At 38.1% G+C, this 57,671-nt stretch carries 54 protein-coding genes and 2 pseudogenes (1 of these 56 running past the window's edge); 38 read left to right on the top strand and 18 right to left on the bottom strand.

Translation table 11 applies throughout. The features are described from left to right. The 3 genes from HNQ41_RS00270 to HNQ41_RS00260 form a co-directional block, all read left to right on the top strand. Nucleotides 1-695, top strand: the 3' end of a protein-coding gene (locus HNQ41_RS00270; protein WP_184662410.1) for a class I SAM-dependent DNA methyltransferase. Its footprint begins 736 nt before the window's first position; the window shows 695 of its 1,431 coding nt (coding positions 737-1,431); its start codon lies off the left edge, out of view; it ends in the stop codon at nt 693-695. Beyond that, on the top strand, nt 692-2,140 hold the full coding sequence (locus HNQ41_RS00265) for a restriction endonuclease subunit S (protein WP_184662409.1): 1,449 nt from the start codon (nt 692-694) through the stop codon (nt 2,138-2,140). Before HNQ41_RS00270 ends, HNQ41_RS00265 begins: the two co-directional genes overlap by 4 nt. Nucleotides 2,141-2,853: 713 nt before the next feature. After that, nucleotides 2,854-3,708 (top strand): malate synthase, encoded by an 855-nt coding sequence (locus HNQ41_RS00260; protein ID WP_184662408.1) that lies wholly within the window; start codon nt 2,854-2,856, stop codon nt 3,706-3,708. Between the two features lie 298 nt (nt 3,709-4,006). Here the strand turns inward: HNQ41_RS00260 and HNQ41_RS00255 are convergent, their stop codons facing one another. Next, nucleotides 4,007-5,176, bottom strand: coding sequence for an IS256 family transposase (locus HNQ41_RS00255; RefSeq protein ID WP_184662407.1), 1,170 nt, complete (start codon nt 5,174-5,176; stop codon nt 4,007-4,009). Nucleotides 5,177-5,442: 266 nt separating this feature from the next. On the opposite strand from HNQ41_RS00255, the gene HNQ41_RS00250 reads away from it, so the two are divergent. Next, complete coding sequence (locus tag HNQ41_RS00250; protein WP_184662406.1) at nt 5,443-6,204, top strand: YqcI/YcgG family protein; 762 nt, start codon at nt 5,443-5,445, stop codon at nt 6,202-6,204. A 98-nt stretch (nt 6,205-6,302) separates the two neighbouring features. Here the strand turns inward: HNQ41_RS00250 and HNQ41_RS00245 are convergent, their stop codons facing one another. Then, complete coding sequence (locus HNQ41_RS00245; protein ID WP_184662405.1) at nt 6,303-7,250, bottom strand: arginine deiminase family protein; 948 nt, start codon at nt 7,248-7,250, stop codon at nt 6,303-6,305. Between the two features lie 189 nt (nt 7,251-7,439). On the opposite strand from HNQ41_RS00245, the gene HNQ41_RS00240 reads away from it, so the two are divergent. From HNQ41_RS00240 to HNQ41_RS00225, 4 genes are all read left to right on the top strand, one after another. Continuing rightward, nucleotides 7,440-8,069 (top strand): spore coat protein, encoded by a 630-nt coding sequence (locus tag HNQ41_RS00240; protein WP_184662404.1) that lies wholly within the window; start codon nt 7,440-7,442, stop codon nt 8,067-8,069. A gap of 1,186 nt (nt 8,070-9,255) precedes the next feature. Beyond that, nucleotides 9,256-10,125, top strand: a complete 870-nt coding sequence (locus HNQ41_RS00235) for a DMT family transporter (protein WP_184662403.1) — start codon at nt 9,256-9,258, stop codon at nt 10,123-10,125. A gap of 353 nt (nt 10,126-10,478) precedes the next feature. Next, nucleotides 10,479-11,132 carry an ArsR/SmtB family transcription factor gene (locus HNQ41_RS00230; RefSeq protein ID WP_184662402.1) on the top strand — a complete coding sequence of 218 codons (654 nt, stop codon included), beginning with the start codon at nt 10,479-10,481 and terminating at the stop codon, nt 11,130-11,132. A 305-nt stretch (nt 11,133-11,437) separates the two neighbouring features. Further along, complete coding sequence (locus HNQ41_RS00225; protein WP_246421440.1) at nt 11,438-12,661, top strand: MFS transporter; 1,224 nt, start codon at nt 11,438-11,440, stop codon at nt 12,659-12,661. Nucleotides 12,662-12,761: 100 nt separating this feature from the next. Here the strand turns inward: HNQ41_RS00225 and HNQ41_RS00220 are convergent, their stop codons facing one another. The 3 genes from HNQ41_RS00220 to HNQ41_RS00210 form a co-directional block, all read right to left on the bottom strand. Next, nucleotides 12,762-12,992 (bottom strand): hypothetical protein, encoded by a 231-nt coding sequence (locus tag HNQ41_RS00220; protein WP_184662401.1) that lies wholly within the window; start codon nt 12,990-12,992, stop codon nt 12,762-12,764. A 16-nt stretch (nt 12,993-13,008) separates the two neighbouring features. After that, the gene (locus HNQ41_RS00215) at nt 13,009-13,671 is read right to left on the bottom strand and encodes a peroxiredoxin (RefSeq protein ID WP_184662400.1); all 663 of its coding nucleotides are present in this window, start codon (nt 13,669-13,671) and stop codon (nt 13,009-13,011) included. Between the two features lie 573 nt (nt 13,672-14,244). Continuing rightward, entirely contained in the window at nt 14,245-14,826 is a 582-nt protein-coding gene (locus HNQ41_RS00210; protein WP_184662399.1) for a hypothetical protein, read from the bottom strand. A gap of 328 nt (nt 14,827-15,154) precedes the next feature. On the opposite strand from HNQ41_RS00210, the gene HNQ41_RS00205 reads away from it, so the two are divergent. The 3 genes from HNQ41_RS00205 to HNQ41_RS00195 all read left to right on the top strand — a co-directional run bounded on the left by HNQ41_RS00205 (nt 15,155) and on the right by HNQ41_RS00195 (nt 18,078). Then, nucleotides 15,155-15,631: a hypothetical protein gene (locus tag HNQ41_RS00205; protein ID WP_246421439.1), complete on the top strand. Its 477-nt coding sequence runs from the start codon at nt 15,155-15,157 to the stop codon at nt 15,629-15,631. Nucleotides 15,632-16,151: 520 nt separating this feature from the next. Further along, nucleotides 16,152-17,123, top strand: a complete 972-nt coding sequence (locus HNQ41_RS00200) for a tRNA dihydrouridine synthase (protein ID WP_184662398.1) — start codon at nt 16,152-16,154, stop codon at nt 17,121-17,123. 274 nt (nt 17,124-17,397) lie between these two features. Next, nucleotides 17,398-18,078, top strand: coding sequence for a phosphoribosylaminoimidazolesuccinocarboxamide synthase (locus tag HNQ41_RS00195; protein ID WP_184662397.1), 681 nt, complete (start codon nt 17,398-17,400; stop codon nt 18,076-18,078). Nucleotides 18,079-18,271: 193 nt separating this feature from the next. Here HNQ41_RS00195 and HNQ41_RS00190 read toward each other — a convergent pair whose 3' ends face one another. Both HNQ41_RS00190 and HNQ41_RS00185 read right to left on the bottom strand, forming a co-directional pair. Beyond that, a complete protein-coding gene (locus tag HNQ41_RS00190; protein WP_184662396.1) occupies nt 18,272-20,068 on the bottom strand; it encodes a vWA domain-containing protein in 1,797 nt (598 codons plus the stop codon). Next, nucleotides 20,061-20,945: an AAA family ATPase gene (locus tag HNQ41_RS00185; RefSeq protein ID WP_184662395.1), complete on the bottom strand. Its 885-nt coding sequence runs from the start codon at nt 20,943-20,945 to the stop codon at nt 20,061-20,063. Before HNQ41_RS00185 ends, HNQ41_RS00190 begins: the two co-directional genes overlap by 8 nt. Nucleotides 20,946-21,261: 316 nt before the next feature. Between HNQ41_RS00185 and HNQ41_RS16720 the strand changes: the two genes are divergently transcribed. Together HNQ41_RS16720 and HNQ41_RS00180 are read left to right on the top strand one after the other, a co-directional pair. Continuing rightward, a complete protein-coding gene (locus tag HNQ41_RS16720) occupies nt 21,262-21,396 on the top strand; it encodes a hypothetical protein (protein ID WP_281393689.1) in 135 nt (44 codons plus the stop codon). Between the two features lie 347 nt (nt 21,397-21,743). Then, nucleotides 21,744-21,914, top strand: coding sequence for an aspartyl-phosphate phosphatase Spo0E family protein (locus HNQ41_RS00180; protein ID WP_184662394.1), 171 nt, complete (start codon nt 21,744-21,746; stop codon nt 21,912-21,914). Between the two features lie 779 nt (nt 21,915-22,693). On the opposite strand, the gene HNQ41_RS00175 is transcribed toward HNQ41_RS00180, so the two are convergent. Beyond that, nucleotides 22,694-23,542 (bottom strand): MurR/RpiR family transcriptional regulator, encoded by an 849-nt coding sequence (locus tag HNQ41_RS00175; RefSeq protein WP_184662393.1) that lies wholly within the window; start codon nt 23,540-23,542, stop codon nt 22,694-22,696. 144 nt (nt 23,543-23,686) lie between these two features. Between HNQ41_RS00175 and HNQ41_RS00170 the strand changes: the two genes are divergently transcribed. From HNQ41_RS00170 to HNQ41_RS00160, 4 genes and pseudogenes are all read left to right on the top strand, one after another. Next, nucleotides 23,687-25,042, top strand: a complete 1,356-nt coding sequence (locus tag HNQ41_RS00170) for a sodium/glutamate symporter (protein ID WP_184662392.1) — start codon at nt 23,687-23,689, stop codon at nt 25,040-25,042. Further along, entirely contained in the window at nt 25,042-26,166 is a 1,125-nt protein-coding gene (locus HNQ41_RS00165; protein ID WP_184662391.1) for a tyramine oxidase subunit B, read from the top strand. Before HNQ41_RS00170 ends, HNQ41_RS00165 begins: the two co-directional genes overlap by 1 nt. 129 nt (nt 26,167-26,295) lie before the next feature. Then, nucleotides 26,296-26,537, top strand: a pseudogene (locus HNQ41_RS16565) (FtsX-like permease family protein); the annotation flags it as partial. Further along, nucleotides 26,537-27,229 (top strand): ABC transporter ATP-binding protein, encoded by a 693-nt coding sequence (locus tag HNQ41_RS00160; protein ID WP_184662390.1) that lies wholly within the window; start codon nt 26,537-26,539, stop codon nt 27,227-27,229. The pseudogene HNQ41_RS16565 and the gene HNQ41_RS00160, both read left to right, overlap by 1 nt. An 83-nt stretch (nt 27,230-27,312) precedes the next feature. Here the strand turns inward: HNQ41_RS00160 and HNQ41_RS00155 are convergent, their stop codons facing one another. After that, entirely contained in the window at nt 27,313-28,323 is a 1,011-nt protein-coding gene (locus HNQ41_RS00155) for a DUF3231 family protein (protein ID WP_184662389.1), read from the bottom strand. Between the two features lie 499 nt (nt 28,324-28,822). On the opposite strand from HNQ41_RS00155, the gene HNQ41_RS00150 reads away from it, so the two are divergent. From HNQ41_RS00150 to HNQ41_RS00130, 5 genes are all read left to right on the top strand, one after another. After that, complete coding sequence (locus tag HNQ41_RS00150) at nt 28,823-29,314, top strand: CBO0543 family protein (protein ID WP_221301795.1); 492 nt, start codon at nt 28,823-28,825, stop codon at nt 29,312-29,314. A gap of 371 nt (nt 29,315-29,685) precedes the next feature. After that, entirely contained in the window at nt 29,686-30,843 is a 1,158-nt protein-coding gene (locus HNQ41_RS00145; RefSeq protein WP_184662388.1) for a diguanylate cyclase domain-containing protein, read from the top strand. A 33-nt stretch (nt 30,844-30,876) separates the two neighbouring features. Next, the gene (locus tag HNQ41_RS00140; protein WP_184662387.1) at nt 30,877-31,437 is read left to right on the top strand and encodes a sugar O-acetyltransferase; all 561 of its coding nucleotides are present in this window, start codon (nt 30,877-30,879) and stop codon (nt 31,435-31,437) included. Between the two features lie 172 nt (nt 31,438-31,609). Next, nucleotides 31,610-32,038 carry a DUF2383 domain-containing protein gene (locus HNQ41_RS00135; protein WP_184662386.1) on the top strand — a complete coding sequence of 143 codons (429 nt, stop codon included), beginning with the start codon at nt 31,610-31,612 and terminating at the stop codon, nt 32,036-32,038. Nucleotides 32,039-32,539: 501 nt separating this feature from the next. Next, complete coding sequence (locus tag HNQ41_RS00130) at nt 32,540-33,004, top strand: CBS domain-containing protein (RefSeq protein ID WP_184662385.1); 465 nt, start codon at nt 32,540-32,542, stop codon at nt 33,002-33,004. A gap of 268 nt (nt 33,005-33,272) precedes the next feature. Here HNQ41_RS00130 and HNQ41_RS00125 read toward each other — a convergent pair whose 3' ends face one another. The 4 genes from HNQ41_RS00125 to HNQ41_RS00110 all read right to left on the bottom strand — a co-directional run bounded on the left by HNQ41_RS00125 (nt 33,273) and on the right by HNQ41_RS00110 (nt 36,044). Continuing rightward, on the bottom strand, nt 33,273-34,388 hold the full coding sequence (locus tag HNQ41_RS00125) for a YeeE/YedE family protein (protein ID WP_184662384.1): 1,116 nt from the start codon (nt 34,386-34,388) through the stop codon (nt 33,273-33,275). Nucleotides 34,389-34,455: 67 nt separating this feature from the next. Next, nucleotides 34,456-34,716, bottom strand: coding sequence for a sulfurtransferase TusA family protein (locus HNQ41_RS00120; protein ID WP_184662383.1), 261 nt, complete (start codon nt 34,714-34,716; stop codon nt 34,456-34,458). 15 nt (nt 34,717-34,731) lie between these two features. Then, nucleotides 34,732-35,100 carry a rhodanese-like domain-containing protein gene (locus HNQ41_RS00115; protein ID WP_184662382.1) on the bottom strand — a complete coding sequence of 123 codons (369 nt, stop codon included), beginning with the start codon at nt 35,098-35,100 and terminating at the stop codon, nt 34,732-34,734. A gap of 11 nt (nt 35,101-35,111) precedes the next feature. After that, a complete protein-coding gene (locus tag HNQ41_RS00110) occupies nt 35,112-36,044 on the bottom strand; it encodes a sulfurtransferase (RefSeq protein ID WP_184662381.1) in 933 nt (310 codons plus the stop codon). A gap of 181 nt (nt 36,045-36,225) precedes the next feature. Between HNQ41_RS00110 and HNQ41_RS00105 the strand changes: the two genes are divergently transcribed. Beyond that, nucleotides 36,226-37,257 carry a YVTN family beta-propeller repeat protein gene (locus HNQ41_RS00105; RefSeq protein ID WP_184662380.1) on the top strand — a complete coding sequence of 344 codons (1,032 nt, stop codon included), beginning with the start codon at nt 36,226-36,228 and terminating at the stop codon, nt 37,255-37,257. Nucleotides 37,258-37,382: 125 nt separating this feature from the next. On the opposite strand, the gene pepF is transcribed toward HNQ41_RS00105, so the two are convergent. Beyond that, complete coding sequence (pepF, locus tag HNQ41_RS00100) at nt 37,383-39,170, bottom strand: oligoendopeptidase F (RefSeq protein WP_184662379.1); 1,788 nt, start codon at nt 39,168-39,170, stop codon at nt 37,383-37,385. A 320-nt stretch (nt 39,171-39,490) separates the two neighbouring features. On the opposite strand from pepF, the gene tnpA reads away from it, so the two are divergent. The 3 genes from tnpA (at nt 39,491) to HNQ41_RS00085 (ending at nt 42,240) form a co-directional block, all read left to right on the top strand. Next, nucleotides 39,491-39,889: an IS200/IS605 family transposase gene (gene tnpA, locus HNQ41_RS00095; protein WP_184662758.1), complete on the top strand. Its 399-nt coding sequence runs from the start codon at nt 39,491-39,493 to the stop codon at nt 39,887-39,889. A gap of 8 nt (nt 39,890-39,897) precedes the next feature. Further along, nucleotides 39,898-41,355 (top strand): RNA-guided endonuclease TnpB family protein, encoded by a 1,458-nt coding sequence (locus tag HNQ41_RS00090; RefSeq protein ID WP_184662378.1) that lies wholly within the window; start codon nt 39,898-39,900, stop codon nt 41,353-41,355. Nucleotides 41,356-41,898: 543 nt separating this feature from the next. After that, nucleotides 41,899-42,240, top strand: a complete 342-nt coding sequence (locus HNQ41_RS00085; RefSeq protein WP_184662377.1) for a hypothetical protein — start codon at nt 41,899-41,901, stop codon at nt 42,238-42,240. 266 nt (nt 42,241-42,506) lie between these two features. Here HNQ41_RS00085 and HNQ41_RS00080 read toward each other — a convergent pair whose 3' ends face one another. Then, a complete protein-coding gene (locus tag HNQ41_RS00080) occupies nt 42,507-42,710 on the bottom strand; it encodes a hypothetical protein (RefSeq protein ID WP_184662376.1) in 204 nt (67 codons plus the stop codon). 686 nt (nt 42,711-43,396) lie between these two features. Between HNQ41_RS00080 and HNQ41_RS00075 the strand changes: the two genes are divergently transcribed. From HNQ41_RS00075 to HNQ41_RS00045, 7 genes and pseudogenes are all read left to right on the top strand, one after another. Further along, nucleotides 43,397-43,585 carry a hypothetical protein gene (locus HNQ41_RS00075; protein WP_184662375.1) on the top strand — a complete coding sequence of 63 codons (189 nt, stop codon included), beginning with the start codon at nt 43,397-43,399 and terminating at the stop codon, nt 43,583-43,585. Between the two features lie 169 nt (nt 43,586-43,754). Then, nucleotides 43,755-45,887, top strand: a complete 2,133-nt coding sequence (locus tag HNQ41_RS00070; RefSeq protein WP_184662374.1) for a type IA DNA topoisomerase — start codon at nt 43,755-43,757, stop codon at nt 45,885-45,887. A gap of 500 nt (nt 45,888-46,387) precedes the next feature. Beyond that, nucleotides 46,388-47,563, top strand: coding sequence for a thioredoxin family protein (locus tag HNQ41_RS00065; protein WP_184662373.1), 1,176 nt, complete (start codon nt 46,388-46,390; stop codon nt 47,561-47,563). A gap of 457 nt (nt 47,564-48,020) precedes the next feature. Beyond that, entirely contained in the window at nt 48,021-49,007 is a 987-nt protein-coding gene (locus HNQ41_RS00060; RefSeq protein WP_343043300.1) for a ring-cleaving dioxygenase, read from the top strand. A gap of 30 nt (nt 49,008-49,037) precedes the next feature. After that, nucleotides 49,038-49,643 carry an alpha/beta hydrolase gene (locus HNQ41_RS00055; RefSeq protein ID WP_184662372.1) on the top strand — a complete coding sequence of 202 codons (606 nt, stop codon included), beginning with the start codon at nt 49,038-49,040 and terminating at the stop codon, nt 49,641-49,643. Nucleotides 49,644-49,751: 108 nt separating this feature from the next. Then, the gene (locus HNQ41_RS00050; protein ID WP_184662371.1) at nt 49,752-49,949 is read left to right on the top strand and encodes a hypothetical protein; all 198 of its coding nucleotides are present in this window, start codon (nt 49,752-49,754) and stop codon (nt 49,947-49,949) included. Nucleotides 49,950-49,964: 15 nt separating this feature from the next. After that, a pseudogene (locus HNQ41_RS00045) lies at nt 49,965-50,270 on the top strand (redoxin domain-containing protein); the annotation flags it as partial. Nucleotides 50,271-50,458: 188 nt separating this feature from the next. Here HNQ41_RS00045 and HNQ41_RS00040 read toward each other — a convergent pair. Further along, complete coding sequence (locus HNQ41_RS00040) at nt 50,459-51,766, bottom strand: MFS transporter (protein WP_184662369.1); 1,308 nt, start codon at nt 51,764-51,766, stop codon at nt 50,459-50,461. A 278-nt stretch (nt 51,767-52,044) separates the two neighbouring features. On the opposite strand from HNQ41_RS00040, the gene HNQ41_RS00035 reads away from it, so the two are divergent. The 5 genes from HNQ41_RS00035 (at nt 52,045) to HNQ41_RS00015 (ending at nt 55,794) form a co-directional block, all read left to right on the top strand. Further along, on the top strand, nt 52,045-52,620 hold the full coding sequence (locus HNQ41_RS00035) for an O-acetyl-ADP-ribose deacetylase (RefSeq protein WP_184662368.1): 576 nt from the start codon (nt 52,045-52,047) through the stop codon (nt 52,618-52,620). Between the two features lie 215 nt (nt 52,621-52,835). Continuing rightward, entirely contained in the window at nt 52,836-53,117 is a 282-nt protein-coding gene (locus HNQ41_RS00030) for a DUF6199 family natural product biosynthesis protein (RefSeq protein ID WP_484600382.1), read from the top strand. Between the two features lie 85 nt (nt 53,118-53,202). Beyond that, nucleotides 53,203-53,706, top strand: coding sequence for a hypothetical protein (locus tag HNQ41_RS00025; RefSeq protein ID WP_184662366.1), 504 nt, complete (start codon nt 53,203-53,205; stop codon nt 53,704-53,706). Nucleotides 53,707-54,036: 330 nt separating this feature from the next. Then, nucleotides 54,037-54,591 (top strand): TetR/AcrR family transcriptional regulator, encoded by a 555-nt coding sequence (locus HNQ41_RS00020; protein ID WP_184662365.1) that lies wholly within the window; start codon nt 54,037-54,039, stop codon nt 54,589-54,591. Nucleotides 54,592-54,651: 60 nt separating this feature from the next. Continuing rightward, nucleotides 54,652-55,794: an MFS transporter gene (locus HNQ41_RS00015; protein ID WP_184662364.1), complete on the top strand. Its 1,143-nt coding sequence runs from the start codon at nt 54,652-54,654 to the stop codon at nt 55,792-55,794. A 153-nt stretch (nt 55,795-55,947) separates the two neighbouring features. On the opposite strand, the gene HNQ41_RS00010 is transcribed toward HNQ41_RS00015, so the two are convergent. Continuing rightward, a complete protein-coding gene (locus HNQ41_RS00010) occupies nt 55,948-56,409 on the bottom strand; it encodes an OsmC family protein (protein ID WP_184662363.1) in 462 nt (153 codons plus the stop codon). Nucleotides 56,410-56,549: 140 nt separating this feature from the next. Further along, the gene (solA, locus tag HNQ41_RS00005) at nt 56,550-57,590 is read right to left on the bottom strand and encodes an N-methyl-L-tryptophan oxidase (RefSeq protein WP_343043299.1); all 1,041 of its coding nucleotides are present in this window, start codon (nt 57,588-57,590) and stop codon (nt 56,550-56,552) included. Between the last annotated feature and the right edge of the window lie 81 nt (nt 57,591-57,671).

Genomic DNA, 57,671 nt, shown 5'->3' with positions numbered 1-57,671 from the left:
TTAAGAACATGGATGTCATCCTGACAAACCCACCATTCGGAACGAAAAAAGGTGGAGAGCAAGCGACACGTGATGACTTAACGTTTGTCACCTCCAACAAGCAGTTGAATTTCTTGCAGCTTATTTATAATGCGTTAAAAGATGATGGCAATGCGCGTGCTGCGGTTATTCTTCCTGATAACGTCCTTTTTGAAGGTGGCATCGGTGCACAAATCCGTAATGACTTAATGAACAAGTGTAATTTGCATACGATTCTACGCCTTCCAACGGGAATCTTTTATGCTCAAGGCGTTAAAACGAATGTGCTCTTCTTTACAAGAGAAAAAACAGACCAAGACAACACCAAAGACGTCTGGGTTTACGACATGCGAACAAACATGGAGTCATTTGGAAAACGGAACGCCTTGAAGAAAAAACACTTTGAAAACTTTATCAATGCCTATCATGCTGAAGACCGTTCCGAAGTGGAGAACGAGCGTTGGAATAACTTCACAAGAGAAGACATCGCCAAAAAAGATGACAGCTTGGACATCGGATTAATTGCCGACGAGTCATTTTCTGTTTATGAAAACCTCCCAGAACCGGTTGAATCAGCCGAAGAAGCAATTGATAAACTCCAACAAGCGATGGATTTATTAAATGAAGTTGTCGATGAATTGAAGGCAGTTGAAGGCGATGAGGTGGTCAAGAAATGAGCAAGACAAAAAAGTTGACGACCGAAGAACAGTTGGAAGAAGCGTTAATATCGGAGGAAGAACAATCATTTAACATACCTGAAAATTGGGTTTGGACAAAAATGGGAGCACTTACTCAGGTAGTTGGGGGGGGCACTCCCAAATCTAAAGTGAAGGAGTATTATGAGAATGGTAGTATTCCTTGGTTAACGCCTGCTGACCTTTCTGGTTATCAGGACATATACATTGAAAGAGGAAAACGAAATATAACAGACTTAGGTCTTAGTAAGAGCTCTGCTAAAATGTTACCGGCAAAGACAGTATTACTTTCTTCAAGAGCTCCTATAGGTTATGTTGCAATTGCTTCTAATGAATTAAGCACTAATCAGGGATTTAAAAGTTTTATACCGAGTAAAGCATATCATCCTGAATATTTATATTGGTATATGAAATTCTCCAAAGGATATTTAGAGTCAATATCAAGTGGTAGTACCTTTAAAGAGTTATCTGGTTCAAAGTGTAAAGAGATTTCTTTTCCAATGCCTCCTATGGAAGAACAAAAACGTATTGCTGATAAAGTGAAGCGGCTTTTAAATAAAATTGATGAAGCAAAGGAGCTTATTGAAGAAGCAAAGGAATCCTTTGAACTTCGACGAGCAGCGATTTTGGATAAGGCGTTTCATGGTGAATTGACATCAACGTGGCGAATAGAGAACAATCATGAGTACAAAGCTTTGCAATCTGAATATAGTAAAATTGATGAACTATTGGAGAGGTTTCCAAAAAAGAAAAATATAGATAACTTTCCTGAATCATGGAAGTTAACTGATATAAATGAAGTGTGTTCAGAATCATTTTATGGTCCGAGATTTAGTAAAGGAGATTATAGTACAGATGGTGGTGTTCCGACGGTAAGAACTACTGATATGACAAAAGATGGGGGAATAGAGTTAAACAATCCCCCTTATGTTAAAGTTTCTGGTGAAAGGTTAGAAGCATTTAAGGTTCTTAAAGGAGACCTTTTAGTAACACGTACTGGAAGTATTGGGACGATGGCTGTTTTTAATGGCGCCTATGAAGCAATTCCCAGTGCGTATCTGATTAGGTTTCGGTTCAAAGAAAATATTAATCCAAGGTTCATTTTTTATTATTTAAAGTCACCTATTGGTCAACAAATGCTTGGCTTAGGAGCTACTGCTATTACTCAACCAAACATTAATGCAAAGACAATAAAAAGTATACCTATTTTTATACCGTCATTAAGTGAACAAGAAAAAATCGTTGAAATATTAGATGGTTACTTCCATAAAGAAAAACAGATATCTGAATTACTGGAAAGAGATGAGACTATTAACCAACTTAGAAGTTCTCTACTTAATAAAGCCTTCCGTGGTGAACTCGGAACAAACGACCCAACGGAAGAAAGTGCTATCGAACTGCTAAAAGAAGTGCTACAAGAAAATTAATACGAAAACAGACATCCATTGTTTCGGATGTCTGTTTCATTATCTCCGGTAAACACCACTACATCTTTTTTAGATTGTATCTGCGACATCATGTCATCACATGTGGAGTGTGTGTCTCAACTTATTTTAAAAGTGTAAATGTCATGAAATACACCATACTGCCTTACCTTGGGTGTGTTACAAAGATTTTGTTTGTGAGAGAAGCTCCATCAAAAAAGGATGGAGCTTTTTTCTATGAAATCCGATGGTGGTTCATGAATGTGAAACGAGAAAAACCGGAGCGTGGTATGAACCACCAGATATCAATTCCCGAATGTAATGAGGTTTAGTTTAATGGTGGGGGTTCCGCTTATCACCGGTAAGCAAATGGGTGTTTATGAGAGATTTCCAGAAGTTTCGCGACTTTTTGGAGACTCCACCCCAATGGGTGAAGGCAATAAAACTTTTATTTTACCTCAACGCAAAATATGATGTCAATAATTATGTTGTATTTTTGTTAAAAAAATGTTATAATAACTTTACAATTGATTTTTCAGCCTCATTCCAAATTCTGGTGTTTTTTTACGGATAGAATGCTGGATCCGTCTTTTTAACATTCTTTATAGACAGGAGAAAAATCTTAAGCAGTGTTTGATCTTTAACGGATAGTTAGTTGAGTAAAATTATTATCTATATAATAATGGAGTTTTTATTTTCCAAGGAGGGCTAGAATATTGAATTTAATCAATAAGAAAGTTACACACGAAAGCTTTGGTATGGGTAGTATCGTTGAACATAATGATTCTATTGTTGAAATACATTTCGCATCGGAAAATAAAAAGTTTGTTTACCCTGATGTATTTGGAAAGCATCTAAAACTACATGATGAAAGTGTTGCTAATGCACTTGAAAAAATGATACAAGAAAAGGAAATAGAACGAAAAGAAGAAGAATGGAAGAAGGAAGAGGAAAAGAAACGACAAGTAAAAAACCAAGAACTTCGCTTGGAACATGCAAAACTTATGAAAAATCATAAACTTCATCCTGAATCGCAAATGGTTTTTTGGTGTGATAACGAAGAACAAAATCTTTCTTTTTCGGAGTGGAAGGTTTTTTCAGGCGAAGTAAAAAGCGGAAAAAACAAGGGGAATCCAAACAAACCCATCCGTATGCATCAAAATAGCGCTGTTCTGTTAACAGCAGTAGATGCTGGCATGCCCGAGAGTGACAGACGTATCTTAGGTGTTTATATGGTGCATGAAGATTTTATCGGTAAGCTTAGTGAAGATGGATATATTCCTGCTCATTCAAAATACAGACTACAACTGACAGAACAGGAATCTGATCAGATGCTTTTCTGGGATTATTATTTAAATGCAAAATCCCCCGAGAAAATGACATGGAAAACGGGTAAATACCGTTATTTTGATAATTTATGGATGGCGCAAATTTTGCGTGATATCGTTTCGCTGAAAAGTGATTCACAGGAACGAGAGCTAGTACAACAATTTTTTGATCATTTTTGTAAAATGAATCAGATAGTAGATGAAGAGTTACCAGAGCCTAATGGTGCATTAAAGCGTATGTAGGCTTAAGCCGAAAGGTAATAAGAATGATCTGTATAACAAAGATTACGTTGCGAGAGAAACTCCATCAATAAGGATGGAGTTTTTTTCTATGAAATCTGTATGTAGAACATTAATGTAAAGCAAGAAAAACAGGGTTGTGCACTACTGGGAAATCTTAGATGAATATAGATGAACTTCAATGGTAGGTAGTGTCAATAAGTTTGTGTAATTTTCATAGGGTATCACTCAGGCATTTAATAATGGGTGGCACTACGGAGCCCCTAGGGGCTCCGTAGTGAAAATTTTCCAAACCCTGCATTTAATTGCCATAGCGACTTTTAAACATGTCTTGCAGCTCGGCATGAGCTGCGCTAAACCCTCTCAGTTTGCGCTGAGCCCACTTCTCGTTATATTCAACAGACTGGAGATAGACAACTTTTTCTGCCGCCATTTCTGTTGGCAAACTATTCATTGTTTTAGTGCGCTTCTTAATTTCCTTTATTGTCCGTTCAATAATGTTGGTTGTATAAATCATTGGTTGAATGGAGGAAGGATAATCAAGAAACGTTAAAAGGACATTAAGGTCCTGTTCCCATGACTTAACGCATTTTGGGTATTTCTTATACCATTTCTCACGAAATGCTTGAAAACATTCATAAGCTTCATCTTTTGTGTTTGCTTCATAAATGGGCTTTAGATCCTCGGCTAATGCAGATTGGTCTTTTTTTCGAGCACTATTTAGGGTGTTTCTCACTTTATGTACAACGCAACGCTGCACATCCGCCTTTGGATAAACTTCTTTCATTGCGTCTTCTAGCCCTGGCAATCCATCAAAGACGCCAAGCAGAATTTCCTGAACACCTCGATTGTAGAGGTCCAACAGAATATTTCGCCAACCCAAAGAACTTTCTTGACCACCTACATAGAAGCCGAGAATTTCACGGTAGCCATCTTCAGTGACACCAACAACAAGGTATACGACTTCATTGGCTACATCATCGCGTCGAAGCTTAATGTATGTGCCGTCTAGATAAACGACGGAATACCGATCTTGGAGTTCTCTCTGTTGCCAAGCTTCAATATCCTCCTCCACAAGATCGGTAATATTACTAATCGTTGCTGGAGAATAGGAATGACCTAAGATACGATCGAGAAAGTGACCGATTTCTCGAGTGCTCATGCCTTTTTGATACATTTGAATAATGGTTTCGCCTAGCCAAGCTTGTTGGCGTTCATATGGGTTAAAAAGCTCAGTCTGAAAGTGATTATCGCGATCTCGCGGAACCTGTAGATCATCAATGCGTCCGTATTTGGTATCAAGCTGACGTTGGTAATGACCATTTTTCGCATTTTTTAGCTCGGGATGTTCATTTTCGAAGAAATTCTCCATTTCTTCCTTCATGATAAGCTCTAACTTTTCTTGAACGAATTCACGAACCATTTCATCTAGTTGATTTTCTAGTGGTTTTTGTCCTATACTTGTACTCATAGGTAGGGCATCTCCTCTCAAGTTGATTTGGTCGTTAACTCTGAGGATACCCTACCTTTTTTTTATCTCAATCTATTACACAAACTATTTTACGTCATCCAATGGTAGTTCCAAATTATAAATACAATCATTTTACTAAAAGAAAGGTACTCTAAAATTTGTACTTCTCAGCAAATGATTTTATAGCGTTTTAATCGACTAGACAGACACCTGTTCCTCCACTCTTTAATATCTTGTTGTTGTAAAGTAAGGAGGAGGGTACAAAAGTGTCAGTACTTTTTGATAAAGAATGGCTAGACGAAGAACTGAAAACACTTTCTTCATGGAAGCAAGAAGCTTTTCGATCTTTTTCTTCCACCATTGCTGATGATGAAAATACGTATCCTTGCGTTCCCGGAAGGCACGGATTTTTAACAAATAATCTTCGCTTCAGTTTTATAAGTGACCCTCGTGAAGAAAGTTCAGCAGAGGAGCTCGTAAATGCATTGGAAGAATATGGATCCATTTCTCGTGATACAGGGAACTATGCTTCCTTAGTTGTGTTTGTAGAAACACCTAAAGACATGGTAGAAAGATATGATGTTGAGGACTATCGAGAATTGTTTTGGACGGTAATAAATAATGTCACGTCATTTGATCCCAAAGAATGGCCAGAAGATATTCCATCCGATCCATCAGACCATAAATGGGAATTTTGTTTTAATGGAGAAGCTTACTTTGTTTTTTGTGCTACACCTGCACATGAAGTTCGTAAAAGCCGACAATTTCCATGCCTGTTGTTAGCATTTCAACCACGTTGGGTGTTTAATGAAATTAATGACTCCACAGTATTTGGTCGTAAAATGAAAGAACAGATTCGTAAACGTCTTTTAGAATATGACGGAATTTCGGTCCATCCTGACTTAAAATGGTATGGTGAAGAAGATAATAACGAATGGAAACAATATTTTATAAGTGACGATGATAGTAGCCCTTCTAAATGTCCTTTTACTCGTATGAAAAACAAGGTTTCTAAATTCTTGAAATGAGATGCGCTTAGTAAGGTTTCTTTTGTTGTGTCGATTTCCATTATGAAGAAGCAGGCTCAAAAAAGTGAGTCTGCTAATTATTAAACTAATACATTGTATTAGTTTACAGGTTTACGCCTTAATGGCAATGTCATACAACGTATCCCGCCACCTGATTTTTCTAACTCTGTGACTTCTACTTCAATGATTTTTTTATTTTTCAATTTTGGGTGATTTTTAATCATTTGTTTATGTGCTTGCTTACTAATTAACAATGTTTCAGGATTGATATTAAGGAAATTAAGGTCAGGGATTGATTTATATTCCTTTATCCAATAGACCTCAAATCCGTGACGGTTTAGAAATTGCTCTGGCATTTCATAACGGGAGTCTTTTTCAGTTAGTACATTTACTGGAAAATAACGCAAAAAGCTTTTGGATATGACAAGGTCTTTGTTTGCGACATTGCAGTTCATGTCTATATGAAATGTATCAGAACGATGAGGTAAGTCGATGATACCAATTTCAGAAAAACCAGAATGAAATAATCTGTCCTTAATCTTCTCTACGCTTGACACACTAGTCCTCATACCGACATTAATAAACACAGCGTCCCGGTTTAAAACAAGAACATCCCCAAACTCCAATGCCTTTAGATCATTATTTTCATTAATTAAAAATTGCTCTGGAAACCATTTCTTAAAAAGTAAGTGTGATTGAACATACTCCGGTCTCCTCATTGAAGCACTGGCTTCTCCAGGGATAATAATATCTCCAAACACACAGGCCAGGTCTCGAACGAAGAAGCGATTAATAAGCTGTTTACTTAACTCGTTCTCTTTCTCTGTTAACTCCTCTGAATAGTCAATCACTTTTGTACCAGCTTCTTCAAGAGCATCCTTAAGCTCAGCAAAATTCTCATGTGCTCTGGATTGATTAACAGGACCATTCCATTGAACATATTCTGCTGTTTTCAAATCTGGAATATCTAAACAAGATGGTGAGCAAAGCAAAACAACTTCAAGTTCCTCATGCTCTGACCAGCAACTTGGTTTGAATGACAACATGGTTTATAACCTGCCTTCCATAATATAATACCTACTTTATATTCGTTACCATATGCGATGCATTTATGATAAAAAGGTTTAACATATAAAGCTGAAAATAGAATTAATAAAAATCAATAACTGCATACATGAATGTATACAAAGTGGAAATTATAGTGATGAAGTTATAGCTAAACAGGAGGGAATTTAATGCAAAACCAAAACACAAATCAATCGGGACAACAAATGTCCCCGAATATGCAGCCAAATCCTACTTCACATTCTAATAATCACGGTGGTCATGAAATCTTTGATGCTCACGAAGTGCTAGCAGGATTCATTAGTTTGCTTGATCAATATCAAATGTATGAACAGCATATTCAGGATCCCGAACTTAAAGATATTAATCAGCGTCAAGCTGCGTTTGTGACACAAACGTACAATACAATGGTAGAAGCTTTCTCTACAGGACAAGATCCAACAATTCCAACACAACAATATAAAATGACACAAAATAATGATGTTGTTTATGGTGTGGAACCAAGTCAGCCGAAAAAACCAAATACGTCTGTAAACGAGCTTTCTGATCAAGGTCTTTCTGCATATATGTTAGGGAATACTAAATCCTTATCCACACTTTTAGCCATGACAGCACTAGAAATGACAAACCCAGTCCTAAGACGTGTCATAGCCGATAGCGTTCCGAACTTCATTGAATTAAGCTATGAAATATTCCTGTATCAAAACAAACACGGTTACTACCAGGTTCCTCAATTAATGCAACAAGACATGAACCTAATGCTAAGCAGCTATACAAAAGCTTCAAATATAAGCCATTAAAAATGGCGGGTCCAGAGTATTATTCTGGACCTACTTTATTATTAAGAGATGGCTGGTTTCTTAAGAGACATAAGCATTACAATGAAGGTTCAGTAAAAAGCTGATAGTAGACATAACCAGCTTCATTAAAAAGAAACTGAAACTCAAAGTTAATCACGATAAAAGGCATTCTTTTGGACCACATCCCTCTTCTTCGAAGGCTAAGTGGAGGGAGGGAAATCTTGATTCTACTTATTCTGCTACTTTAAATGTTAGCAAGAAGCAAACATATAATGAATTATGACCGGTGTGCCGTCTTCTCATACATTGATTCGATTAATGAGACGATGCAAGTTTTTAAATGTCAATTCGTCAAAGTTCAGATATTGCCGAAGTTCTTGTTTTAGGTTTGTCAATATTATTAATGACCTGCTCATTTTCAAGCATGTAGACCATTTGATTCTTCTTTTCCGCTACCTCTCCGAGTTCAGTGTTGTTATTTTCCACACCTATAATTATTCAGCACGTTTGATTTTCTCACCTGCTAATCTTGATGAACTTCTTCTTGCTGGTCAAATATACATAGATTGTTATACCTTTTATGATTCAATTTAACTTAGAAAATACCGATTGTTGTTTCATTTAACCTGTTAGAGGATATTATCCTTTCATATTGTATGCGAGCTGTGTTAGGTTTAAGTTTGGGTTATAAAAATTTAAAGGAATGACCGTTAATACCCTTTTTTAAAAAGCAGTTTTCTAAAAGATTGTTGCTTTTTAAGTATTAGTCCATACTCAGATATGCAAAAGGTGAATATGGCTCGTGGCTCGCGGACATACGTTCCGTTATTTCAGCCAAATATGCCATTTTTGGAGGTCGGACGGACATATGTTCCGTTAATCTTCTCTTTTAGAGGTAATGATAGGTGATTTTTTACAAATAGCGGAACTCATGTCCGTAAAAAGCCCCAAATGACCCTTTTTCAAGTAAATAACGGAATCAATGTCCGGAGCGACCGAAAAAGTGAACGCGACGCCACCTATCTTTCCTCCGATTTTATCAAAAACAACAAAGTTTACGAAAAGAGCCTTTTAAAACATATGTTTGATTAGGAGCGTGAAGAGAATTGTTTGGTCCTTAAATTTACGTAATTAAGGTCACGTCGTGATCAAAATCCGTACATTACTTAACTTTAGGAGGAACGCGATGAAAATTTCAGGTGTAGGTTTAGTTATGCTAGCCGCTATATGCTGGGGCATTAGTGGTGGAATTGGAGATATTTTAATGGATAAGGGCTGGGACCCTATTGTGATTTCCTTTTACCGGGGGGCTATTGCTTTTATATGTTTTATTGCGTGGTATCTCTTCCGCTTTAAACAAAATTGGATCTTTTCTCCTCGTTTATACATATGGTCGCTATTGGCAGGTGTTGGTGTTGCAGGAAATTTTACTTTTTATTTTCTCAGTATCCAAGCGTCAAGCATTGCTGTTGCCGCTACCTTAATGTACACCGCACCTGTGTTCGTCCTTTTAATCTCCTTTTTATTACGAATAGAGCGTTCGACTTGGTTTAAATGGGGCTGTATTTCTGGGGTACTTATGGGAATTATCCTGCTTACAGGTGCCTACAATTCCGATACGATTTCAGTGAGTTTTCTAGGGGCGGCAGCTGGGCTTGCTGCAGGCCTTTCCTATGCATTGTTTATATTTGGATTTAAAAATGCTTCTTCTATCGGAAAACCGCAAACCAGCTTAACGATCGCCTTTTTTTCATTTTGTCTCATCCTTTTTCTTTTTGCAGACAATGAAGAAACAGCTCGTGTGGTGACGTCAAGCGACATAGGGTGGTTTCTTCTATTAGGAATCGTGGGGGCTGGAATTTCATTTATATTTTATGTGATTGGCATTCGGCGGACTACCCCGACAACTGCTTCGATGGTCGCTATGGTAGAGCCGGTGACAGCATCATTATTTGGCGTTCTGCTTCTAGGAGATCATTTGACCACCATTCAACTCTTGGGAATGGTACTCATTCTGGTTACGGTCACTGTACTTAGTGTGAAGCAGTCTGACTGAGTGTGTTTATTTCCAGTAAACTATAAATTAATTGAAGATTTTAGAAAGGAGGCACTAATTGTTAGAGCCGAGGCATGATACCATGCCTCTTCATACCAATAACAATTCATAGGTCTACGACCACTCAAGCGATGTTAGTGTGTGTAGATATTACTCGTAAGGAACTGATTAAGAATAGATGTTATAGAGAGTTATGAGTCTTTCAGAGATTGAAAGGCTCTTTTGTTATTAAGAATTTTAATGAACTGAACAAACTATTCTAAAAATCTGAAAACAAATGTTTGCAAATAAACACGTACCGCTTTATAATTCAACTAATAAGTTGAATAGTTGAATTGGTAAGAGGTGAACAAATGGAGTCGAGGGAGTTTAAAGATTTTATATATAATCATTTTTCAAAAGTTAGTAAGGCTTTTTCTAGTCCGAAGCGCTTTGAATTACTGGATTTACTATCACAAAGTCCTAAAACAGTTGAGGTTTTAGCAAAGGAAACGAGTATGAGTGTTGCCAATACGTCAAAACATCTTCAATCATTATTGGAATCTAGGTTGGTAACGTTTAAAAAAGAAAAAAACTTCATCATCTATGAATTAGTCGACGATAGTATTTGTGACATTCTTTCAAGTATTAAAGCACTTACGGAAACGCAGATGGTCGAGGTAAAACTTACAAGATTGGACTATATATCCAAGCCATATAAAATAGAAGCTTTGTCTATTGAAGATCTCCCAACGTTTCTTGAAGGTGAAATGACAGAATTGATTGATGTTCGCCCAAGTAGGGAGTATGAAGCTGGTCATATCCCAGGAGCAAAATCGATTCCAATAACTGAATTAAAAGAAATGATCTCGTCACTTTCAAAGGATAAAAAAGTTATTGCTTATTGTCGGGGACCACATTGTGTCTATGCAACGGAAGCTGTGGAATATCTAAAAGAACAAGGTTACACAGCTTATTTATTAGAAGCTAGTGTTCACGATTGGAAACAAATCAATCAAAATAATTAAATTTGAGGAGGTAAGATGATTTTTAGACAGTTTTTACACACTAATCCCGTTGTGGCAGTGTTGTTACAGATCGAACAAGAGGAGATGACCCTTGGTTTATGTTAACAAGTGACGTCCTTATGGTCGGTGATGTAGGAAGAACGGAGCTTGCAACATCACTAGAAGAGCGAACTACTGATTTATTCAATTCTAGACAGAGGATGTTTTACCAAAACTAGAAGTTTTTTTGAGAATGAGAACAACAAATCAAAGAACATTAGATCCTAAGAATTTTAGGGTCTTTCTTAATAAGGGGGGATACCACAATGAATTCCAATTCAATACAAATAGGTATCAAACAAAATCTCATGTTATTTTCAATGTTAGTTGTAATTAACTTATTTGTTGGGTTTATGGTCGGACTAGAAAGAACGATTCTCCCAATTATAGGTGAAGAGCATTTTGGTCTGACTTCAATGAGTGCCGCTTTATCTTTTATTATCAGTTTTGGATTCTCCAAAGCAGTTGTTAACTATTTTGCTGGACATATTGCCGACCGTATTGGTAGAAAACAAGTATTATTATTAGGTTGGATAATCGGCTTGTTCGTCCCTATATTAGTTATCTTTGCTCACGCTTGGTGGATTATCGTTTTTGCAAATGTTTTACTAGGAATCAATCAAGGTTTAACATGGTCGATGACATTAAATATGAAAATTGACTTAGCGAAAAGTAACCAAAGAGGTTTAGCAGTTGGATTAAATGAGTTTGCTGGTTATATCGGTGTAGCTTCAATGGCAGCGATTTCTGGGTATGTTTCTGCTACATATGGCTTGCGTCCTGAGCCATTTTATATTGGTATTGGAGTCGTTACCATTGGGGTTATTTTATCTTTATTTATCAAAGACACAAGCCAACATTTGAAAATGGAAGTACAAAAGATAAAAGTAACGGAGAATTTGAGTTCAAAAGAGGTTTTTAAAAGAACGACTTGGAAGGACGGAACTTTATCGAGTATCAGTTTTGCAGGGCTTTCTACGAATTTAAAAGACGGAATGACTTGGGGACTGTTTCCATTCTTTTTTATTTCAGCTGGATTAACGGTAAGTCAAATTGGTGTTATTGTAGCGGTATATCCTGCTGCTTGGGGGTTATTTCAATTATTTACGGGTGCATTGAGTGATCGCATTGGTCGCAAGTGGTTAATCGCAATAGGAATGTGGACTCAAGCGCTCGCATTATGGTGGATTTTATTGGTCGATGTGTATGTGTTATGGATTATTGGTGCAATTATCTTAGGTTTAGGGACAGCAATGGTTTATCCTACATTTGCCGCTGCTATCAGTGATGTGGCACATCCTAGTTGGAGAGCAACATCTATGGGGGTATTCCGTTTTTGGAGGGATAGTGGTTATGCGTTTGGGGCATTGCTTGCCGGTGTATTAGCAGATATGCTTAATGTGAATTGGGCAATTGGGTTAGTGGCACTTTTACCGTTTATTGCAGGCGTAATGATTGTTAAAAGAATGAAAGAAACTCATGAAACATAATAAGAAAAGAAAGTGGAATAGAGGTGACAGTCCTCTATTCCATTCTTTTTGCAGGCGGATTAAGCCTACAACCTTACTAAACAAGTGCTTTTAGAGATTTCTATTTATTTTTGTTTAGTAGTTTTTTTCCACCTTCACTGACTACATAAGCATCTTCAATTTGTTCAACAAACCCCATTGATGACATATCTCTAAGAGAACTACGAACTTTAAACAAAGGTACACCAAGTTCTTTAGCTAAAGATTCAGGTGTGTGTTTATCGTTCTGCACCGCTTCTAATAACGCCGTAGCTGATTGTGTCAATTTACCATCACTATTAATGCAAGACATCTTAATCACCTTCTTTTTAAAGTTGTTTTTTGCAGAAATACCAATCTTTACATTCAATACTATCGTCATTTATCTGTTCTTCCGCTTCTTCTTGTGTTTTCGGAGGAGGAACGATGACTTTTTCACCTGGTAACCAGTTTGCTGGTGTTGCTACACTATGTTGATCACTTGTTTGAAGAGCCTTGATTAAACGAAGAATTTCATCCATATTTCGACCAGTGGACAATGGATAATAAATCACTGAACGTACAGTTTGCTTGTCATCAATCACGAAGACAGCACGTGATGTTTCAGTTGTGCTTTCATTTGGCATAATCATGCCATATTTCTTAGCAACGTCTTTGTTTAAGTCAGCAATAATTGGAAACTTAAGTTCAACACCCAATTTTTCTTTCACATTACGAACCCAAGCGATATGAGAGTGAACACTATCAACACTTAACCCCAAAAGCTCAGTATTTAACTCGCGTAAATCATCTTGGATTTCCTGAAAAGCAATGAACTCTGTTGTACATACAGGGGTAAAATCAGCCGGGTGAGAAAATAAAACTACCCAAGAACCTCTGAAATCTTCCAACTTAAGTGTCCCATGTGTTGTTTCAGCTTCAAAACTTGGAGCCTTATCTCCAATGCGTGGTAATGATACTACGTTTTCTTGAATTTCAATGTTGTTTTCCATTTCTACCTCTCCTTTAGAATTATTATTATTTGGTAATGATTGTGATTCTCATTATAATACCCCCTCCCCTATATGTAAAGTGGTTAGTTTCAGAAAAATTTGCGAATGCATTAAGTCTGATAGTCGTAGTGTTAAACGATCCATGAAAATGAGGTTATAATAGTAATGAAAGTTGTAAAAATATTTTAATTTATCACTCAAAAATGTTTTTTCGTTTCAAAGGTTGGACATCATCTACAAATGACTGAAGGACGAGGTGCTTTGATTTGTGATGCGGGTGGATTAGTTGATCTACTTGTGGGGGAGCCATCTATGATGCGTTAAGGGGTGTAAAAATTTTAGGGGAAGTACTGCAGGCGAGCTTGAAACATTGAAAAAGATCTATTGTTCTATCCAAAAAGGTGAACAATAGATCAATACTGAAGTGAAATTGCTATAAAATTTCTTCTAAAACAGTTACCTTTGTTTCTTATCAAGGAAACTCACAACTTTTGTCGTGAGTTGTGAGTTTTAAATAGGATGCTACAAAAGCCAAGCAAAGCAATGTGCAGAGCTTGGCTTCTTTTGTTTCGTTTAGTTTGGCGCACCAGCTTGACTTAATTCTTCAAATACTTGGTTCAAGTCGTCATCGGTCGTATAAGATTCAGTGAAATCTTGAACATAACCGTCATGGAATAACACAAGGCCTTCTACTTGTTCTCCATCCATTTCAGCATGTAACAAAACAAATTCTATTTGTTCATCTACCGTTTTACTATCTATAACTTGTGGGTTATGCCATGTTTCCAAATCTGCCCAATAATCTTCAGCACCAGCTATTTCGATCATTTCCCTCATACTTTCATGTACATATGTGTTCAGAAATTCTTCTTGTTCCTCGCTATCACTGCCGTTCATTAAGACTTCTACATAATCAATTGCAATTTGCTCAATTTCATTTAAGTCTTGGCTCTCTGGTTCTGATTCTTCCTCTTCTTCTTCTTTCACATCTGCGCTTTCATCAGCATCTGCATCATCATCTTCTTCTACATCTTCTGTGTCTTCTGTTGGCTCGGACTGTTCTGTCGGATCACTTACATCTTCTTCTCCATTATTACCACATGCAGATAATGCCAGTAATGATGACAAACTTAATAAAACGATCGATTTTTTCATTAAAATCTCCCTTCTGTCCATATTCTGCCTAATACATATTCAGACATAATGAAATTTATACGGTTCTTATGTAGGTAACAAGCGGAGACAATATTTATATTTAAATTTGGTGGAATAAATGCCTTTTAGTAATGTGGCTGTGGAGGGGAGGCCTCGTAAGGGTGACCGAAAGAATAAGCTACAAGTACGCCAACGCAAATGGCAGGGACATTAGGTGCGGACAATAGACGGCCGCCCTTTTATTTCGGTACAAGGTGTTTTGTTCTTAAATCTGCATAGAATGGCATTGACCTATACGTTAAATACCTAAATAAAGGGAGGCATTCAATTGTACCCATATGAGCAACAACAACCATTTGGTGAAAGTTATAATAACTATAGTATAGATCCATCTTATATTGAAGGTCATGATGATTCGCAAAGACAATTTGGTCTTTTCGGTCCATTTTTCGGGGGGCTACTAGGCCAATTCGGACCACCAGGGCCGCCGCCAGAAGCCCCATTTGGACCACCAGGGCCATCCCCAGGAGCGCCATTTGGGCCACCAGCAGGGCCACCAACTACTCCTCCTCCAGCATTTAGCCCGTCACAGCCAGCAGAAGTTGGCGTATTTGCTGTTGATCCAGGCGCTATTCGTCGGTGCATGTTTCGCTATACCTATGTGTGGTTAACCAATAGGGAGCAGTTTTGGTTCTACCCAGTTTTTGTCGGAAGAACATCTATAGCAGGGTATCGATGGACTGGATTTTCCTGGGTTTATTTTGGCATTGACCTTAGACGGATCTCTTCATTCCAGTGCTTCTAATTATTAAGTTTTCTTCATATTCGATTGAATAGAATATGAAAAACATATGCAAATCAGACACTGGGTGAAAGTTTATACCAGACTGCAAAATATGATACGGTATATGTCTATTTTTGATGAAATCAGCATATAAACAGGGGCTGTTCTAAAAGGTTCTTCCCTCCTAGGAATAGCCTCTTTTTTGCTTTTCGACCCTGAATTCGTTAAAAATACCTTTGCGATTTCGGTTTTTTTCTTGTTATACCCTTGTCCATTCAGTGTTGTTCCAATTAACTTTTCGATCTTTTTTATCCAACCTTTATTTTACCCTGAACAGTGAAATACTGATTGACAAGGTGGTTTAGCAGAGATATTTCGATCGTACAGAGATTGTGAAGTTGAAATCATATCACTCAGCCGATCTGTTTGATAAAAAGTGTTTAAGCATGGTATAAGTGTGAAAGTAGTAGTGAGATCCTGTTTTAACCTTAGAATAAGGGATTGTCTTGTTAAACGATAAAGAAAGGATTTGAATTTATATATGAACGATAATTTTTGGCGTGATCTCCCACGACCTTTTTTTATATTGGCACCAATGGAAGAGGTGACGGATGTTGTTTTTCGCCATGTTGTGAGTGAAGCGGCCAGCCCTGATGTATTTTTTACAGAGTTTACAAACTCGGAAAGTTATTGCCACCCTGAGGGGATCCATAGTGTGCGTGGGCGATTGGCTTTTACAGAGGATGAACAACCAATTGTCGCTCATATATGGGGGGACAAGCCTGAAAACTTTCGGCAAATGAGTATTGGTATGGCTGAACTGGGCTTTCGGGGGATTGACATCAATATGGGCTGTCCTGTACCGAACGTGGTAGATAACGGGAAGGGGTGCGGACTTATCCGTCGGCCCGAAGTTGCAGCGGAGCTCATCCAAGCAGCAAAAGCAGGAGGATTGCCCGTAAGTGTAAAGACAAGGCTCGGTTACATGGAAGTAGACGAATGGCGAGACTGGCTGACGCACATTTTGAAGCAAGATATTGTTAATCTTTCTATTCATCTGCGTACAAGGGAGGAAATGAGCCAAGTAGATGCTCATTGGGAGCTGATCCCCGAGATCAAGAAGCTTCGTGACCAAGTGGCTCCAGATACACTTTTGACGATCAATGGGGATATTCCTGACCGTCAAACAGGCTTGAAGCTCGCAAGCCAGTATGGTGTTGATGGGGTGATGATCGGGCGTGGTATTTTCAATAATCCATTTGCCTTTGAAAAAGAGCCGAAAGATCATAGCAGTAAGGAATTACTTGATCTCTTAAGGTTACATCTAGATCTCCACGACGAATATTCAGATTTAGGCTTACGTTCGTTCAAGGCTCTTCATCGCTTCTTTAAGATATATGTCAAAGGATTTCGAGGAGCGAGTGCATTAAGAAATCAACTGATGAGCACAGAGTCAACAGATGAAGCGCACGCATTGCTCGATAACTTTGAGAATGGTAGGGGGGAACGGTAAAACTGATTCCTTTCGTTTTTTGTAAAATTACCAACACCCCATGTGTTGCCACATACACTCTGGGTATGTTAAATGCTGCGCACTACGGTTAATAAAGATGTAACTGTGTTTTTATATTTTAGCTTACATGTGTTTAGTTGAAGACAAAATTGCCTGTATCCAATGATTACTTAGTAATCTAAGGTACAGGCTTTTTCCTCCTTGTCCAATTGGGAATTTCTCTATATAATGACAATAACTATTAAAATGCTATTATCGTAAAGGGGATTTTCACTTGAAACTAAAGTACACAGGAAAAACAAAAGATGTGTATGCGTTGGAAGATGGAAATTATTTGCTGCAATTTAAAGATGATGTAACAGGTACAAATGGCGTTTTTGATCCAGGAGCAAATGAGGTTGGCTTAACCGTCGAAGGTGCGGGTCGTGCAGGTCTAAGGGTAACGAAATTTTTCTTTGAAACGTTAAAGGAAAAAGGAATACCAACTCATTATATTGATGCTGATATCGACAAGAAAACGATGACGGTTAAACCTGCAGAAGTTTTTGGGGAAGGCCTAGAGGTAATCTGCAGGTATAGGGCGGTCGGAAGTTTTCTGCGCAGGTACGGTATGTATGCAAAGGAAGGACAACCGCTTGACGCTTTCGTTGAAGTCACCTTAAAAGATGATGAACGTGGAGATCCACCGATTAGTGAGGATGCCCTGGCGATGCTCGGTATTTTATCCAAAGATGAATACCGTGTGTTAAAGGAGCTGACACAGCAAATTGGAAATGTAGTCAAAGAGGAACTTGCTAAAAAAGAGATTGAATTATATGATATTAAATTTGAATTTGGACGAACTGGAGCGGACAATCAAATTGTCCTCATTGATGAAATCTCCGGTGGAAATATGCGTGCTTATCAAAATGATGCTTACATTGAACCATTAGAATTGGAAAAAAGGTTCTTGTAGATGAGAATACGAGGTTGCTAGATCAAGGTCAGCCACATCGGCAATTATAATAGCTGAAATCTGAAATTAGTAAACGAATTTACCGATGTGTTTAGTTGAAGACAAAAATTGCCTGTATCAAATGGTCACTTTGTAACCTAAGATACAGGCTTTATACACATTCTACTTATTGATTTTTTGCCTCTCCATTGGACTATGATGTTTTTAACTTCTTAATAATGTCACGATAAATCTCCTGAATAAGTTGGGTGTAGTCAGCTTGAAAGGAAATACTTTGAGGATATATTCCTTTTGCCGCTGATTCTTCCCCTAAAGAAATATGAGCAAAATGAAACCCTCTTTTTTTCCACTTATTAATCCAGTCTTTGATTTGCTCAGTATGCTCTTTACCGCCACCATACTTATAATCGTCTGGCTGCCCGTCTGAGAGAATGAAAATCAGTTTTTTGGCTTCCTTATTTCGATTTTCAACTAAAGATAACGTCGTTTCTTTTATAGCCATAAATTCAGGCGTCGCTCCTTTAGGGCGAATCATTCCCAATCTATATTTGTCTTTTTGATTGGGGGTGTAGATCTCATTCATTTGCAGCGTCGCTGAATGGGCGGCCGTTGAATACGTATGAGCTTGCACTGAGATCTGTTTGAGGTGTGACAGGGATTCAACCATTAGTAAACACACGTCCATCGCTACTTCAAATCGCTTTAAAGTGGAGGTTTGTTTCTCCTGATCATAAAGCCACTCCATCGATTTGCTCTCGTCTATTAAAATTCGAATATCCCATGATTGGATGGATTCGAATCGTTCTTCTGATGTTTTAAAGATATTTGTACTATAGGAAGACCTGTACAGTGCTTCCTCGTCAAGTTCACCTTGATAAAGTTTTTTGCTTTCGTAAAATCGTGGCGTGTTGGCGGCGGAAAACTTTTGACGAAGCTTTACGATATAAGGTTTTATTCTCTCATAGGAAGCTTGGTAAAATGCGATTCCTTCTGAATCAACATCGGGTGCCTTTATAATCGTCTTTTCCTCATTTCCTTTTGCTTGATCTCCGAACCCTTGTTCATCCTTTAGCCAGCTTTCCAGCATTTGTTCTGAAGCCCACATCAATTTCTTTCCGTCTTTGACTTGTTCATGAAACTGCAGGAGTTCTTGTTCTTTCACCTTACCAGACAACAGAAAAGGCGAGGGCATATCTAATCCAACATCGCTGATTTGATTTGAAACTGCAGTAGGCTCCAGATCTGTATTATTATAAAGGTTTATATTTTTTGTTTTGTTTTCTTCATGATCAGTTAACCCCTGTGGAAACAGTAAATGAAAAATGGAGCGCCCCAGTTCAATTCGATCCCATGACTCTAATTGATTTAACGTTTTTGCTTTTTGCCATTGGTCTGAAACGAACTTGTAAGATGTCAGTGATTCCTTATAGATCGGTTCATATCCTGGTTTATTAAATGTATAGATCAGGTCATTTATTTTTTCTGAAATAGGGTCTTCTCCTAGGTCGACAGTTTTTGAATAGTAGTGATTTTTAAACTGCTGAAAATAAGCAAAATAACCAGGAAAGTGTTCTGTCATCCAGTTTTCAATCCAGAAATCCTCCACGAGATGGGTGATGATAAACTGGTGAGACTTTTCATGTTTTATTTTTGTTAAGTCTTGTGACCACAGGATATGTCCAGCTTCGTGGACAGCGAACGCGGTCCATATATCCACGATATGAGCAAAGTTATCAAAATCAGCTTGATTCCAAAGAGGGTCAGACGGCAAAACGATTTTGTTATGCTCCCATTCAGAAACGGCCTTCAATTGACTTGCTAACCGAACGTGCAATTTTTTGTCAGAGGATAGTGAATTGACCATCTTCTCAATACTGCGAATCACTTTTGCCAAAATCATCATGTCGTCAGTAGCTTCATCTTTAAATGCCCAGTTTCTATATTCTCCTAACCAAAAGGAGGAAACTTGATTGTTGACAGAGTTACTCAAAATGCTCACCGCCAGTTAAAGCTTGAATGAGTTGTAGAACATATGTATGTTCGCTTTCGACGCCTCCTTCTCTTGAGAAGCGATTAGCAAACGTAAAAACAAGCGCATCATGAAGGCTATTTTTCCGAGTTAATAATTTCGCAGCGCTTATTGCAGGTCTCATTCCAAATACCTTAGACAGCTTATCTTGTTCATAAAGGTTTTCTAATTGTTTTGTCAGCCTAGCAATGATAACTGCATCTTTGTTTTGAATCCCGAACCATCTCTTGAGCATGTCTGCAATATCTTTCTCTGATGGTAATTGTAAATGGACGAATTCGAATCGGTCTTCAATGGCAGCATCCGCTTGGAATGTGCCGGTATGGGTCATTCCTCTGTTAAGAGTGGCTAGAAAAATCGTATCCGGATGAACATCTAACTTTTTATCAATCGTCTCGAGATATACGGAGCGGTTCCCGTCTAAAATGTCGTAGATAGGATTATGACAATGGGGAGGGCACCGATTAAATTCATTTAAAATAACAACATGAGGCTCTTCACTTTCTAAAGCGCGAGTTAGTCGAGTTTTATGAAAATAAGTTCCTTCACCTTCTTTATACTCCATAAATCCCCACCAATCACCTGGTGTTCTAATTGTCCCTACATTGATTAAAACGTAAGGTAATTCGAAGGACGCGGCCAATTTTTTGGCTAGTTCCGTTTTCCCAGTTCCCGGATTACCTGTAATGGCTAGATGAACGTTTGTAAACATAAAGTCCTGAATAATCTTTAATGTTTTCTTATCGATGATGAAATCGTTAATCGAAGGCACCAGATCGGTTGGAACCTCCGGAGTAACATCTTTATTAAGGTTCATCCACTCACTAATTTTTTTCATAAAAAAACCTCCTATCCACATGATTATTAATCACTCATTATACTGGTGAGGGTAATTTATCCATATGAGATTAATCACACCAAGGCATAATGTCACAAAGTTGTAAAAATAAACCTCGTGTAGAAGACTGATGGAGGGCTTTGGTAAGTAATGTTTTTTCTAATAAATCTGCGATACCTAGTTCGAAAACGGATTCGAGATTTATGTCCCTCCACTACCGAGTGGGGAAAATATGGTAATATGTTGTTGAACGGGAATTCCAAAACTTACATTTTAATGGACTGGTTTTCAACTAACGCGGTGAGGGGTGAAACCATTGATTATACAAAATAAGAAAGGTCAAAATGGAACGGATAAAAGTTTGATCGTTGTGATTGCGATCATTATGTTTTTCGCATTTAGCGATAAAATCAGCTCATCAATCAACCAGCTATTAAGTTATTTATTCTAATTGATAAACGCCATTTTGTTTACGCTAACGAAGGAGAATGTTGTTAAAAAAGCTATTTTATTCGACCATGGGTGAAGCGTGGTGCAATAATTTCATCATGAGTAAAGAACTTTTCTAACAGTGGGAAGGTTCTTTTTTCTGCTACTATTTTGAACAAGGTGTGTAACCTTAAATATTTATAGGTGAACAGGAAATGACGAAAAACATAGAGGTTCTATTAAGAATAGTCGATTCAAAGGGTATGAAATTGACAATTAATTGAACAATCATTAGGAGTGTTTACAAAATGGGGATAAAATTGGAAAATGAAGTCATCGCTATAATCGATCACTTGAAGGAGAAAGAAGATGTGCATAAAAGATGAGATAACTCAAAAGAAACAAGAACTAAATGAGCTTGTCAAATTTTATGGTTTTTGCTCGGCGCAAACATTAAAATGTAGTCAAGATTTAGATAAACTTATTATTGAGTATCAACAACAAGTGCAACGGCAATCATCCTCTTTAATTTCTCAATAATTTGAAAGGGTGGGGAGGGTTATGCGTAATGAAATTGACTATATGACCTCGGTGTACAAGCTTATCTATGAAATTGAAACCTAGTGTAACTTTACAAAATTAGTGTGAACTGGGAAAAGAGTTTGGGTTTTAAAGAGCGGTTAGAATATTTTTTCATGTTCAGTTCATAAATATATACAGAAAAGCTCATTTTCCCTCTTTTTTACCTCCTTCTCAATTACAAGATCTCAGAGATCTAAAAAAGTTTGCAACGAAATTGCTCACACAAAAATTACCTCACACAAAGAATATGAACACCTAAAACAATGCCATAAGTTTGTTAGATATATATAGCCGTATTACGACTATATATATTATCTCCGCTTCCTTGCTGATCTCTTTGAGTACTCTATTGTGACACTTATGTGATAGCGATTTCATGGTGCTGAAAGAATCATATTATTTGTTCCCAAAATGAGTGAAACCTATGTAAGAACAACTAGGGGGGATCAAGGAGCAGTACTGAAAATTGATACTGTTCCTTGTATCATTTGAATAGCATTTTTTATTACGGCTTGTGAGGGGAATTGAAAATAAAGATGATGGTTGTAAGGAAACCTTCAAGAATTCAGTTCTCTACTCTTATACCTGGGTTTATTCTAACCAATTGAACGTCTAAGTAAGTATTTAACGTAATACTTGATTATTTTAATTTTTGAGTGCGCGATATTTAGCGAGAAATTTTTGCCAACACACATATGATAAGACGGTGAATAGTTCTCGAGACAATAAAGAAATGATTATAGTGTAGTAATGTCATTCTCACGATGGATCTCATTTAACCTGGAAATTTGATTCACTGAGCCGGGCTTGTTTTTTCCAAGGTCAATGATCAATGACTCAATCAAAGCAATGGAAGGAATAATACTATATCTGTTCTGACTTTGGCCAGCTATTAAATGGGCGTCACTATCCTTGATGATTGGACATGTTTCCAGGTCAGTGATTAAAACAATGGAGATATTCGTATTTTTTCTGCAGTGCTCTATGAAATCGACGGTCTGCTTGGAATAAGGGGAAATGGCAAATACAACCAAAGCATCCCCTTTTTTGAATTTCAATGAATCGTCATAGATAAAATCCGTATTAAGGCTCAACTGATAGGTGTCCACAATTCCCCTCAGCATCATTTCAAAATACAAGGATAATGATTTAGAGGTTCTCATTCCTAAAAAATAGATTCGATTTGCATGAAGTAGCGTTTTTAGAGATTTTTCATACTCCTTTTGGTCTAGTTCATTCAGCATCGATTCAATATCCTCAATACTGCCCTTACTCACCTTAACGAGAGAAACTTCTGTTTCATCCATTTCCTCCAAGGACTTTTTTAAATGCCACCATGTATTCGTTCGTTTGTCAAAGTTGTATTGGATCACATCATTTTTGAATTGTGGATATTTTTTGTACCCGATCTTATCTATAAATCTTAATATGGTGCTTGTCCCAACCTCACTTCTTTCCGATAGCTCTTGGATTGTCATTGTAGAGACTGCGCCTATATGTTCGATAATGAATTTACATAGTTTTTGCTGCTGTTTCGGTAAATCATTTTGGACTTCAATCAGTTTTTCTTTCAGGTTTTGGTTCATAGCGCTCCCCTCCCAATTAATATTATAAATGATTCCCATTAAGTAGATAAAGGAATATTTTTTCCGTTATTAAATTTAATGGTTATTATTTTCCGTTAATTGTGATACAATTCTTATAAATCAGAAATGAAAGGGGTTGCATTTATGGAGTTAACCATATGGGGTATCTTGACTGATGTTGGTCTAATATCTTTACTACTGTTATTAGGAATGTTTTTAAGGGCAAAAGTCAATTTGTTACAACGATCCTTTATGCCTGCAAGTATTATTGCAGGGATTTTAGGATTAGTTCTAGGACCTAATGGATTTAATATCATCCCATTTACAGGTTTTATAGGTGATTATCCGGGTGTACTCATTGCTGTTGTATTTGCAGCGATCCCTCTTTCTACCCCAAGGTTTAAATGGTCACAAGTGATTAATAAAGTAGGGGGGTTATGGTCTTATTCACAAACTATTATGCTTTTGATGTGGGGAGGTGGACTTCTTTTTGCACTTGTTTTGCTCGTGCCATTGTTTGATGTGCATAATGGCTTTGGATTGCTGTTGGCTGCTGGTTTTGTCGGTGGACACGGGACCGCTGCGGCTATAGGAGATGCATTTGCACAGCAGGGTTGGGAAGAAGCAACTTCTTTGGCAATGACATCGGCAACAATAGGTGCCATACTTGCCATTGTTGTTGGACTGGCATTGATCAGGTCTAGTGCAAACAAGGGTCATGCAAACTATATCAGCAGATTTGATGAGCTGCCGGAAGAATTGAGAACAGGTATTTTGCCAAAAAACAAAAGAAGTTCCATGGGTTCCGATACCGTTTCCAGTATCTCAATAGATCCACTAGTGTTCCATTTAGCACTGGTTTTGTTTGTAACTATGGTTGGTTATTATTTAAGCCAATTCGGCGAATCGCTATATGCTGGCCTATCCATTCCTGCCTTCTCACTTGCTTTTTTGGTGGGACTGATCTTAAAACAATTGATGCAGGCGACAAATGTAGATGAATATCTCGATAGAGGAATTATGTCCAAAATAAGTGGGAGTGCGACCGATATTCTTGTAGCATTCGGTATCGCCTCTATCAATCTAACAGTTATTGCTGACAATTTGGTTCCTTTTATAATTCTTATTTTGTTTGGGATTTTTCTTAGTTATTTCTTCTATAAAGTTGTATCAAAGTTTTACTTCCGAGAAAATTGGTTTGAAAAAGGGATTTTTACTTTCGGATGGGTTACAGGTGCTGTAGCCATGGCTATTGCTTTATTGAGAATTGTGGACCCGAAACTGGAAAGTAAAACATTGGATGAATTTGGTTTAGCTTATATACCTATCGCTCCAGTGGAAGTTTTTGTTATTACCTTCGCTCCTATATTTGTCCTGAATGGACAGCATTGGCTGTTTTCAATCATTACAATTGTAATCAGTGCTGTCATACTCATTTTTTCCTATTATAAAAAATGGGCGAAATTTAATTATCATTATGATTATAAGGAGAATGCGTAATGTCTGAAAAATTAGAATTTCTGTATCTCACAGAAGAGGATATTATTGAAGCTGGCGTATTAAATATGAAAGAATGTATTGACACCATTGAAGAGATGTTCAGGCTGATTGGAAAAGGAGACTATATGATGGGCGGACCAAACAGGAACGACCACGGTCTCATGCTATGGTTCAATGAAGAAGAACCTTTTGAAAATATGCCAAAAGCAGGTCCAGACAGAAGGTTTATGTCCTTGATCTCTTACCTTGGTGGAGATTTTGATGTTGTGGGTAACAAATGGTATGGTTCCAATATTGAAAATTTAAAGAAGGGACTACCACGTTCTATTCATACTTTTACGTTGAATGATAAAGAAACAGGAGCTCCTCTTTCCATCATGGCTGGAAACTTGGTCAGCTCAGCTCGAACTGGTGCCGTACCAGGTGTCGTTTCTAAACACCTTGCTCAGAACAATGCGAAAGTTGTAGGTGCAGTAGGGGGGGGAGCCATCAATCAGTCTTGTATAGAGGCGATAACAACATCTTTAGGTAGTCTTGAGAAAGTTGTCCTGTTTGATATCAACCTTGAAAAAGGAAAGGAAATTGCCGAAAAGCTTGAAGAAAAAATCAATATGCCTGTTGAAGTTGTTGATGATATAGATAGATGTGTGGAACAATCTGATATTGTGACCGTCGCAACGTCTGGTAAAACGAAACCAAAAATCAATGAAAGGTGCATTAAACCAGGGTCAGTTATCATTCTGACTGGTTCAGCAGACTTTTCTAAAGAGTCCTATCAAAATCACAGAATTGTTGCAGACTTATGGTCCATGCATGAGAAATGGCTTGAAGACGGATTGAATCACCCTGATGGAATCTCAAGCATTACAGGCTGGACCATGTCCGGGCAATTGTTGGATATGGTTGCCAATGAAGAATATGATTGTAGCAAGATTGACGATATTGGTGATATCATTGCAGGAAATAAAGAAGGAAGAAAGTCTGACGATGAAGTCATCATATGTATGACGGGAGGTTTACCAACAGAAGACGCTGCTTGGGGGTATAGAGTTTACCAAAATGCCTTGAAAATGGGTGTTGGTACAAAGCTTCCTTTATGGGAAAGTTCATATTTGACGAAGTAAAGGCTACTGAACAAACAATAATACACTTTTAAAATGATCATTGAAAAGCTAGTCATTCCTTAATGGAGGCTGGCTTTTCAATTTTTTAATCGATCTGGTCAGTATATTCTTTAATTATCCTAACGATCGTTTCTTGGGAAAGTGATCATTTCACAAGTGTTTTTACTATCGCTTGCAAGCATTATCATAGGAATCCTTCTAACCCTTGGCACGGCACTAATCCTACCAGACGGAATGCCATTCGTCTTAGATCCAATCTTAGTGATCACTTATGCCATTGTGTTGTTAGTGATACGGTTCTTAGTTCATTACTATCCGTTCGTAAAATAACAAAAATTGATCCACTACAAGCGATTGGGAGGGTTGAATAATGGCGACTGGCTTAAAGTTAAACAATGTTTCAAAGGTTTATCAAGAAGGAAATCATCACGTGACTGCACTTGATGACGTTTCTCTTTCAGTTAAACCTGGTGAATTTGTCGCTGTTGTCGGTCCATCAGGATCTGGGAAAAGTACATTTTTATCAATTGCTGGCGCTTTACTTCAAGCAACATCTGGCGTGGTTGAAATTAATGGTCAAGACCTGTCAGGATTATCAGCTAAAGCATTATCTAACCTGCGCGTACAGGAAATCGGCTTTATTTTACAAACATCGAACTTAATCCCTTATCTAAATGTCTTTGATCAACTATTACTCGTTAAAAAAATGAGCGGTTCTGTTTCGAAAAGCGATAAAACGTATGCAAATGAGTTGTTGGAAAGCCTTGGCCTCGACGAGAGATTGAAAAACTTTCCTGACCAGCTTTCAGGTGGAGAACGTCAACGAACAGCGATTGCACGTGCATTCATGAATAACCCAAGTATGATTTTGGCGGACGAGCCAACAGCAAGCCTTGATACAAGTAGGTCCCATGAAGTTGTTCAATTGATTAGTAAAGAAGTCAAATCAAGAAACAAGGCTGCGATCATGGTTACACATGATGAGCGCATGCTTCAATATTGTGACAATGTTTATCGAATGGAAGATGGGCGACTGCAAAAAGAAAGTCCAACCCACGTGTAGTGTAATCACAGGAAATTCTTGCAGTTGCACAAGATAATTAAGCCGATTTTCTTAAAGTGAGAAAATCGGCTTAATTATCCATTTTAGTCATTTTTATTAATGATATCATCATGATCGAGTGCTTTTGGTTGTTCTTCTAAATATCCAAACTCAATTTCTAATTCTACACATTCATTAGCATATAAGGTGACTTCCGCAATTGTTTTGTTATAAAAAGTAAATAAATCTCGTCTTGTACTAACTGCTAAGGCTTCACCGTAAAAAGCAATTGCATAGCGAATAGTAGTTAAAATAATCTCTAGCATCATTTTATCGGAGTATGGAGGTTGAGTTGAATTCGTTACATTAAAATTAGAGGGTAGAGAAACTTCAATATCAACATCTTGCAAAAGTAAATGAAATTCATCCAATTTTTTTTTGGACATTTCTTTACCTTTGGTAAGGAACTTTTTAATTTTTTCGGATTTTACTGTTTGAGAAAAACCTGTTAATAGCGTTTTACCTAATATGTTTCTTTGGATATTCAAAAAAATATGAGTAATTTGAGTAGCGTGAATGGGTCTTCTTTCTCCTAACCAACCAGTTAAATGACTTTTCTTCTTAACAAAATCGACTTGTTCAGGGGCAGATATTTGTGGTGGTCTAACATACATTCCTTTTGTTAATAAAGTTTTAGTTACTTGGTTAACAAGTGATATATACTTATCTGAGGATTCTGTGCAAAATTGTCTAATATCTTCCCTTGAAGTAAACTTTAAACAAGTTGGATAAAACTGCATCCCATTTTCGCTAATAAACTTTAATAAATATTGAGCCGTTTCGTCTGAAAACAACTTTGGGGCATTTAGATTAACGTCGCGTTCTGTAAACCCTACTGGAACAGGGTGATTTTCTGATTCAAATATTTTACGAATTTCTTTAGAATTGTTTTGAAATAATTCTATTGCAGATAGTATGTCCTTTTTAATTTCATCATCATCAACAACCATTTCAAAGTGCTTAAATGTATACAAAGCCATAGTTTCGGTATTATAGCCATTCCATAATGCTGACATCTCACCTGCAGTTAATGGTATATTTTTACTTCGTTCCATAATTTTAAACCCCTTTCGCCAGTCATACCTTAGTTTATTTTAACCAAACGTCTCTGTTTTAAATGTAGAAATTGAAACAATAGCATGAGTAAAATAAAAGGATTCCCTTGTTAAAGTAAGGGAGCATTATTATTTTCACCTAAAGCAAATTACATTTGGGGTAACGTTTGGATTGGCGGAAGTGCAGTCAACAACCTAGGCGAAACAGTAGGGGAAATGCAGTTATCGCATCAAGAACAGTCACAACCTAAGTATCAGATAAAGTTCGTGGAAAACAGCTAAAGTAATCAAACAGAGAAAAAAATAAGCTCATTTATTTACGAAGCAGAAGGATGAACCTTTGCTTCTTTTTTATTTTTAGGATGCACGAGAGATCCGTTTCACGCTCGCTATAGTTGCTGGCGTTCAGATTGGTTGAATGTGGTAGTTTTTTACGCTCATTTTATATATATATCGAGAAAAGATAGTTATGACGAATATTGAAAAAGGGGAAGGGATTATGTCAAAATTAATACTTAAGTTATTTTTACTAACGGGATTGCTCTTATTACCAGTCGCTTTTAAAAAGAAACCTGTAAAAGATTGGCTTATTGTTTATTTAATTACTGCTTTAGTTTCAGGGATCACTGACCATATATTAGTGGGGAAGAAATTATTGTCCTATCCAGTCAGACTTTTACCTAGAGATTTTAAATATCATATTCTTTTTGACTGGCTTTTTTGCCCTCTTATGAGTGTTTTTTATAATCAATTCACCTATAAAGACAAATCAATATTCCTTGTTGTAGGGAAGTTATTTTTGTTAACCATTCCACAACTGTTTATTGAAGTTTTGGCTGGTAGATACTTTAATATGATTCGCTGGAAGAGGGGTTGGAAGTGGTATCATACCTTTATTACAATGAATATTAAATATGTAACGATTCGCGTTTTTATGGAATTAATTAGGAAATTAAGCGAAAAACAAAAAACAGAAATCACTCAAGTTTAAATCTCAACCTCATCCGTTTACAGCTACTCCAATGATCCAAAAATAAATGCAACAAACAAAGGTGTTGAGGTAAGGAGATCAGTAAGTATTCTAAACATACCAACACAAAAATAAGAAGACTACATACAAATGTAATTATGGTTAGAATTTTTTAATTCACTTTTGACAACCTCCAAAAAAAGTGAGTGATATCCAACAAAATGTTAACACACATAATTCACGGTGTTAACATTTTGTTTTTTTGTTTAAATATATGGGTGAAAATGTTGGTGCACAAGGGATTTGAAAAGTTTTGTCGAATGAAGTAAGAATAAGCACGAGACCACCCCTGCGTTTTGTGGTTAAAATAGTTATAAGGATGTGGAACGATAGTGAAATATAAAGGTAGGTTCGTAGCAATTTCAATTGTTCTATTTATCAACATGATATATATAACTTATTATTCTGTCAGGGATGGTTTTGTAAGTTGGATTGAGATTATTGGCTTACCAATTATGCTTATGATTGCATGGTGGGCTGGAAAACAATATGACAAAGCTATTATTTTAAAAAAAGAACTTGAAAAAAAAGAAGCGGAAAATGCCTATCACAATCAAAAACTAAAGGAAAGTGAAGAACTGTTCCGCCTACTCACGGAATATTCAAGTGATATGATTACTTTACATGATAGTGAAGGGAAATTTCTATATACATCACCAGCTTGTAAAAAAGTTATGAAATATGAAAAAGAAGAAATGATTGGTCAAGATGCTTATTTGTTTATTCATCCCCACGACCATGAAATCATCAAAAAGCAACATCAAGAGTTATTAGACACTGGGTACACTACTTCTACATATCGAATGCGTAGAAAAGATGGTGAATACATTTGGTTTGAATCGTCTTTAAGGGTATTACAGGAAAGAGATACAAAAGATCATAAACTGATTGTCGTATCTCGTAATATTAATGACCGTAAATTAACTGAGCAAAAACTTAAAGAAGCTAATGAAATTTTACAACACCTTTCATCGATTGACGGACTGACCGGCGTGAAGAATCGTAGAAGTTTCGATGAATATTTAGAAATAGAATGGCATCGAGCGATAGCAAATTCCGCACCTGTATCCTTGATCATGGTGGACCTTGATCACTTTAAACCATACAACGATACATACGGACATCAAGCAGGAGATGAATGTCTCAAGGAAGTTGCTAATGCAATTGAACATTCACTAAGAAGATTAGGTGACTCAGCCTTTCGATATGGCGGCGAAGAATTCAGTGTGATCCTTCCCGATTGCGATGAAGAAGGAGCATATGTTGTTGCTGAAAATATTAGATTAGCCATTGAAACTTTAAAAATTACGCATTCAGGTTCTAAAGTCAGCGATCACATTACGCTCAGTTTGGGGACAGCAACGATGGCACCGTCTGATTATTATCAAATGAATAACTTAGTTAATAATGCTGATAAGGCTCTATATCAAGCTAAGCAAGATGGGGGAAATCGTACGAGGTCATATGAAAGAAAAGTTAATATCTCCTAGTATATTTTTAGAAGAAATATGGAGGATTCCATAATGAGAACAGAAAAAGAAAAAATGCTAGCTGGAGAAATGTACAATCCTGAAGACCCAGAATTAGTCAAAGGCCGTCAAGAAGCGAGACGTAAAGTGAGAATCTTTAATGAAACATTAGAAACAGAAGATGAAAAGCGCGCACAATTATTAAAGGAATTCCTTGGCTCAACAGGAAAAAATATATTCATGGAGCCTAACATAAGGTTCGATTATGGCTACAACACACATGTAGGAGAAAACTTCTTTGCGAATTTTGATTGTACGATTTTAGACGTTTGCGAAGTGCGATTCGGCGAAAATTGCATGCTTGCACCAGGTGTGCAAATCTATACAGCAACCCACCCACTTGACCCAGATGAACGTAATTCAGGTAAGGAGTTTGCAAAACCAATTACATTCGGGAATAACGTTTGGATTGGTGGAAATGCAATCATCAATCCAGGCGTAACAGTAGGGGACAATGCTGTCATCGCATCAGGAGCAGTCGTGACCAAAGATGTACCAGATAACGTTTTAGTAGGTGGAAACCCAGCTAAAGTAATCAAAAAGATTGAAAAGTAAGCTCATTTACTGTCGAAGCAGAAGGATGGACCTTTTGCTTCTTTTTTTGCGAGATAAGTTTAAGAATTAAACGTCTCGTTAATAAAGACTCTAAACATAACTTTTACTTATCAAGGGATAATATGTCTATAACTAATCATAAGCCGCGAAATACGCAAAAGGTGTGATTCATATGAAGAATGATATTGTCGTTGAGGAATTGAACACTTTACTGAGAGGAACTTATATGGGCGTACGTTCATTTGAGCATTATATTCAAGAGGTAGAAAATGATGAATTGAAGCATGATTTTCAATCAATGCAACAGGAGCAAAAGCAGAATGCCTCCAAAATAGCTGAGCGAATTCAGAACCTAGGGGGAACGCCAGCCGATGATGAAGGAATGTCAGGTTCGGTTCACAGCTTCATGCATAAAGTCATGCTGCCCGATGACACAAATAAAATCATTGAGGATGCGTTAAAGGGTATAGATTACTATGGTGTACAATATTCAGAGGAACTGGTTAGAGGGGATTTGGATGAAACAAGCAGACAAATTGTAGAAGAAGTTATTAACACAAACCGAGAACAATCTGATAGATTAAGGCAACTCCTTCATTAGAAAAGACCTTCTTTTTTCGTTAGGTAATGTGGGGAGCGGACATACGTTCCTGTATTTCATCGAAATCCGTCATTTTTAGGGGGCGGACGGACATATGTTCCGTTAACCCTCCTTTTTGCATTCAATGAAGGGCGATTTTTTGCAAATAGCGGAACTCATGTCCGCGAAATGCTCAAAAACAGGCCTTTTTAAGCGAATAACGGAATCAATGTCCCCATCCTCAAGCGAACGACACGGTAGAAGCCGTGATCTCATTTCGTTTGTTACTTGTTAAGGATCGTTCAAGTTTACTAGAATATGGGTAGTAGGGGATGAACTTTCGTTATTGCCAAGCTGTTATTCGATAATCTATTTATTCTCTCATAAAGTGAACGTTATGTGACGTAAAAAGGACATTTATCGACATGGGTCGAATGATTACTATATGAAGAATATTTTCAACAATACCGTTCTTCATTATTGTATATGAAAACATCATGTTCGTTCTGGGAGGGTGATCATATGAAAGTAAAAGATATTATGACAGAAGACGTTCAGATCGTTAAAGAAGATGATACCGTAGAAACATGCGCTAAATTGCTTTTGAAAAATAATTTCACGGGTTTACCTGTCATTAATGACCGTGATCAAATGGTGGGGATTGTCACCGAAAGCGATTTGATCAAACGCATGGCACATCTCAAAGCGCCAGGCGTGTTAGAGCTATTAGGTGGGCTCATTTATCTTGATAACCCAAACACCTTCATGGATGATATAAAAAAGGCGATGGCTTATGAAGTGGAAGAGTTGATGAGTAAAGAACTTGTCACAGTAAAACCCGATGATACAATTGAACACGCAGCGACATTGATGCTCGAAAATGATATTAAAAGACTACCAGTTCGCGACGTTTTTGATAGAGTTCTAGGAATTGTATCAAGAAGAGATGTCTTGCGTTATATGTATAATGATACTGCAGAAAAGTAATATTGCGATCAAACGAAGCAAAGGGGGAGTCTTTTGCTTCGTTTTTGTTGAAGGGTGCGAAAGAACCGTTCGTACGTTTCAATATTCACAATGTTGGAATAAATCGTATATTCTTGGGAGGTATGTTTTAAAAGAAGAAAAAACAATCACCGCTCTAACACTCCGTTTCTTTGAAAATACTATGGTTAAAGAGCGTTTGCAGTGAAGATCATTCAAAAAATCGAGAGCCTTCAGAGACATCTCGACTTTTTGACGCGGTCTTATGTTGTTAAGCGACATCTTTGTCGCGGTAGAACAATAAGATCGGCATTTTGAATACGTATTTCGTTACGAAAAAGACCCCAATTGCCATCCCAATCAGTACAATAAAGCTTGCTACAGATAAACCGCCAACACCAGCAACAACATTGGCAACATTACAACCAGGTGCGATGCGAGACGCAACGCCCATTAAAAGTCCGCCACCGATCGCAGAAGGCAATCGTTTCGCTTTTGGCAGGCGTATTTTGAAACTTTTACTTAAAAGTGAAGAAATGAATGCACCTACGATCATGAATAGAACAAGTGTTTCTTCTGGACCGATACCGACTGTTGGATAAGACGCAAACATGTTATTCAAATAAACGTTATTAAAAACCACATTCTCTCCAAAAATAGAGGATACAATTACTCCGCCGATTCTAGTTTCCGGGCCTGTGACACTAATTGAAGAGAGGGTAATAAATTGAATCGTCGCTGTGACGCCGATGAGAAAAGCAACGAAGCGAACATCCCAATGCTGCTGCTTGAACGGGTTTTCCTCCCAATTCGTAAGCGAGTTTTTAACCCCTTGCAAAAAACCTTTCACTCCAAATTGCTTTATGCTTATCAACACCATTACTGCAACAATAAGTAATGGCAATGCCATAAATGGAAGACCAAGAGAATATAAACTAAAGCCATCTTCAGTAAAGGTAAGCGGTTCGACAAAGCCTTCACGTCCCCACGGGTCATAAATGTATGCAAAAAGTAGGTTACCCGCAATCATCGCTGCAATAACAATCCAAAAGTGGATGTACCCCATCCCACTGCGGTAAAGTGCCCCTGAAGCACAACTGCCAGCGATCGTCATACCAATTCCGAAGAGGATTCCACCGATTAAATTCGTCGCCCCAATTGGTACAGACCAAACTTGATCAAGGGAAGCGAGTCCCGTGCTTAACGCGAGTCCCCAACCAATGAGTGCGGTGGCCATGAGGACAAGGACACCTTTACCAATCCGGGAGTCTTTAACACTTACGAAGTCCCGAACAGAAGCAACAAAGCAAAAGTCAGCTTTTTGAAGAAGGAAACCATAAATAAGACCGAATGCAGCCGCGAGTAGGAAAGCTTCTATTGTGAACATTTGTTATTCTCCTTTCAACATTTCCTAAAGAAGGCGAGCGAGTAAATGTCTCGCCTTCAGTGGGTCATTATCGTTTCTTTAGAAAAATCGAGTAGTTACCCGATTCCTTTAAGGTACCTAAAAAATCCGCTTGTTTGTTCATTTTTACGGCAGCTGGAATCGTTTTTGTAGCAATAGAGTGGTCGGTAACTTCGACAACAATTTCACCAGGTTCGGCTTTTTTCAATTCATCTAGTGCCATGTTGAGTGTATGAGGGCAAACCTCACCGATGGCATCAACTGTACGGTCAGCTTTTAAATCTTTTAATTCTTGATCTGTTAAACTCAATGTGAACACACTCCTTTATTTATAAAGTTCATTAACTTCTTTAACAATCCATTCTTCACCTTTCGTCTTGTCTGCCTGCCAACCTAACATGCCTTCGGAAAAATTATGAACCTGTTCAATGCCTTGGTCTTTGAAGAACTTTGCTACTTCATGACTTCTGCGACCACTTCGACAAACGAGAATGTATTCTTGCTCCTTATGAAAATCACCAATAACTTCAATGATTTCACTCATAGGAAGAAGGGGAATACCAGGAATATGACCTTCTTCATACTCTTCACGTTCACGAACGTCAATTAAAATAGCTGTTGCGTTTGGGTCTTGGTAAATATTATAGACCTCATCATAGTTCAGTTGGGAAATCGTCTCTTTTGTAAATGCCATAAGTGATCACCTTACCTTTCTTGAATGTCTACGTCAGGGTCATTACCCCATTCTGCCCACGAGCCTTCATAAGGGATGATATTTTCAAAACCGAGCAGTCTTAAAGAAAAATAGGTATGAGCACCGCGAACGTTTGTTTGACAGTAGGGGACGATTGTTTGGTCTCGGTCTACACCTGCTGTTCCAAATTGTTCTTCTAACTCTTCCGCAGATTTAAAAGTGGCAATTCCGTCGTCTTCAACAGCTTCGGACCATTCTAAGTGAGAAGCACCAGGGATATGTCCCCCTCTGTCAGCACGGGCAGTCTCTCCTTCAAATTCCTCCTCAGAACGCGTATCGAGAATAAGGCAGCTTTCATCTTGTATGAACGTTTCAACATCCTCTTGAGAAGCTTGCAGCTCCTCATTCAACTGCGCTGTAAAAGTGCCTTCTTCAATAGAAGGAGCGTCAGTGGAGATATCCTTGTCATCAGCTAACCATGCAGCATAACCTCCATTTAGTACGCGAACATCTTCATGTCCATACAATTCAAAACCGTAGAAAAGACGACTTGCCCATAAACTGTTATCGCCATCGTAAACAACAACGCTTGAGTCATCATCTACCCCTGCAGAACGGATGACCTGTTCAAATTCTTCCTCACCTTGAATAATGCCGGAAACGCCATCTTTTTCTTCTTGTATATCCTCTGGCGTTAAGTGAACAGCACCAGGGATATGTCCTTGCTCATAGCCTTCTCTACGTACGTCAATGATGACAAGGTCATCTTGGTTTTCATCAACCCATGCAGGGTCGGCGAGAAGGTGACCATTTTCGTATTCAGATGCCGCTTCGATTTCTCCTTTTCCGCCCTCATCAACTTCATCAATACTTGAGTTCTCGGAACAAGCAACCAATGTTGCACCAAGAAGGAATGGCAAGCTGAATGTTTTCAATTTTTTCATGTCAACAACTCCTCTCAATCTCGTTATCTACCGTTTCTACTGTGGATATGTTAGAATATTATCATAAATCCGATAAGTTTAGAAGGGATTTAAATAAATAAAATTTATTGATTTACTCGGGATTAACAATTATAATGTTTTGATAATTATGATTATACGAATAATAGTAGGGGGATGTGACATGTTAAAAGCAAAAATGACAATCGCGACATTAATCATGTTTACGTTTTTAAGTGCTTGTGCTCTAGAAGAAAGTACAAGTGATGGTGCTAATGGCGACGAGGATGAAGGTACAGATGCAGGAGAGTTGACGGATATTCAATTCTATGTGCCAAGTGAAGAAGGTGATTTAATTTCGGTCATTGATGTGGTCTCAGGGGAACACGTTGCCGACATCGAAACCGGTCAATCACCTACGCTAGTGACATTTTCAAGTACAATGAGAGACGCGTTTGTCGCAAATCAAGATAGCAGCACCATTGAAATTTTAGATACACAAGCACTTGAAGTTGAAACTGAGGTTGAAGTCGGTCCACGTCCACACGGTTTGGCATTGAGTTCAAATAATGAAATGTTGTATGTGGCAACTGCTGGCGATCAGTATTTAGATGTTGTAGATGTAAATGAGCAGGAAGTGTCTGCGCAATATGATTTAGGAAACGGTGCTAGAACCAATTATGTGCATTTAGAAGGTGAAGAGGTTTACGTATCAGACCATGAAAATGATCAGCTGTATGTCTTAAATGCTGAAACTGGCGAATTACAAAGCAGTTATGATACAGGCGGAACACCGCGAGTGGTGAGGAAATATGATGACAAGCTATATGTTGCATCAAGTGAAGAGGGGACTCTTGAGGTTATTGATCTGGAAAACGATGAGAAAGAAGTTATTGATGTTGGTAGGGGCGCTACAGATGTTGTTGTTAATGAGGATGGAAATCAAGCCATTGTTACTTCTGTAGAAGAAAGCTTTGTAGGACTTGTTGATTTAACAACAGGAGAAGTAACAGAACGGATAGAAGATCAAGAAGGGGCAAAACATTTATCATTTAACCGTGAAGAATCTCGTGTTTATGTAACATTAAGCGACTCAAATGAAGTCTCTGTCATCGATGTTGACTCATTTCAAGAAGAGTACAGAATAGAGGTCGGTGGAGAACAACCTCATGGCATTGAAATGAAAGCTCTTCCAGGTATTGGAGGAAGTTGTTAAGTTAAAATACTCATGAAAATAGAAATGGAGGACAGGAAAGAGGGAACCCCTCTTCCTGTTATTTTTTTTATTTCGAGAACCTTGTTTGAAGCAGAAGGAGGATTTGCTTCTTTTTGGGAGACAGCTTACAGCGTTGCAAATTCTTGGACTAGATCTTCAAAAACCCCGAGCGCATTTTCGATCGGTTCAGGTGTTGTTAAATCAACGCCTGTTTTTTTCAACAATTCGATCGGGTAATCAGAACTTCCGCTTTTCAAAAACGAGAGGTACGCGTTCAAGGTGTCTTTATCGCCTTTTAAAATCGCATTTGCAATGTGAATAGCAGCTGCAAATCCGGTCGCATATTGATAGACGTAGAAAGGTCGGTAGAAGTGCGGAATACGGGACCATCCATATTTCGTTTCTTCCTCTATCGTTAACGCATCTCCGTGGTACGTCTTGAATAAGTCTTCGTAAATGTCATTGAACGTTTCAGTGTTTAATGGTTCTCCATTTTCAGCGAGCTCATGGGTTTTCTTTTCGAATTCAGCGAACATCACTTGCGTGAAAAATGTCCCTTTAAACTGGTCGATGAAGTGATTTAACAAATACTTCCGGTATTCTTGGTCTTTCGCTTCATCCAACAAGTGATGGATCAGTAATACTTCATTGACCGTTGAAGCGACTTCAGCAACAAAAATTTCATAACTAGCTGTAATTCTTGGTTGATGTTTGTTCGAATAATGACTATGCATCGCATGGCCCATTTCATGGGTGAGCGTAAATAGGCTATCTAAGTCATCTTGATGGTTCAACAAGATAAATGGATGAACCCCATACAACCCAAGGTTATAAGCACCCGAGCGTTTCCCAGGCGTTTCTCTTACATCGATGTACCTTGAACCTTTCATCTCTTTGACCGTTTGAACGTAATCTTCTCCAAGCGGGGCGAGTGCTTCTAACATCGTGGCGTAAGCTTCCTCGTAGGAAATGTCTTCTTTAACACCACTGACTAAAGGTACATTTAAATCATATTGCCTAAGCTCATCTACACCGAGGATGTCTTTGCGTAATTGCGTGTAACGGTGCATCGTTGAAAGGTTCTTCCTCGCAGTATCGATGAGGTTTTCATAGACTTCTTTCGGGATCTTATTTGCGAACAGCGACTTTTCTAAGGCTGATGGATAATGTCTTACCTTTGATAAGGTGACGTTATTTTTAATCGCAGCTGATAGCGTAGAAGCAATTGAGTTCTTCATTTGCACATAAGGTTGGTAGTAAGATTTGTATGCTTCTTTTCGTTTTTCGCGGTTTTCATCTTCAATGAGTTTTGAATACATCCCGCGCGTGAGTTCCACTTCATTTCCGTCATCATCAGTAACGTTGCCAAACTTGATATCAGCGTTATTGATCATCCCAAACGTGTTACGTGGGGCAGAGAACGTTTCTCCTAACTGGGATAAAAGTTCTTCGTTTTCTTTACTTAAGACATGGTCTTTATATCGATATGTATCGTACAAATCATCTTTAAAATACGATAAGCGCGGTTCTTCGCTCATGTATTGGTCTAACGTGTATTTTTCCAGACTCATTAAAAACGGTGAGAAGAACGACGTCGCTTCATTTAATTTCACAGCTAAAGAACGTCCTTTATCTAAAAGAGCTTGTGACGCTTGCTCCCTCGTATCTAAGTCAACATGTAACATCGCATAAACATACACATTGTTAAAAATTGCGACCATTTCTTCTTGTTTGCTTAAGAATTGATACATTGTCGCCCCATCTGTAATATTTCCGTCGTAACTTTTTAATTCTTGGGCCATCTTTTCAACGCTCGCGTAATCCGCTTCCCACGCTTCTTGGTTGGCGTAAATATCGGTCAAATCCCACTTTTCCATTTCTGGTACTTCTTGTCTGTTTTTTAAATGATTCAATGTCAGAACTCCTTTCTTGTCTATTTATACGATAACAGAATCATTATCGTATGAGTAGATTTTCGAACTTAATAAACAACGCGATGTTACATTTTACGAGTGCAGTATCAATATTATTTCTCCAAATCATCGAAGGTGGATGGTAAAATACAATTTATGGTCGTTAGGGGGGACTTGTGCCGTTACGAAAACGGCACAAGAAAGCCCCTTAATTTATTGATGGGGATGAATTGTGCCAATTATTTTTGTATTTATACTAGTTTGTTATTTAACAAACTAATACTGTGTCGTATAATTAGGTGGAAAAGGTAGTGGGTTATATGTATGAAAATTATACACAAAAGAAAGGAATTGTTTATAAAAATCAATTCCACATTATATTTTGCCCTAAGTATCGTAGGAAAGTTCTTGTTGACGATGTGGCTGAAGATTTAATAAAAACACTCCATCAAATCGCAGAGGAGAAAGAGGTAACAATTAAGTCATTAGAGGTTATGCCTGATCACGTACATATGTTTATCGAATTTGACCCTAGACTAATGCTACATAAAGTAATAAAAGATTTTAAAGGTATTAGCAGTCGTATTTTAAGAGAGAAACACCCCCATTTAAAAAGTCGATTACCTAACCTATGGACAAGGAGTTATTTCAGTTGTACTGTGGGGCACATTTCTGAGGAAACTGTTCAAGAGTACATTAAGAATCAAAAAAATGTATAGGTGAGGTGGTGAACTCATTGGCTAAACAATCTTATATTTTAACCCTTCCTCTTTCAACAGAGAAGTGGCAAGAGGATGTGTTATTCAAGAGATTAGAGATTGCAAGAAACATCTACAATGCTTGTTTAGGAGAATTGATGAAGCGATATAAACGTTTTAAACAAGATAAGGTATATCGACATTGGATTCAACAACCAAAGTCCAAAGAGCGTAATCAAGTCCTTCGAGAGTTGAATAAAGAATATGGATTGAACGAGTATGCCATTCATACATTTGTGAAGCCAATGCAGCACCACTTCAAGAAGAATATAGACAGTTTTACAGCGCAAAAAATAGCAACCCGAAGTTGGTTGACTTTTGAAAAATATCTTTATGGAACAGCTAAAAAATTCCTATTCAAAATACTTGGCGATATGAATTCAGTAGAAGGGAAAACGAATACATCAGGTATTCGTTTCAAGAATAATAAGTTGTATTGGAATGGATTGGATATCCCTGTCTTAGTGAAAGACAAAGATATTTATGCTCAACTTTCCCTAATGGATAAAGTGAAATACTGTAGAATTGTTCGTAAGTTCATTAGAGGGGAAAACCGATACTTTGTTCAACTCGTTTTGGATGGTGTTCCTCCTAAGAAGGTAGAACGAGAAACAGGCAAGTTGAAGCACCACCGATCTACTGGAACTGTAGGAATTGATATTGGAACTCAAACCATTGCCGTTGTAAGTGAGGGGGAAGCGAAACTACTCGAACTTGCTTCGAACATTAATACAATGGAACGAAAAAAGAGGTTACTGCAAAGGAAACTAGATCGTCAACGTAGAGCTAATAATCCACATAAATACAATGATGATGGCACTATAAAACGAACAAATGATAAGTGGATCATCAGTAAGAACTATCTGAAAACAAAAGGATTGTTAGCTGAGATCAATCGAAAAATAGCTGATGTACGAAAGCAAGATCATAACAAAATGGCAAATTGGATTCTAACGCTAGGTGACGATATTAAAGTGGAAACCATGAATTATAAGGGACTTCAAAAACGAACCAAGGAAACAACAGTCAATGAGAAAACAGGCAGGATAAACCGCAAAAAGCGTTATGGAAAGTCCTTGTTAAATAAAGCGCCATCTATGTTATTGACCATTTTGGATAACAAGCTAAAATATGCTGATAATAAGCTGAAAAAGATTGACACTTTTAAAGTAAAAGCAAGTCAATTCAATCATTTCAGTGGAGATTATGTGAAGAAAACAGTAAGCGAATGGTGGAATAATTTAAACGGAACAAAAATTCAACGCGATCTTTATAGCGCTTTTCTCATTATGAATGTGAAGGATAATTTATGCGAGATCAACACTAAGCGATGTAATGAATATTGGGAAGCCTTTAAGACTTCTCATGATCGGGAGATTGATCGACTGAGGGATTTCGAACGAACAATAGCCAGTATGGGGGTGTAAGGATGAAAAAATTAAACAAATAACGATTAAAGACTATTGCTGAAAACTTCGCTAAAAGTTATGTGAAAGGTACTGATGATTGGGACAGATACTTGATTATGAGAGGCAGATACCTGAAAAAATTAGGGAAGTCGTGAATATATTGGATCATTCATTTTGGTTTGAAGTCAAAGATAAAAAAGGGTTATTTAAAGACATCATGAATGACATCAACGAATGGAAACAAAAAGAAGGACATTCTTAAATCCTCCTTTGGTTTTGAACCGAGCCAACACAACCATAACGTAAGTCATCGGACTAAGCGTGGTTGATGAAAGTCTAAGGGAACGGTGTGAGTCTCTAAAGCAGATATCATGAGTTTTAGAGGAAACGCCTTTAAGTACCTTAGACCCCACCGAATTTATTCGTGTGGAGGTTCAGATCTCCCATGGAGTACAAAGGAAAAAGCGGCGTGATGATTGATGGTACCTGTACACAGGAACGTATGTTTGTTATTGTAAAGTTATAAGATGTGTTAAACGATATAAATGGGAGGTGTTTGCTGTGAGTGAGGATCGTTTGAACAGTCTAGAAAGTCACATGCAACAGCTGCTGCAAATGATGGCGGAAAACAACAAGATGGCAGTGCAAAACCAGAAGATGACAGTAGAAAACCAGGAGATGGCAGTAGAAAATCAGAAGATGGTTAAAGAAAACAACAAAATCGTTACAGATTTGGCAACCAGAATGGAGCATATGGAACATGTCTTCCAAGAAGAACAACAGACGAACAAAGAATTGCTAAAAGAATTAAGAAGCCATCAGGTAGATATCGATTATTTGCGCAACCAAGTTTCTAAGCACGACATGAAAATTAACAAATTAAAAACATCTTTACAATCTTAACCGCATGTCGATCGACTAAAAATAAAAAGCGATTAAGGACATACAACTTCTACCTTTTAGGAATGGTGGAGGTTATTTTTTTGTGCGGAGCAAAGTCAAAAATGAAGCAAATTGAGTCGGGCGATCCATTTGTTTCCTTTTTGTTGGAGGATGTGTAAACGTCGTCACTGTTCTTTCTTCTTGCTAGACGTGATTTGAAGGATGGGAAAAGTGCGTCCGCTTTAAACTAAAAAAAATCCCACGTACCATTTCGGTTCGGGGGGCGGTTAACTATACTTTAAATTGAAAATTTCTTGTTCATGATCAAGGAGTTTTGCCTTCATAAAAACCATGCTACTTTCGATATGTCCGACTCGTTCGTTTAATTTTTTTACATCGATCTTTAAAGCGGAAATATCTTCTTTCATGTCAGCGATGTCCTGTTTCATGGTCTGCTGCTCATTCTTAATGTCAGCGATATCTTCTTTCATGCTTTCTTGTTCACCGCTAAGTTCATGCAAGGCAGCCATAATTTGTTCGAATTGATCGTCACGAATTTAAGTCACCTCCACACGAAATACTGATTCTATTATAATTGATAGAACGAAGTTTGTCATGAACTGGGTGGGGGACAAATTTTGGTATCGTGATCACCGTTAATGATGTATGTTTGTATTTGATTAATGTACAAATTTCTCATTTATTATACACTTCAACGGGTTGCACGAATTATCGCCGTGAAATAGGGTTGATTGCCATTGCCCTCATTGGCAGTATCTACCTAATCAATATATTGAACAAAGATATCTGGGAAATGAAAACTATAAATTGCTAAGGGAAGAAGTTTTATCTATCTATCGAACAGTTGAAAAAGTGATGAAGTAGGATGAAAGCGCGAGTGTGCTTACGTGCCAGATATTCAAAGGAGTGGTTTAATGGAGGGGATCCAACTAGGGTTGTTTATTTTATTTGTCCTAATAATGTTTGTGATATTTTTTTCTTTAGTAAGATTACTAGTAAAGCATTTTTTTGATGATTTTTATGAGAACCTCTATAGAAAGTCGAAACGCTTATTCCAAAAATTATTCGGAAATAGATGAAACGGTCCATATTAAAATGCATCGCACAGTATCAACTTCAACTATTGGAAGTTAATGAAAAGAGCGAGGGGGAGTTGATGATTGTAAAAATCATGTTGTCTTGGGCGATAATATTTCCTATATTACCGACAGTTGTATTAATCGTAATAGATTACTTCAAAGGTGTACCCATTGAGCTAACTTACTACTTACCCAGTTTTTTAGGCTTTGCAGTAGGTGGTATACTTGTTGGTTTTGTTATGTATCAAGTACAAAAACTAAGGTGAAGCAGGGGGGGCAGACAGACCTTTTGCTTCAATTTTTTGGATAAAACGTGAGGTGCGTCCCTAAGTTTTAGAGAAAGATCATAGAAAGGGGAATGCACGTTTGGTATAATAGAGTTAACTAGAAAGCGTGAGATTTGTCCTCGCGCCTCAAGAAACGAGGTAAAGTGTGATGGCAACGGTATTAATATGTGAAAAGCCTTCCCAAGCCAAAGCTGTTGCTGCTGCTTTTGGCGGTAAAAAGCAAGGGGATTGTTTTGTGATCCCACCGTGTAATCCGTTTCCGAAAGGTGGTTCCATTTTCGCCGCTTCGGGACACCTTTTTGAATTAAAGAAACCGGAGGATTATGATGCGGCTTATAAAAGGTGGCGCTTAGAAGATCTTCCAATTATCCCTCCTCAGTTTGAACATAAATTGATCTATGGGAAGGGAAAGATTTTCAATCCAATTAAAAAAGCATTAAAAGATCCTTCGACAGAACACATCGTCATCGCCTGTGACCCTGGGCGTGAAGGGGCCTACATTGGTTATGAGATCGTGTTTATGTCGGGTGTGAAAAATAAACCAATTTCCTACTTATGGTCTTCATCACTCACGAAAAAAGCGCTCCAAAAAGCTGCGCAACAACTGAAAACAAAAGAAGAAACGCTCCCTTTTTATCATGAGGCGTTTGCGCGCGCAACGAGTGATTATCTATTAGGGATTAATCTATCGCGCCTGTATTCATTACATATTCAAAGAAAGCTAAAGCAACCAAAACAATTTGGCGTGTTTAGCATCGGTCGGGTGAAAACGCCTGTTGTGAAGTTGTGTGTCGACCGTGAAAGGGAGATTGAAAACTTTGAAGTGAAACCGTTTTGGGAAGTGATCGGGACTTTCGAAAAACAAGATGGGCGAACGTATGCCGGCAAATGGTATGAGGACAAGGAAACCCGTCTGTTTGACAAAGAGAAGGCAGAAGCTTTAGCTGATGCATGTAAAGGCCAGCCTGCACAAGTGGTTGATCGTTCGGAAACGGAAAAGAATTATCGGCCGCCGCAATTGATGAATTTGGCGGATATGCAAGATTTAGCTGAGCGCCGCTTCAAGTTTCCGCCGAAGAAGACGCTTGAGGTGTTAGAGCAGTTGTATTTGAGTGGGTATGTGAGCTATCCGCGAACGTCGAGTCGCCATGTGACGAGAGAAGAAGCGAGAGAGTTTCCGGCGATGTTAGATCATTTATCGAAACAAAAAGAGTACGCTTCGTTTTTCCCTGTTCCGAAATCATCAATTATGGATGATACCCGCTTTGTCAACGAGAAGAAAGTGGACGACCACTATGCGCTCATTCCTACAGATCAACCGCTCAACGGTGCGAAGGTGTCAAATGACGAGAAGAAGATTTATGATTTAATTGCTAAGTCGTTGATTGCGGCGCATTATGATGATCAGGTGAAAAAGCACGTGAATATTGTGACAGCTGTGAACAATCAGTTTATGTTTTCAACGAAAGGGACGCGTGTGATTCAAGAAGGATGGAAGGTGATCTATCCAAATCATAAAGAAGCGGATGGGGAAGAAGAGGAGCAGAATATTCCTGACGTCCAAAAGCATGAATCGGTGAACGGGAAGTCTTTTGACTTGAAGGCTGGTGAAACGAAACCGCCTAAAAGGTTTACGCAAGGTTCGTTAATCAAGCATATGGAGAAATTGGGATTAGGTACAAAAGCGACAAGGTCTGGGATTGTCCATGACCTCGTTCAGAAAAGCTTTCTCGATATTGCGAAATCGAAAGTGTATGCGACGAAAAAGTCATTTATCGTCACGGATTCGATTGGTGACCATATTTTAAATACGCCGGAAACGACGGCGAAATGGGAAGCATACTTGGAGAAAGTCGGGAAAGGAGAAAAAGCGGCCGAACCGTTTGTGGAAAGGGCGAAACAGCTAGTCTCAAAAACGATGAATGATGTGACGGAAATCGAGAGCACGTGGGATTTCAGTCAATACGAATCCGCATATGTAGAGGATCAATCGATTGGAGCTTGCCCGTTATGTGGGAAAGGTGTCACTGAGAAGAAGTCGAAGAAAGGGAAGTTCTACGGCTGTGAAGGTTATCGTGATGGTTGTCGTTTTACCGCGCCAGGTAAAATTTTAGGTAAAAACATTACGAAAACGAATATGAAGAAGCTTTTAGAAAAAGGGAAGACGAATACGATTAAAGGGTTTAAAAAAGATAGCAAGACCTTTGACGCTGCGCTTGTGTGGGATGCGGGTCAAAGTAAAGTCGTGTTTGAAACGGTGAAATCGAAAAAACATGATTGAAGCAAAAGGTCCGTCCCTGTACTTCAATTGGTGTAAAAAACATGACTTTTGTTCCTTGCATTTTAGCCATGCTCCCCAGTATTACAATCTGGGGGGCTTTTTTGAATTTCGAAGCTACAAGTATCCAATTTCAATGAGGAGGGAAGAAGCATGGGGAAAGTGAGAGAAGGTGGATGGGAAAAAGAAGGCTGCTATTGGTATAGGATTTGGAGGTTTAGCCTCTACCATGTTACATATAGCAGATCTTAAAAACCCTTATAAATGGTTCGAAATCTGTCATTTAATTTTCAATGATTATCAAAGTAGATAATTTCCTTTTATAGTAAAATCAAGAATAACGATGGTAGTTTATTATGCTAGCGGGTTTACTTCAGTTACATACATTATTGATCATCTTTGGCGAGTACACCTTGTTAAAACTTTAGGTGAGGTGGGGATTCAATCAAAATACTTAATTAATTTTTCGTAGTTTATATTCAATATATCACATAGGAGTAGTTATGATTAGTAAAATTGGATTTCTGTTATTCTTTGTATTCATATTTTTATCACCTTCTGATGCACTAGGGATGGAAGAAAACGAGGTCATATATTTATATTCAGAGACCTGTCCTGTATGTCAAGATGCATCACCATTTGTTTCAAATTTAAACGAATCAGAAACAATTACGCTAAAGAAATACGAGTCAAGGAAACATCAAGATATTTTCTTGGGGTACTTCGATAAATACAGCATAGAACAGACTGTGGTTCCAACGTTCATTGTAAATGGGGAAGTTTTTCAAGGGTACAACAGTATAATAGAAAGTAAAATAATCGAAGAGTTGACCTTTTACGATAATGAAAACACAGCGGACGAAAAGAAAAATGAAATGTTTAACAAACCAATATCAGAAGCTGGGGTGATTGCTTCCACTTTGCTTATCGGTGCAATAGATGGTTTTAACCCTTGCTCCATTTGGGCATTATTGTTTTTAATGTCGATGATTATGCGTTTTGAGTCCAGGAAAAAGATGTTGATTTGTGGTATTACTTTTATTATTACAATTTCGTTTATTTATGGATTGTTCATAGCGGGGACATTTACAATTATGCACCAAATATTAGATATATTTTGGGTGCGGTTTCTTTTATTTTTCCTTACACTATGCTTTGCTTTGGTAAATATCAAAGAAGCGATTAAAAATCAAAACATGACATTTGTTATATCAGATGACAACAAAAAATGGTTAGGAAAAGAAGTTAGAACGAAATTGTTAGGTTCTAAAAATGATATAACGTTGATATTAGGGACAATAGTAGTAGCTCTTGTCGCATCTTTAATTGAATTACCATGCACCGCGGGATTCCCAATTGTTTGGAATGGGCTCATGTCAGATTATAACGTTGCTGGGATAGAATATATAGGGGTGTTGCTCTTATATTTATCCATGTATGTCCTAATAGAAATCATCATTTTAATCACCGTTGTAATAACAATGAAGCGTCTAAGTGTGACAGAGAAAACAGCAAAAAGGATCAAATTGATAAGTGGATTTGTGTTGGTTTATATGTCTATCCTATTATTAATTGGAGACGAAGCGATAAAAAATATGACCCTTGTGTTAACAGGAACTATGATAATGGTTGTGTTAAGCTTATTTTTGAGTTTTATAATGATCAAAAATAAAAGATGAATACTTTAATTTAGAAGATGGAATGGAACACCCGCTATAAGTCCAAAGAAATAACAAAAAGCTTGGAGAAAATGTAAACCTCTCTAAGCTTTTTGTATATAAAATTAGCTTTACTAATTCACGCCTGAACACCACGGCTAATGGGTCATTTCTAAGGTAATGAAAAATGTGTCCTGCTTATTTGCTTCTCTTATGCACCATGTGTCATTTCTACTTTGACCTATGGAATAGTTTCTAATAATCACGAACATTTTTTAATGAAGTTAAATAAGTTGACATAGTAAAAACCTATAACATACAATTATCTTGAATTCGAGATAAAATCATAACGAGGTTTAACAACGAAAAGCTAGCTCGTCATGATCAAGAGGTAGGATGACCTTCAGAGGCGGAGGACGGCGGCATGTGTGGAGAAGCGTATGATCAACTTACAAAAATAACAATGGGAGGAAAAAACGTGACTGAACTAAAAGGAGTCCACCATATAACAGCGATTACAAGTAGTGCGGAGAAGATCTATGAATTTTTTACTTATGTATTAGGTTTGCGTCTCGTGAAGAAAACCGTTAACCAAGATGATATCCAAACGTACCATTTATTCTTTGCAGACGATGAAGGTCGTCCAGGAACGGATATGACATTTTTCGATTTTCCTGGTATTCCAAAAGGCGCTCATGGTACAGATGAGATTTCGAAAACATCATTTCGTGTACCCAATGATGAAGCATTGAATTATTGGGTAAAACGATTCGATCGCTTAAATGTAGAGCACGCAGGGATCAAAGAGCAGTTTGGGAAAAAGGTTCTTCCTTTTGTTGATTTTGATGGTCAACAATACCAATTAATATCAGATGAGAACAATCAAGGGGTTGCTTCCGGGACGCCTTGGCAAAAGGGGCCGATCCCGTTAGAATATGCGATTATTGGCTTAGGGCCCGTCTTTGTTCGTGTTTCGCAATTTGATTATTTTAAAGCGGTATTAGAAGAGGTATACCTATTTAAAGAAGTGGCTGAAGAAGGCTTGTTTCATTTGTTTGAAACAGGCGAAGGGGGAAATGGCGCTCAAGTGATTGTTGAGTATAATGCTGTTCTTCCACAAGCACGCCAAGGGTACGGAACGGTCCACCACGCGGCCTTCCGTGTTGAAGATCGTGCAGAAATCGAGTCGTGGGTGAAGAGATATCAATCATTCCGTGTACCAAATTCAGGTTATGTCGAACGTTATTATTTTGGTTCGTTATACGCGAAAGTCGCGCCTGGCGTGTTGTTTGAACTTGCAACAGATGGTCCAGGATTTATGGGAGACGAACCTTATGAAACGTTAGGTGAAAAACTAGCACTTCCTCCATTTCTTGAAGAAAAACGAGAAGACATTGAAAAACAAGTACGCCCAATAGATACGGTGAGGAGTACAAAGGAATTTGAAAAGGAATATGAAAATTAAACCAAACGATGAAGGAGCGAGGATGATTCTATGATGAAGCATATTTTTCAAAAAGGAAATGACCAATCAAAGCCGACGTTATTATTATTACACGGCACGGGCGGAACGGAGGAGGACCTCCTCCAGTTGACAGATATTATTGATCCGGATGCAAATGTACTTAGTGTGAGAGGGAATGTATCAGAAAACGGCATGCCTCGGTTTTTTAGAAGATTAGCGGAAGGCGTTTTCGATGAAGAAGATTTGGTTTATCGTACCAAAGAATTAAATGAATTTCTTGCTTATGCAGCCCAAAAGTATGCGTTTGATCGTGACAATGTCTTAGCTATAGGGTATTCGAATGGAGCCAATATTGCGGCGAGTCTTTTATTCCATTACGAAAACTCACTTAAGGGGGCAGTTTTGCATCACCCTATGGTACCGAGAAGAGGCATTGACCTTCCTGATTTAACAGGGAAACCGGTGTTTATTGCGGCGGGCACAAATGACCCGATCTGTTCAGCGGAGGAATCCACTGATCTTCAATCGCGATTAGAAAAAGCGAATGCAAGCGTTGATATTCATTGGGAAAATAATGGTCATCAACTAACTATATCGGAAGTTGAAGCGGCAGCGAAATGGTATCGTAACATATAGAATTTTGGCTAATAGGTAGAAAACAACGAGGAGGAGAAGTTTTTTCTTTGAAGAAAAATTTTCCGAAGAGTATAATGAGATAAAACTGGATATAGAAAGGAGATTACGGTGAAATATATATTAGGATTAATCGGTTTACTAGCAGTATTGCTGTTAGCAGCCTGTTCAGGGGAAGAAAGTAGTACAGCGTACATACCTTATGAATCGGATGATTTTAACATGGCATTGGTCGATACGAATGCTGAAGAAGTAACACTAGCCATGGATGAAAAAGCATTTTATGTTTATTTTACAGGGGTAACCTGAGGTGCTTGTGTTTCTCAACTGGGTCAGTTGAGTGAAGATCTTGATACGTTTGAAGAAGAAAATTATAACATTTATGCAATTAGCCCGAGCCGCCCAGACCAACATCGAGAATTGGCGGAAGAATTAGAGACTGATATTGAATTTCTTACGGATATCCATTATGAATTTGGTGTCACGCACGGATTTATTGATCCAGAAGAACAATTTATTGATCGTGGTTATTTGGCAGTGAATCCTGATACAGAACAAATGGCCAAAGAGGTTGATTACCTCGTTGCTGATCATTTTGAAGAAGTTTTAAATGTATTAGAAGATTTATAATGAGAGGCGTCCACCATTCGGTAGCTTGTGTAACCGAGTTTTAGGACGCCTTTTTCATGTGGGTAGGTTTGAAGCGGGGGTTAAGGTTATTCGATTTTTTCATAGCGAGCCTTAGAAACCAAGAAACCATTTTGGAAAGTCGTGATGACGTTTTTTAAGGTGGAACTACGGAAGCTGCGGACAAACGGTTAGCATTTGATTTCAGCGCTTGGTCGCATGTAGTAGTACCACAATAAGACGCTACAAAGGATGTAATAAAACAAAAACACCAAAAGTGCCAACTGCGCTGTGCCGACTAAATCGATTGACAAGCCAAACATATTCGGAATGAAGAAACCGCCAAGTGAACCAACGGCAGAAGAAAAACCGATCGCAGCGGACGTTTCCTTTTCTCTAAAGATAAAAGGGATCATTCTAAAAATCGACCCGTTCACAATGCCTCCAGAGAGAAAGAGAACTAAGAACATAATAAAAAATCCACTAAAATGAGAAGTTTGTTCACTCATAAAATACATGACGCCACCGGTTCCGGTAATCATCGCAACAACTGAAATAAATGAAACGACGGCACCGCCGAATTGATCCGATAAATAACCACCTACTGTACGGAAAACAGATGATAGAAGAGGGCCGATAAATGCAAATTGGAATGCATTGACCGTAGGAAATTGGTTGTTGATCAGAAGCGGGAAGGCGGCTGAAAAGCCAATAAAAGATCCGAACGACATAATGTAGAGAATCGTCACGATATACATATGTTTTCTTCGAAAAATTTGAAATTGTTCTGCGATCGAGGTTTTAGGACGAGGTAAATCATTCATCCCGAAAAAGGCGACGATGGTCATGATAACAATCGGAATCACCCATAAAAAAGCACCATTTTGTAACCATACCCTTGAATCTTCACCGTTTGCAGATAAAATTTGCGGTTCACCTGCGAGCGCACTAAATAAAGGAAACGTGATCACAAGAGGAGTTAATAACTGGACTGTACTGACCCCTAAATTACCGAGTCCTCCATTAATACCGAGGGCAGTCCCTTGCTTTTCTGTCGGGAACATTGGACCAATGTTAGCCATAGAAGAAGAAAAGTTGGCGCCACCTAGTCCGCATAAAATTGATAATAACGCCATAACTACAAATGGCGTATCCGGGTTTTGGATAGCAATGCTTATACCGATCAAGGGGATGAGTAAAACGACAGTACTAATGACAGTCCATGTTCTTCCGCCAAAATAGATGATAACAACGGAATAAAGCATACGTAATAATGCGCTTGATAGAGCAGGTAATCCTGTTAAAGTAAATATTTGCGTCGTTGAATAGTCAAAACCGATGTTTGGGAGGTCGACAGAAATAACCGACCATACTTGCCAAACGCAAAATGCTAAGTGTAACGCAAACGCCGAGATCCAAAGGTTCCGTTTGGCGACTTTTTCACCTGTTTCTCTCCAAAACTTTTCATCGTTTGGTCCCCATGAAGTAATCCTTTTCATATTACCCTTCCTATTGAAATGAATGAGGTACGCTTATTTACTGTCTGTAAAAATCACCTATAGTGTCTTCATGGCTAAAGAAAGTATGTAATCGTATTGAAAGGGTTTTTCAGGTGTTTCAGAAACCGTTGGAGAAGATGCATTTACCATTTTGTGGTATTGTTAGTATGGAATACGTTTTTAACTACAGGGTGAATTTTCATGATAGAAATCACTTTTGAAGATAGAAAAAACGGTTGTGCCCAAACCGTTAATTGTTCTAAATGGAGGTGTTGTTCGTGAAAGTAGATGTTAACGGAAGTTCCATGGAATTAAAAGTAGGGGATATCACAAAGCAAAAGACAGATGCGGTTGTAAATGCAGCGAATGGAACACTCATGGGTGGTGGCGGTGTGGATGGTGCGATTCACAAAGCGGCTGGCAAGGAACTACTCGAAGCTTGCAAATGGATCCGTGATCATGAATTAAATGGCGAACAATTAAGTACAGGTCAGGCCGTGATTACCGAAGCCTTCCAGTTGCCCGCTTCCTGGGTCATTCATACTGTAGGGCCTGTCTGGGGCGGAGAGGAAGAAAAATTGAAGGCGTTGTTGGCGGATTGTTACCGCAACTCGTTCAAGTGCGCGATGGAAAAAGGAATTAAAAGCATCTCTTTTCCTTCCATTTCAACTGGGGTGTACCGGTTTCCTATTGATCTGGCGGCACAAGTGGCGCTAACAACGATTATGGAATTTTTGCAACGCAACGATTTCGGGCAAGTAGTCATGACGTTATTCTCTGATAAGGATTATGAAGTGTATGCCACTGCGTTACAGAGATTATTGGATAACGAAGGGGAAAACAACAGATTTTGAAAGATGAAGGGGAAAATATGATGAAGTCTAAAATGATACCATTTGTCATTATTGTCATAGGCATAGGCGTAGGTATATTAGGATATTGGTTTTTTACGTCGGTATTTCTTCCTAACATGATGTGAATGGCTTAGAAGGATCAGCATTTTTCTCCTTTTATGATGCCTTCTTTATGGGTTATGATTGTAGGCAGTGGAGGGGATATGTTGCTTAGTATGATATTTGCCATCATGTTTATAATCATAGCTTACGGTTATTTAATTTGGTCGTATTTTTACCCAGAGGAAAGTATGTTGCTTTTAAATAGGTGGGTATATAAAAAAGAGCCTGAATTTTCCGATACTGCGATTGCTTATACGAAGTTTGAATCAATTTTTGGGATTTTTATACTAACGATGATCATTGTTGGAACTCTATCTGACAGTCAATTTTTAAACTTCTTTTTGCTAATTGTTTTATTTTCTTATGTCATCTTCAAGGTGTTAAAAACAAAGTAAAAACTTAGAAGGACAAAGGTTGGAATGGCCGTATTCAATAACAAGTCGTCGTGGGTCTTGATAACGCCTATAAAGGTGTGATTGAATGTATAGTCAAGAAGAAATGAAGGTTCTAAAAGAGCGAGAACGAAAAAAAAGGAAAATAGGCATAACGATTATCATCGTTCTCGTTGTCATGTCCTTCATTAATGATCGTATGAAATATACAACATTTGAAGAAGTGATGTCGGAGCGAATGCCGGACGTTGAATCAATTGAAAAAATTGACGTTCGTTATTCTATAGCTGAAGATGAAGTAGGAGAAATAAGCTTTGATACAGAATGGGAAAGCAGGGAAGCCACAATCGAAAATGAGGAATTCATAGAAACGTTCTTCCATGAAAGTTCAGATATTGAGTTAAAAGAACAAAATCGAGGATCTAGTTCAAGAACATTTTATTATCTAAAGTTATATACAGATACGGAAAATTACTGGTTCCATATCTATGAGCATGATCTTGAATTAGGTAGAGACTCCTATCAAATTATCGGTGATAATTTATTCTATCAATTACTCGAAAATGAAGACATTGATTGGGAAACTGTATAGCTGAATGAAGCGGAGGGGGGACCTTTTGCTTCTTTTTTTGTAGGGTAGATGGTTTTAGGTGGACATTGATTCCGTTATTTTCACAAAAAACGTCAAATCAAGGGTGAGCGCTGACATACGTTCCGTTAATTGAAGAAAAACAGGCAGTTTTAGCTAGATTTATAGTGATTAGCGGAACTTACGTTCGGGAACTGCCTAAAAAACAGCTTTTTGTCACAGATAACGGAACACAGGTCCGCCCCAGAGAAGAATAATGGTTGACGATGAGCTCAATTAATTGATAACCTAACGGTAGAAAGGTCGTTCTATATAACAAAGGAGAAGTGGAACATGGCTCGGTCTGAAAAGAAAGATACATTACTTGAAGTAGCTGAACGATTATTTTATGAACACGGATTTCGCGGTGTAGGATTGAAGCAAATTATTAGTGAAGCGAATGTTGCCACAATGACGCTTTATAATCACTTTCCTTCTAAGGATAATTTGGTGGAGGAAGTACTTAAACAACGAGAAGAGCGGTATTGGTCTTATTTGGATGCACATGTAGAAATGGATTCAGATTCCCCGTTTATTCTAGCTGTTAAAGCTCATGGTCGTTGGTTAAAGGAACAATCTTACAAAGGAGATATGTTTTTAAGAGCGATCGAAGATTATGCGGGAACCGATAATGAGATTGAAAGCATTGCAAGAGGGCACAAAGCCAAATTGCTTCAATATTTTCAACGACTAGCCCAAAGAAAGGGAAAAGAAAACGAACGAGATTTAGCAAATCAATTTACATTGCTTCTTGAAGGTACGACATCCATGACGACATTGATTGGTGCAGAAGAAGCAACGGAGCATTCTATTGCGATGGCGCGGACACTTGTCCGCCATACATCGTAATTTTTTTAGCCCTAAAATAGAAAGGTCGTTCTATATAATTTATGAGTGAGGGGAGAAAGGATGAAATTTTCACGGCTCGTTTTACCTGGAATTACGATGATTGCTGCCACCTATGGATTAGCGAGGTTTAGTTTTGGGTTGCTCCTTCCCGCGATGAATGAGTCACTAGAAATGTCTGAGTTTGTATCTGGAATGATTTCTTCGTTGTTTTATTTAGCCTACTGTTTTACGATCCTCATCTCCACAGTGTTTACGACAAGGGAAGGGCCAAGACGAATGATTCTCTCGGCGGGATTGTCAGCGTTTATGGGGTTGCTACTTATGAGTACCACGCCCAATGCATGGGTGCTAGCGTTAGGTGTCTTATTTGCTGGAGGAAGTACAGGTTTGGTATCGCCACCTTATGGCGCGGCGATTTCACTTTGGATTCAAGAGCGACAACAAGGGAAGGCGAATACATGGATCAATTCCGGAACAAGTTTAGGAATTGTCTTATCGGGCGCAGGGGCCATTTTATTAACATCCAATTGGAGACTAACGTATTTCATCTACGCGATTTTGACTTTACTCATATTAATATGGAATTACAAAGCAATCCCGAAAACAGGAACAAGTTCGAATTTAAGCTTTGAAAAAGGGACGCTCTCTATACGCGGTGTACATGGAGCGACCACGTTAATTTTGGCATCGCTGATTTTAGGTATTTCCACAGCGGCCTTTTGGACTTTTTCGAGATCTTTTATTGAAGTCGCTGGTGAGTACAGTGATTGGCAGTTGTCTGCATTTTGGGTGGTCATTGGTTTATTTGGTGTGATAGGTGGCTTTTCAGGGTCTTTAATTGAAAAGAAGGGACTGTCATTTGCATATAGATTAGGGAGTGTGATGATTGCTACAGCATCGGTCATACTTGCCTCTTCACCTGAAAATTGGTTCGTTTCATACTTGTCAGCTGGTATTTTCGGAAGTTCTTATATATTTTTAACTGGCGTTCTGCTTGTGTGGGGGATCCATGTGTTTATTACAAACGCATCATTAGGGATTTGTATTCCATTTTTACTTTTGGCCGTCGGACAAGTGATTGGTTCATCACTGGCAGGACTCTTGATTGGACTATCGGGTTATGAATTTTCTTTTATCATTTTTGGCGTCATCGGTATGGTTGCTACATTTATCGGTCCCAAAAAACAATTAGTTAATGAATAAAGCGGAGGAACGGAACTTTGATATCTTTAAAATACTAGATCCGTTCCTGTGCGATCGTCATTCATTCAAAGAGTAACAGTTTTTATTAAAATTGTGGATGGATAAGTGTTAATTCATAAATTTACTGTCCCAAAAATAGCATAGGTTTTGCGCCTAAGCTTGTGAAGTGGCTCCGCTTTCAATGATAATGTCATTTAATTTCATAGTTACAGGGTTTGCGATTGTATCACCGACAGGGCATGTTTCTTCGACAAAGGCTACGAATTTTTCTACTTTCTCCCTAGGTTCTTCGGTATCAATATGAATGTTATAACGAATTTCACTATACCCTTTACGGACGTCTGATATTCCCATAAACCCATCTGTATCCAAGTCTCCTTCTACCTCAACCCAGAAGTCATTAAACGTCATATCAAACTTTTTGGCAAAACTTGCGGCACAGATCGCTTGACAAGCTCCTAATGCACTAAGGACCAATTCAACAGGGTTCATCCCTGTATCTTTTCCACCTAAACTTTCCGGTTCATCGACTGTGATTTCAAAATTTCTTGATCGAACCTTTACTTGAACACCTTCTTGCAAATGTGCAGTTGATTTAAAAGTTGTCTCAGGCATGGAAAAACTCCTTCCAATAATTTGCTTTCAATAATATTGTAAGCCTTTTCACAATGTTAATCCATGTCGTTTTTGTGAAAGTTCTGTAACAGAAACAAGAGCTGTCATAACGACAAATCTTGTTCTTAACGCCTATCTCCTTAGTCAAAACGACTAATAGAAAACTGAGAAATATCTATATCATTCTTACCTGAAATCATTAAGTTACTTAAGGCTTGTCCAACTGCACTGCTAAATTTGAACCCTTGTCCTGAGAAGCCTGCTGCAATCGCGACGTTGGAATATTTGGGATGCAAATCGATCATAAATTTATGATCAGGGGTCAGTGTATACATACAAGTTTTACCATACTTCAATTGTTGAATATCAGGGATGTATTGTTGCAAAAATCCTAACAAATCTTCTTCATCTTCTGCTTTTTCACCAAACGCTACCATTGTTTCGTCTGGATTGATTTGATCCCCGCCATCATGGCGCCCTAATTTCAGACCACAACCATCAATACTTGGAAAACCGTAATAAAGTCCTTGAGGTGTCTCAAATGCTAAGGCTGGAAAGTTGTTTTGATTATAGATCTTTTCATTTGCGTCAAACCAAGCGAATGTCTTACGCACAGGTTTAAGAGGAATATCCAAATCCAACATAGAAAGTAAATCTCCTGACCATGCCCCTGCTGAAACAACCAACGCATCTGCATAAAAGGTTTTCTCATCTGTTTTCACTGTTACTTGATCGTTTCGAACATCAATTTTCTTTACCCTGCTATTCGAACGAATCGTAGCACCATTTAATTCAGCAAGTTCACGGTATGCTTGAATACTTTCCTCACATTTCAACACGCCAGACGTTGGTTCATAGCAACCAATAAAATGATTAGGGAGCGTAATTCCAGGCCAATGGTTATGGACTTCATGAGCATTCATAACTTCGAGCGGCAAAGAATATCTCTTGGCACTAGAAATGATATTTTGGGTAAAGTCGGATTCTTCATCTCCAACGCCGAGAACCCCTGTTTTCATAAATAGATCCTTACCTGTCGCTCTTTCTAAATCACCCCATAGTTCTTGTGCTCTAAGAATCAATGGAACATACTCCTCACCCTCGGCATAGGCATATCTAATAATCCTCGTATCCCCGTGGTGACTGCCTTTATTATGAGGTGAGTTATGGAATGTCAACACTAAACTGAACAATTTCTTTAAGGTACATTTACTTTTTAAAGAGCTAATAAGTTATGAATCTTCATTTGAAAATGATGCTAG

The organism is Texcoconibacillus texcoconensis, assembly GCF_014202575.1.
Classification (GTDB): domain Bacteria; phylum Bacillota; class Bacilli; order Bacillales; family Salisediminibacteriaceae; genus Texcoconibacillus; species Texcoconibacillus texcoconensis.
Note: the sequence above shows the minus strand (reverse complement) of the source record. Positions and strands in the feature narration are given on the sequence as shown.

What these genes read in the sequence shown, in the direction of transcription:
- HNQ41_RS00265 (WP_184662409.1), top strand. Translation starts at nt 692, where the DNA reads ATGAGCAAGACAAAAAAGTTGACGACCGAAGAACAGTTGGAAGAAGCG.
- HNQ41_RS00255 (WP_184662407.1), bottom strand. Translation starts at nt 5,176, where the DNA reads ATGAGTACAAGTATAGGACAAAAACCACTAGAAAATCAACTAGATGAA.
- HNQ41_RS00245 (WP_184662405.1), bottom strand. Translation starts at nt 7,250, where the DNA reads ATGTTGTCATTCAAACCAAGTTGCTGGTCAGAGCATGAGGAACTTGAA.
- HNQ41_RS00240 (WP_184662404.1), top strand. Translation starts at nt 7,440, where the DNA reads ATGCAAAACCAAAACACAAATCAATCGGGACAACAAATGTCCCCGAAT.
- HNQ41_RS00235 (WP_184662403.1), top strand. Translation starts at nt 9,256, where the DNA reads ATGAAAATTTCAGGTGTAGGTTTAGTTATGCTAGCCGCTATATGCTGG.
- HNQ41_RS00230 (WP_184662402.1), top strand. Translation starts at nt 10,479, where the DNA reads ATGGAGTCGAGGGAGTTTAAAGATTTTATATATAATCATTTTTCAAAA.
- HNQ41_RS00225 (WP_246421440.1), top strand. Translation starts at nt 11,438, where the DNA reads ATGAATTCCAATTCAATACAAATAGGTATCAAACAAAATCTCATGTTA.
- HNQ41_RS00220 (WP_184662401.1), bottom strand. Translation starts at nt 12,992, where the DNA reads ATGTCTTGCATTAATAGTGATGGTAAATTGACACAATCAGCTACGGCG.
- HNQ41_RS00215 (WP_184662400.1), bottom strand. Translation starts at nt 13,671, where the DNA reads ATGGAAAACAACATTGAAATTCAAGAAAACGTAGTATCATTACCACGC.
- HNQ41_RS00210 (WP_184662399.1), bottom strand. Translation starts at nt 14,826, where the DNA reads ATGAAAAAATCGATCGTTTTATTAAGTTTGTCATCATTACTGGCATTA.
- HNQ41_RS00200 (WP_184662398.1), top strand. Translation starts at nt 16,152, where the DNA reads ATGAACGATAATTTTTGGCGTGATCTCCCACGACCTTTTTTTATATTG.
- HNQ41_RS00185 (WP_184662395.1), bottom strand. Translation starts at nt 20,945, where the DNA reads ATGAAAAAAATTAGTGAGTGGATGAACCTTAATAAAGATGTTACTCCG.
- HNQ41_RS00180 (WP_184662394.1), top strand. Translation starts at nt 21,744, where the DNA reads ATGTGCATAAAAGATGAGATAACTCAAAAGAAACAAGAACTAAATGAG.
- HNQ41_RS00175 (WP_184662393.1), bottom strand. Translation starts at nt 23,542, where the DNA reads ATGAACCAAAACCTGAAAGAAAAACTGATTGAAGTCCAAAATGATTTA.
- HNQ41_RS00170 (WP_184662392.1), top strand. Translation starts at nt 23,687, where the DNA reads ATGGAGTTAACCATATGGGGTATCTTGACTGATGTTGGTCTAATATCT.
- HNQ41_RS00165 (WP_184662391.1), top strand. Translation starts at nt 25,042, where the DNA reads ATGTCTGAAAAATTAGAATTTCTGTATCTCACAGAAGAGGATATTATT.
- HNQ41_RS00160 (WP_184662390.1), top strand. Translation starts at nt 26,537, where the DNA reads ATGGCGACTGGCTTAAAGTTAAACAATGTTTCAAAGGTTTATCAAGAA.
- HNQ41_RS00155 (WP_184662389.1), bottom strand. Translation starts at nt 28,323, where the DNA reads ATGGAACGAAGTAAAAATATACCATTAACTGCAGGTGAGATGTCAGCA.
- HNQ41_RS00150 (WP_221301795.1), top strand. Translation starts at nt 28,823, where the DNA reads ATGTCAAAATTAATACTTAAGTTATTTTTACTAACGGGATTGCTCTTA.
- HNQ41_RS00140 (WP_184662387.1), top strand. Translation starts at nt 30,877, where the DNA reads ATGAGAACAGAAAAAGAAAAAATGCTAGCTGGAGAAATGTACAATCCT.
- HNQ41_RS00135 (WP_184662386.1), top strand. Translation starts at nt 31,610, where the DNA reads ATGAAGAATGATATTGTCGTTGAGGAATTGAACACTTTACTGAGAGGA.
- HNQ41_RS00130 (WP_184662385.1), top strand. Translation starts at nt 32,540, where the DNA reads ATGAAAGTAAAAGATATTATGACAGAAGACGTTCAGATCGTTAAAGAA.
- HNQ41_RS00125 (WP_184662384.1), bottom strand. Translation starts at nt 34,388, where the DNA reads ATGTTCACAATAGAAGCTTTCCTACTCGCGGCTGCATTCGGTCTTATT.
- HNQ41_RS00115 (WP_184662382.1), bottom strand. Translation starts at nt 35,100, where the DNA reads ATGGCATTTACAAAAGAGACGATTTCCCAACTGAACTATGATGAGGTC.
- HNQ41_RS00110 (WP_184662381.1), bottom strand. Translation starts at nt 36,044, where the DNA reads ATGAAAAAATTGAAAACATTCAGCTTGCCATTCCTTCTTGGTGCAACA.
- HNQ41_RS00105 (WP_184662380.1), top strand. Translation starts at nt 36,226, where the DNA reads ATGTTAAAAGCAAAAATGACAATCGCGACATTAATCATGTTTACGTTT.
- tnpA (WP_184662758.1), top strand. Translation starts at nt 39,491, where the DNA reads ATGTATGAAAATTATACACAAAAGAAAGGAATTGTTTATAAAAATCAA.
- HNQ41_RS00080 (WP_184662376.1), bottom strand. Translation starts at nt 42,710, where the DNA reads ATGAAAGAAGATATCGCTGACATTAAGAATGAGCAGCAGACCATGAAA.
- HNQ41_RS00075 (WP_184662375.1), top strand. Translation starts at nt 43,397, where the DNA reads ATGATTGTAAAAATCATGTTGTCTTGGGCGATAATATTTCCTATATTA.
- HNQ41_RS00070 (WP_184662374.1), top strand. Translation starts at nt 43,755, where the DNA reads ATGGCAACGGTATTAATATGTGAAAAGCCTTCCCAAGCCAAAGCTGTT.
- HNQ41_RS00065 (WP_184662373.1), top strand. Translation starts at nt 46,388, where the DNA reads ATGATTAGTAAAATTGGATTTCTGTTATTCTTTGTATTCATATTTTTA.
- HNQ41_RS00055 (WP_184662372.1), top strand. Translation starts at nt 49,038, where the DNA reads ATGATGAAGCATATTTTTCAAAAAGGAAATGACCAATCAAAGCCGACG.
- HNQ41_RS00040 (WP_184662369.1), bottom strand. Translation starts at nt 51,766, where the DNA reads ATGAAAAGGATTACTTCATGGGGACCAAACGATGAAAAGTTTTGGAGA.
- HNQ41_RS00030 (WP_484600382.1), top strand. Translation starts at nt 52,836, where the DNA reads ATGATATTTGCCATCATGTTTATAATCATAGCTTACGGTTATTTAATT.
- HNQ41_RS00025 (WP_184662366.1), top strand. Translation starts at nt 53,203, where the DNA reads ATGTATAGTCAAGAAGAAATGAAGGTTCTAAAAGAGCGAGAACGAAAA.
- HNQ41_RS00020 (WP_184662365.1), top strand. Translation starts at nt 54,037, where the DNA reads ATGGCTCGGTCTGAAAAGAAAGATACATTACTTGAAGTAGCTGAACGA.
- HNQ41_RS00015 (WP_184662364.1), top strand. Translation starts at nt 54,652, where the DNA reads ATGAAATTTTCACGGCTCGTTTTACCTGGAATTACGATGATTGCTGCC.
- HNQ41_RS00010 (WP_184662363.1), bottom strand. Translation starts at nt 56,409, where the DNA reads ATGCCTGAGACAACTTTTAAATCAACTGCACATTTGCAAGAAGGTGTT.